This window comes from Pseudoalteromonas porphyrae (assembly GCF_001298125.1).
GTDB lineage: Bacteria > Pseudomonadota > Gammaproteobacteria > Enterobacterales > Alteromonadaceae > Pseudoalteromonas > Pseudoalteromonas neustonica.
In genome coordinates this window covers 57,672-115,342 of the sequence record NZ_LHPH01000014.1, presented here as the reverse complement: position 1 = coordinate 115,342, position 57,671 = coordinate 57,672, and the positions used below count along the sequence as shown (strand labels likewise).

Sequence of the window (57,671 nt, the reverse complement as noted above, 5' to 3'; positions counted from 1 at the left end):
CGCGCCTAATGACAGCATTTAGAGTTGTTAATTATTTTTATTGGAAGTCTTTAAAAGTGGTGGCCCCTCCCAGACTCGAACTGGGGACCTAACGATTATGAGTCGTGTGCTCTAACCAACTGAGCTAAGGGGCCATTTTGTATTAGCATATGTTAGTTAACTAACGCTAAATTTTGAAGCGTTTAACCACAAGAGCGGTTAAAGCGGGTTGCAGTATAAAAAGTTTTTACCGCCTTGTCACTAGCAAAAACCTTTATTTTAACAATGAATAAGCCAACTGCTTAAATAGTAATCGCAAAACACTTAATTGCACATTAAAACCGCAACTAGTAATGCTTAATCTATCTTTTGACCTTGGTTAAGCTAAATAATAATTAAGCATCGGGGTAAATTACATAGCTTTAAACTACCGTTACTTTGATTTAGAAGAGATATCACTCCATTTTAAACCAAATTTACTCAAATACTTTTGTAACCTACTTGAATCGTTTATTTGAGACTTAAGCGTGCGGCTTACGTTAAATAACTCCCTCCCCGCAGAGGCCATACTATTGTGCTGCTGGCAAATAGTAAGCACATAGCCAAGCTGATTAATATCAAAATCATCTAATATATCGACCTGAGTTTTTTCGAGATAGTGTAAAAGTACATTCGAGGATGATTGCTGATTGTAAGGATACCACGCTTGCTTTAAGCGCTTTATTTCATCGTTAACATCTTCCACCGTGATCCGAGAAGAATCCGCCAAAGTACACAACCTTGTAATTGCAGAGCTCAAATCGCGAAAGTTGCCAGTCCATAGAGCCTCGTTTGATGTGGCAAAATTAATGAAGGTACTTTTAGCTTCTTTGTTAAATTGTACACGGCGCCCCATTTTTTTAGCATAGAGATCGACTTCGTAATCGATATTTGCAGGAATATCTTCTTTTCGATCTTTAAGTGCCGGTAACTCGTATGTCCACAAATTAATACGGGCAAATAAATCAGCTCTAAAATGGCCTTTGGCTATCTCTTGCTTCAAATTACGATTTGTACCTGCAATTAATTGAAAATTACTTTGTATGGGTGTATCACTGCCAACAGGATGAAAAGTTTTATTTTCAATTGCATGGAGTAACATTGCCTGTTCTTCTAAACCGAGCTCACCTATTTCGTCTAAAAATAACACGCCGTCATGGGCTGTCAGTAAAAAGCCATCTCTTGCTTGTTGCGCGCCAGTGAATGCCCCTTTTGTGTGGCCAAAGAGCGCAGCCATCGCATTTTCACCTTTTAACGTGGCGCAATTTACTGATACCAACGTGCCTTTTAACATAGAACGTTTTTTCTTTAGTTGAAATATACGGGTTGCCAGCTGGCTTTTACCCGCCCCAGTCGGCCCGGTTAAAAGCATTGGGTCGTGCGAGCGAATTGCTACTTTTTCTATTTGCGTGATCAGCTGATTAAAAAAGACGTTTTTAGTTTCTATCCCGCCTTTTAAAAACTCTTTACCTTGCTGATGCTCTACATCAAACCGAGTTGCTAATTGATCATACTTGGATAAATCCAGATCGATGACCTGTATACGTCCTATCGATTTATTATTGTTATTGTGATCCGGTGATGTTTGAATCAAACGCCCTGGGAAATGGCGGCTTTCTGTAAGCAAGTAGCTGCATATTTGCACAACATGCGTACCTGTTGTGATATGAAATAAGTAATCATTTTTATCTGTATCAAAAGTATAGTGCTGGCACCAATCAAACAGCTTTGCATACACTTCTTCAAAATCCCAAGGATCACTAAAATTAAGTTGATGCAACTTAACATTCGTCTCAGGCGAGATAGACTCAATATCCACTGCAACATTATTAGCAAGGCGGTGACTGTGATTATCATGCAGCATATGCAGCTGGTTAACGATTAGATCATCTTGACTGCACAAACTTACGTTGGGCCGCCACTTGGCCCATCTATCAGATCTTTTACCTACATAATCTAACTGTGTACCAATTAAACTAACGACAACGGTGTCTTTCACTTTATATCCATATAGATAACCTTAATATCTAAAAACAATACATAACAACAAAAAACCAATCAAGCTTAATAATCAAAAACGGTGATGAAAATAATTTAAATTCATTAAAACAACAACTTAAAAATAAAAACAAACATTAAAATGCACTTGGCACGTGACTTGTAATTACATAGGAGTCTGATTAATTGGATGTGATTCAAAAAGTCACTCTGGTGCGCTCAACACTGTTGCCGCGTATTCCTAATCAAACAACTATTAAAGTAGCTCAGAGGTAGAGCAACGGCTCAGTGCCGTGTGCGAAGGTTCGAATCCTTCCTTAATAATACCCTTTAAAGGTAGCTCAACTGGTAGAGCAGCGGTTATGCCGCTTGTTGTGGGTTCAAGTCCCACCCTAAACATAAATATAAATATAAATACGTTAGTAAGTAGTTAGTACCACTGCTTGATAAACGCCTAACACGAATAAGCCTTGGCAAGCCGGATGCTCCCCATCGCAATCTCGTTTTGAGCTTTTATCAAAAAAGTATTTAACCCTTGCTAACCCCTTAACTTAAGGGGAGTAAAAACAATAAGGAATTTAAAATGTTAAGCAAAAAATTATTTAAAAAAATAGTAGAAATCACTGAAAACCAAAGAGTGCTAGTGTACAAAAATCAACAGCTCATCAATGTGCTCACAGCTGGCAAACATACGTTTTGGGATTTTAAGAATGAATTATCATTTGATTATTTTGATATAAACGCCCTTTATTTTTCAGAGCAAAATGCCGAAAGGCTATACCGAAATAGTCCGCAATTAAGCGAGCATATTTTCCACTGCAAGTTAAATAACACCGAAGTGGGCTTGCTGTACATTAACGATTTACTTGAAGGCATAGTGGCACCCAGCGAGCAATTATACCTATGGCAAGATGCCGGTGATATTCGCCTAGAGAAAATATCAATCGATGAAGAGATAACCTTAGACGATAAAGTGCTTTTTTTAATTAACCGAGCTGGTGCAAACATAGCGTCACGTTTAATTAAAAGTGAGCGTACCGTTGCGATTAAACCAATTGCTGATTTACACGTAGCAAAAGAACACGTTGGTTTACTGTATGTAGATGGCCAACTATTAAAACAACTCACACCTGGTCATTATGGTTTTTGGCAATTTAACCACGAGATTGAATTAAAAACGTTTGATTGCAGAACGCAGTTACTCGAGATCTCAGGGCAAGAGATCCTAAGTAAAGACCGCGTAAGCTTGCGCATTAATTTAAGTGCCAACATTAAAGTACATGACGCTCAGCTTGCAGCGCGAAGCGTTGATAACGTGAATGACTTTGTCTACAAAGCTTTGCAGTTAGCATTACGTGAAGCCGTTGGCACAAAATCGCTCGATGATATCCTGTTGGATAAATTGTACATAAATGAAACAGTAAAAGAGCTAGTTGCACAGTCTTTAACAGACATTGGCATCACCCTTGCGAACGTTGGTGTAAAAGACATTATTTTGCCAGGCGAGATGAAAACAATACTAAACCAAGTGGTTGAAGCGCAAAAAGCAGCTGAGGCCAATGTCATAAAAAGACGCGAAGAAACATCAGCCACCAGAAGCTTGCACAACACGGCCAAGGTGATTGAAAACAACCCAACACTAATGCGCTTAAAAGAACTGGAAGCGTTAGAAAAAGTAGCTGAGCGAATAAACAACCTAACCGTGTATGGCGGTTTAGAAGGGTTAATGAATGGTGTAGTAAAAATAGCCTAACCAGCTAGCGCTATTCTCAATAAAAACAACAATAAAAAGAATCAAGGAAAAACAAATGTGTAAAAATTATAACGTTATCGAAAACCAAGGCAGCGTACCAATTAAAGCGTGGACCAAAGGTGTGCCATTTGAAGAGCAAGCCCAACAGCAACTCAACAATATTGCACGTATGCCCTTAGTACACTCGCATATTGCCGTAATGCCAGACGTACATTTAGGTAAAGGCGCAACCATTGGCAGTGTTATCCCCTCTGTTAATGCGGTTATTCCAGCAGCAGTTGGTGTTGATATTGGCTGTGGTATGGTGGCCACTAAAACCACCTTAACCGCAAGCCAACTACCTGATAATTTACTGGCGATTAGGCATGCTTTTGAGTCTGCAGTTCCCCATGGTAGAACCAGCAATAGAAGCAAAGCTGACAGAGGTGCATGGCATAACATTCCCGATATAGTTGCGGGTGAATGGCAAAAGCTACAAGCACGGTTTGAACATATTTGTGAAAAACACCCTGCAATTAAAAAGAGCAACAACGTTAACCATTTAGGCACTATGGGTACGGGTAATCACTTTTTAGAGCTGTGTTTAGATGAACATGATGCCGTATGGATCATGCTCCACTCTGGCAGCCGTGGCGTAGGTAACCGCATTGGTACGTATTTTATTGAGTTAGCTAAAAAAGAAATGCAACGTCATCAAATTAACTTACCCGATATGGACTTAGCCTACCTTGAAGAAGGCAGTGACTTTTTTGATGACTACGTTGAAGCCGTTGAGTGGGCGCAAGATTTTGCTGCCAAAAACCGTGAAATTATGATGTTTAATGCCATAGCCGCATTACGTAAACAAATACCTGTTGTGTTCTCAACCCATGAGCTCGCGGTTAATTGCCACCATAATTATATTTCGCGTGAGCATCACTTTGGTAAAGACTGTTTTGTAACACGCAAAGGCGCCGTAAGAGCAGAAAAAGGCGAAATGGGCATTATTCCTGGCAATATGGGCGCACGCTCTTTTATTGTTAGAGGCTTAGGTAACCCTGAAAGCTTTAACAGCTGCAGCCATGGTGCTGGGCGTATTATGTCTAGAACAAAAGCCAAAAAGGTGTACAACGTTGAAGATCAAATAGCCGCCACACAAGGTGTAGAGTGCAGAAAAGATGCATCAGTCATTGATGAAATTCCTTATGCCTATAAAGATATTGAAAAAGTAATGGAAGCACAAAAAGACTTGGTTGAGGTGGTATATACCTTAAAACAAATTGTTTGTGTAAAAGGGTGAAGATAATTATATGACCACACAATTTATAAAAATAGATGGCTCACAAGGTGAAGGCGGCGGCCAAGTATTAAGAACTGCCCTCACGCTCTCGATTCTAACCCAGCAAAATATTGAGCTTTGCAATATTAGAGCCGGCAGAAACAAAACAGGCTTATTACGCCAACACCTTACATCTGTTTTGGCCGCACAAGAAATATGCGATGCCAGCGTAGAAGGCGTTGAACTTAGTTCAACGCATATTCGCTTTTCGCCGGGCAAAATAAAAGCAGGTAACTTTCATTTTGCTATTGGGAGTGCAGGCAGCACGGTACTAGTATGCCAGACTATTTTACCCGTGTTGGCACTGGCGCAAAGCAGCTCAACCGTGACGTTTGAAGGGGGCACACATAACGGCATGTCACCTTCTTTGAGTTTTTTAGAGCAGTCATTTTTACCCATACTCAAACGTATGGGCATTAACTGCCACGTTAAAACAACAGCACTTGGATTTTACCCTGCGGGCGGCGGAAAATGGCAAATTAGCATTCAACCAGCAACTAATTTTACGCCCATTCAATTAACTGATGCCGGTTCTGACCTTGCTAAAAACATCAGTAACTGCTCACTAACGGCACTAGTAAGTTCACTCCCCTCAAGCATAGGGCAGCGCGAAATAAACACGGCTAAAAAAGTACTCAATTGGCAAGATGCACCAAGCCATGTGCAAAACGTGATCACCCCAGGACCGGGTAACAGCTTTCAATTAGGTATTGATAGTGAAACGCATCGTACTGTGTTTGAAGTGACGGGTGAAAAAGGATTATCAGCCCAAAATGTAGCAAAACGCGCAGCAGGAAGAGTAAATACATTTATTCAATCCCAGGCCGCCGTTGAAGAACATTTAGCCGATCAACTGTTACTTCCTATTGCATTGGCGGGCAGCGGCAGTTTTACAACAACGAAACCAAGCCTACATACACTAACCAATATAAATGTTATTAAACATATATTAGGAAAGGAGATAAAGTTAAAGCAACTAACAGAGTCCCTGTGGCATGTTTCGCTATTACAAAAGACTTAAACGACCTAAATTCGGATAATAAATACAACGGTAAGGTAATGAATAATAAATTAAACAAAGTTTACTTAGTGGGCGGCGCAGTGCGAGACTCATTACTTGGCCGGCAATCAAAAGACAAAGACTATGTTGTAGTAGGCGAAACACCTGCCACTTTAATCGCATTAGGTTATCAGCCTGTTGGCAGTGATTTTCCCGTTTTTTTGCACCCAAAAACTAAAGACGAATACGCCCTAGCCCGCACCGAGCGAAAAAGCGGCAAAGGTTATTGCGGCTTTACAGTGGATGCCAGCACATCCGTAACGTTAGAAGAAGATTTAGCCCGCCGCGATTTAACCATCAATTCAATGGCAATGGATGCTAAAGGCAGCATTATCGACCCTTTTAATGGCCAAACTGATTTAAAAAATAAAATACTCAGGCACACCACCGACGCCTTTGCAGAGGACCCCGTGCGCGTATTGCGCATTGCGCGTTTTCTTGCCCGTTTTGGTGAGCAATGGTCAATCCACCCAGACACTCAAGCACTTATAAAGCAACTTAAAGCAAGCGGCGAACTTGCGCATTTAGTGCCCGAACGTGTATGGAATGAAACCGAAAAGGCATTGAGCGAGAAACACCCCCAGTTATTTTTTCAAGCGCTTAATGGCTTAGCGCTATTTCCTGAAATCGAATCTATGCAAGGCATCCCTCAACCTGAAAAGTACCACCCTGAAGGTGATGTTTACATTCATACTATGCTGGTACTAAAGCGAGCTGCTGACTTAGGGTTTGATGTTGAAACACGCTTTGCTGCCCTCACCCACGACTTTGGTAAAGCCTATTGCTATCAGCAGTATGGGAATTTACGCGGCCATGAGCAAATAGGCATTAAAATAATTAATGAATTTTGCGAACGCTTAAAAGTACCTAATAAATTCAAAACGCTGGCAGTTTTAACAAGTGATAACCACACCCGCTGTCACACGTTATTTGAGCTAACACCTAAAAAAGTACACAAACTCATTGTTGAAAAAATGAATGCAATAGTCCATCCACACCGTTTTTTACAGTTTCTTCAAGCTTGTTTGTGTGATGCACAAGGCAGAGGTGAGACTTTTGTAAATAAAGACTATCCGCAATTACAATTTGCACAGTCGCTATTAAACGCACTAAATCAATTCGATAAAAAAGCCATAGTACAACGTGCTATTTCACAAGGTAAAAGCGGCCCACATATTGGCACCGCGATGCGCGAAGCGGAAATAAACTGTTTACGTGACTACCTAACTGAATTTAAGAATAATGAAAATAAAGAACCAAACCATGAGAATAACTAAAAAAGAGAATACGGTACATAAACACATCGACAAAGATATTCATGCCGAAATAATGCGCAGAATAAAAGCCGCAGAACTAGAGCATGATGTTAAGGTACTTTACGCGATAGAATCAGGCAGCCGAGCGTGGGGATTCGCATCCCCTAACAGCGATTACGACGTGCGATTTATTTACGCTCACCCAACAGACTGGTATTTAGCAGTAAACCTTGAAGATAAACGCGATGTGATTGAATACCCAATCGTCGATGAAATCGATATAAACGGCTGGGATATTCGTAAAGCCTTAAAGTTATTTTATAAATCTAACCCCGCGTTTATTGAGTGGCTACAATCACCCATTGTTTATGTAGATGACGACCATTTTGCAACAAAAGCGCGCGAATTGATGCCGCTTATCGCATCATCAACACGAGGGATTTATCACTATTTACACATGGCTAAAGGCAATTTCCGCGAATACCTTAAAAAAGAGCAAGTACCTCTGAAAAAATACTTTTATGTTTTAAGGCCTTTGCTTGCAATTATCTGGCTTGAAAAATATAACGAGCCAGCACCCATCGAATTCGATACTTTACGTAAATTAATAGCCGACGATACAACGCTTAATAATGCAATATCAGCGCTTTTAGCATCAAAACGCGTCAGTTTAGAAAAGGAGTATATTAAAAGCGTGCCTGTAATTAATGAGTTCATTGAATCAGAACTAGCCAGACACGAAAACTACACATCAAAATTTGAAAAAAGATCTGTTGATTTTGAAGAATTAAACCAACTTTTTGTTGATATTTTAAGCAGAAGTGTGGATAAGTAAGCCATTGCTTTTACTTAGGAAATAAGGATATAAAAGTGAACAAAAAAAATGAGTTAGAGGAAGAGCTTTCCCTCGCAATAATAAAGTTAGTCAAATTATTTAATTCACCTCAAAAGAGGCCCCCTCTATGCCCAGTTTCTCTTGTAACATCACAATGGCAATTGGGTAATCTAGATTACTGGGAAAGATTTATTCGTGATGAATATGAAAAAGCTCTTTCTTCGCAGCCAAAAAACATATGGAATTTTTGGTCTAATACTCCATCGAAAACAACATGGATTGATTTGTGCAGTTGGGATGGCCATAAAAGAGAACAAGCACTTCGCAGTATAGAGGGCGGTGCACAAAATAGATTTGTTTTAGCATTAGTATGTCGAAGGCTTAACGACTGGGTACCTCAAGTAAGACAAGCAGCTAGCGAAGTACTTAGCAAAATCATTGAAAACACTGATAAAAACGATGTTGCAGATGTCATTTACTTTACCCTAAGTCACTGGTCATCATGGAAAAGAATTGATGATAAAAGCAAAAGCATATTATTAGAAGTAATCACAACCCCCTCTATTTTAGATAAGCTTAAATTAAATTTAATAGCATCACCAACAGGCCCGTTAGCTTTAATATTTTCACAAATTGCCCGTAAGAGTGCGATAGATCATTTCCTTGTAGACATCGCCCACAATGCTATTCAACCGTCACTTCGTGCCAAGGTTTACAAGTGCTTATTTAACAAAGAAGTATCTTGGTTTAATGGTAGAGAATGGCAATGGACAGATATTCGATATTGCAAAGGTCGTGAAATGCCAGTTATTGCACAGCGGTATTTGACAATTCAAGTACCACTTGTTCCGCTGCTTAAATCCGCAGCCAGCGATCGCTCTTCAATCGTGAGGCGCGTAGCTGCTGAAGTGTTAATTAGAGAATTAGATAGTTTAGGCGATGAATCAATACAACTTGCTGAACAACTATCATTGGATCACGCTGCTCCCGTTGCTGAACGCGGTAAATTTGCACTCCGGAAAATTGCAGGCTCCACATTATTCTAAAATAAAAAGCGCCCTTGTAATTTAGGGTCGCTTTCGTATATCTATCAATATTCTTTAAGTTAACCTTAAATAGCTGCCCACTGACTGCTTCATAATTTCGACTAATGCGTTATCCATGTATTGGTATTCGTCAGGAATATCTAATACATGAATATCTTTGTAATCTAACAGTCGAGTAAACTGTGCCTTTAAGCGGCTTTTATGTTTTTCTTGCATGACGAAAATCACATCAGCCCATTGAATAGTTTTAGCATTTACCGTTCTATTAGCATTAGGGCTTGTACCCGCAGACTTAACAGCTAACGCGGGATGATTTTTCCATACTTGCTCGCCCGTTGGGCTTCGCCATTGGTTACGGCTACAAATAAATAGCAATTTTATGACTTTATGTTCCTTCATTAAATAAGTCCCCCCTTATTAACTGAGCGCTCTTGGCTTAAAATAAACTTTTTACCGTTAAATATTTTTACTGGGTTACCGCGCTCTACCTCCCAGTGTTGTTGCCAACGTGCTTTTTCTTGTTGCGTCATTGTGTCCAATTTTGTTGCTTCGAGCTTTTGAAACAATAAGGCTCTTGCCAATCGCTTATTGGCATGTTGACTTCGTTCACTCTCAACGCGCACTGAAATTCCTGTTTCTGTATGCGTGGCTCGAACTGCTGAGTCGGTGGTATTAACATGCTGACCACCAGCACCCGACGCGCGGCAGGTTTGAAAAGTCACACTGTTATCAAGCTTACTTTCATCAATAACGTACACTTGGCCGCTAAAAAACCAGTTTTTACGTTTATGCTTAGGCCGATACTCACTTTGGCATACCCACAACATAGCGCCTTGCCATAACTGAGCCAATTGCTTAACTTGGCTTTCCTTTTCTGAATAAGATTTTTTTGAATAAGCTGTTGTTGAATCGAGTTGCCCTGAACCAACTTGTAATAGTACCGATTTAAAACAGTCCTGTTCTTTAGTCGCAACGGTTTCAACAATATCTAGCTTGATGCCCTTTTCTCGACATTGTTTTTCAATCGTTTTCAGCGCCAAACCAACAGCTTTGCAACACTCGACAGGGCCTTGCCCAGCAGATAGTTGTAGTAATATCATGATGAACAATCTCCATTTGTTTTAAAGGTTAGTATCGGGCTTAACTTAGCCACAACTTCAATTAACCCTGCATCGACCATATCGCTGATCACCGTTTCGCACTTTTTATATGCTTGGGGTGCTTCGTCGTATAACAGCTCTTTATTACCACACACTACGCGGCTACCTAACGCTGTTCGGTATAAGTCTTCACGCTTATATTTATGACCCAATCGGCCATGACATTCACCACGCTGCCACTTTCGCCCGGCACCATGCGCTAATGAAAATAAACTGGTGTTGATGTTTTCAAGCATGGCTGAGTTATCATCGTTTAGCTCTGCTAATATAGGTTTTACAAGGTAACTATAATCCCCCCGAGAGCCCGGAATAACCACATAGCCTTTATCACTTGGTGTTGCGCCTTTTCTATGTAACCAACCATCACAGCCATCAATGTTTTTAGGCGAGACTAAATTGTGGTTAATGTCCAAGCTACACTCACCATTGGCGCGTATTGCTTCTAAAAACCGCATTGCTATCAACTCACGATTCAGCTCTGCAAAGCGCACGGCTTCATCATGTTTATTCATGTAATCGTTGAAACCTAGATCGCTTTCACATAGCCCATCGTGATTATATTTTGCAATATGATCCACCAATATTGATTGCCCCAGCCCTCTAGAGCCCGAATGAACAAGAAGCTGAAGATGTTTTTTATTCAACCCTAACTCATCTAAAGCGGCTTGATTGTAAATTTCATCAATCGCCTGAAATTCAGCAAAGTGATTACCGCCACCAATGGTGCCTAAAGTACGATCATGACCATTAACAGTTATGTTTTTTGCCGCTTTTCGGCTTTGAATAATCGCAAGCCAACTGTCATCAAGTGGCAACTCAACATGTTCAAATTTTTTGGCGAGTTTATCTAAATTTACTTTCGATACTTTTGCTGACGTTTGCCACAGTGACATGCCACAGCCTATATCGTTACCAACCAGCGCAGGGTAAATTTTGTTTGTTGTAAAAAATGCAGCCCCGATAGGATAACCTCTCCCGGGGTGTAAATCAGGCATGCCCGCAACGCGTTGCATACCATTTAGCTCTGATGTTTTGATCAGTTGCTGTATTGCCAGCCCTTCAATCCACGTATTTTTAGACGCAATAAGGCTCACATGTTCAGAAATTTTTTGGACGGATTTGCCCATAATACCAATTCCTTTTTCTTTATTAGAAAAATAGGATTAAAACGAAATTCGAATTGGCAGGTCTGGATCTATTTTGAAATCAAACGAAAGGAACGCGTTTAAACGCAATGTTTACCTAAATGTACTTAATATATAAATACGTAGCTAAGTAACCGGTTTCTTATCGGATAAGACCTGCAAAGGATGTTGATGTAAATGTCATAGTATTTTCTCCTTCACAGTTAGTTGATGAACCCAACACTTAGGATTAGTGCTGAATAATTGAACGAGCGCATGGTAATCAGTTTTTAAGTGTAAAGCAAACATAAATTTATTTTATGTTTGCTTTATGTGCTGTATTACATAGTGTTAAACCTAACAATACTGCCCTGCTGCGAAGCCGCAGCTCCATGCGTATTGGAAGTTATAACCGCCTAGCCAACCTGTTACGTCGGTGACTTCGCCTATAAAATAAAGGCCTTGGGCTTTTTTAGCTTCGAAGGTTTTTGAGCTGAGTTCGTCGGTGTCTACGCCGCCTAGGGTCACTTCGGCGGTGCGGTAGCCTTCGGTGCCGTTGGGTTTAATTTGCCAGTTATGAATGTAATTAGCTAGCTCGTCAATTTGGCTGTGGGTGAGCTGGTTTACGTTACAATCTGGGATCGCTTTACTCTCATGTAATATTTCAATAAAGCGCTTTGGTAAAATAGTCGCGAGGCTGTTTTTTAATGATTTTTGTGCTTGGGTTTCTCGCCATGTTGCTAATTGCTCTTTTAAATCAAGCTCTGGTAATAAGTTAATTGTGACCGCCTGCCCTGCACGCCAAAACGAGCTAATTTGTAAAATAGCAGGGCCTGATAAACCACGGTGAGTAAACAGGATATTTTCTTTAAAGCGAGTGCCGTCTTCACTACTCACAACACAAGGAATACTGATACCTGAGAGCCCTTCAAAGCGATCTTTGTCATGTTGATGCAACGTAAATGGCACTAACGCTGCCATGGTTGGTAAAATATTTAAGCCAAACTGCTCAGCAATTTTATACCCTACTGGCGTTGCACCTAGCTTTGGCATGGTTAAGCCACCAGCGGCGACCACTAGCGATTCACACGTATATGATTGTTGCTCGGTGATCACGAGATAGCCGCTATCCGTTTTTTCTACGTTCAGCACTTCGTTACGCAACGCAACATTAACACCCGCCCACTCGCACTCGGTCAATAAAATATTAACAATGTCTTGGGCGCTGTTATCACAAAATAACTGGCCTAGGGTTTTATGGTGATACGCTAAACCGTGACGGTCTACCAGCTCAATAAAGTCATGCTGGGTATAACGACTTAAACACGATTTTACAAAATGCGGGTTACCACATAGGTAGTTTTCTGGGCTGGCGTTTTCGTTAGTAAAGTTACAACGCCCGCCACCACTAATGAGAATTTTACGACCGGGCTTTTTACCCATATCAAGTACTGTAACACTGCGGCCACGGTAACCTGCTTGTGCTGCACACATCAATCCTGCGGCACCGGCGCCTATTACAATTACATCTACTTGGGTCATTTGTTAATCTCATTAAAAAATTTGGCTAATTATAACAAGTTTCACACCTCAGCGGAGAACTTTGATTGTTTTTATAACAGCAACAAATGTAACTGATACAATATAATAAAAATAAAAAACCAGCACTTTATAATTAAATACTAGGCTAAAAATCAATTAGATAAGTAAATTTGGCCATTTAAACATCTCCATATAACCAAAGTAGAGACATACATAACAAAACGTTATTTTAACCTTTTTAACATATAATTTACCTTTGTACCACTTCGCGACATCTCATTGCGAAGAAACCAATAACAATCTAGGGATAATTATGACAACAAGTACAACATTTAAAAAATGCGCTGTAGCCCTCACTTTGGGTACACTTTTCGCTGCATCATCAAGCATGGCTAATCCAAGTCAAGTAATCATGCCATCAATGGCTGACACAACAGCTAAGCTTCAAGGGCAAAGTGCACTTGGTACTCGCTTTATCATTAAATATAAAAATAACAGTAATGATATGGCTACTTTCTCGGTTGCTGACGCAAGCCCACAAATGATGAACCAAAAAGCGCAAGGTTTTGTGAGTGCATTTACAAGCAAGAAAGCTAAAGTTAAGGCGCAATATGTTCGCCCAATGGCATTAAGTAATCATCACGTTATGCGTGTAGACAAAAACCTTAACGCTGATGAAACACAAGAATTCATGCAAGAGATGATTGCATCTGGCAATGTTGAATACATCGAAATTGACCAAATGTTACAGCCGTTTGCTACGCCTAACGATCCGCGTTACAACGATCAATGGCATTATTATGAGCAAGCGGGTGGTCTTAACTTACCAACAGCATGGGATACTGCAACAGGTAGCGGTGTAGTCGTTGCTGTACTTGATACTGGTTATCGTCCACATGTTGATTTAAATGCCAATCTTTTACCTGGCTATGACATGATCTCAGATACGTTTGTAGCTAACGATGGTGGCGCACGTGATAGCGATGCGCGCGATCCGGGTGATGCAACTAATACTGGTGAATGTGGCACAAATCAATTGGGCCAACCAGTTCCAGCATCTAACCAAAACTCTAGCTGGCATGGAACTCATGTTGCGGGTACTGTTGCCGCTGTAACTAATAATGGCGAAGGTGTTGCTGGTGTTGCGTATGATTCTAAAGTTGTGCCTGTACGTGTACTTGGTAAGTGTGGTGGTTTAACGTCTGATATCGCCGACGGTATTATTTGGGCATCAGGTGGTTCTGTATCCGGCGTACCGAGTAACGCAAACCCAGCTGATGTAATTAATATGAGTTTAGGCGGCGCGGGTTCTTGTAGTTCAACAACTCAGTCTGCAATCAATCAAGCTCGTGGCAATGGTACTGTAATTGTTATTGCAGCAGGTAATGATAACGATAACTCTGCAAACTATAACCCTGGTAACTGTAGTGGTGTTGTTAATGTGGCATCGGTTGGCCGTAATGGTGGCCGTGCTTACTATTCAAACTATGGTTCTAACATTGATGTTGCAGCACCAGGTGGCGCGCAAAGCTTTGCTAATGATTCTGAAGGTGTGCTTTCAACGCATAACTCAGGTTCATCTAGCCCAACGGGTGACAGCTATCATTACTCACAAGGTACATCAATGGCGGCACCTCACGTTGCCGGTGTTGCTGCACTTATCAAGCAAGCTAAACCAAATGCAACGCCTGATGAAATTGAAAGCATCTTAAAATCAACAACACGTTCATTTGCTGCAACATGTAATAACTGTGGTACAGGTATTGTTGATGCCGCTGCGGCCGTTACTGCTGCGTCAGGTGGTACTACACCACCAGGTGGTAATGAACTTGCTGATGGCCAAGCAAAAACGGGGTTAAGCGGCGCTGCAAATAGCGAAACTTTTTACACAATGACTGTACCAAGTGGTGCTACAAACGTGACCTTTACAATGAGCGGTGGTTCAGGTGATGCTGATATGTATGTGCGTGCAGGCAGCAAACCAACGTCATCAACTTACGATTGTCGCCCATACAAAGGGGGCAACAGTGAAGAGTGCTCTATCGATAACCCTACCGCTGGGACTTATCATGTAATGCTACGCGGTTACTCTGCTTACTCTGCTGTTAGTTTAGTGGGTAATCTAACCACTTCAGGCGGTGGCACGGGTGCACCACAAGCTGGCGGCGGCACTGTTGCTGACATTTCAGCAAGTGCAGGTCAATGGAAACATTATACGCTAGATGTACCAGCAGGTATGGCAAGCTTTACAGTGACTATGTCTGGTGGTACTGGTGATGCGGATTTATTTGTTAAAGCTGGTAGCCGACCAACAACGTCTAGCTATGATTGTCGTCCGTACAAAAATGGTAACGCTGAAACATGTACCTTTACTAATCCACAAGCTGGAACATGGCATTTAAGTGCTAATGCGTATAGTACATTTTCAGGTGTTACTATCGACGCTCAGTACAAGCCATAAAGTATAGCGTGAGTAAAAATCACGCTTACTAACTTAGCCAGTTCCCCTGGTAATTTTTAGCCGAACGAGAGTTCGGCTTTTTTAGTTTAGCTTTATTCTTCAAGTTTAAAGTTCAGCAAGTACCGCTTCAGCTCTACTTACTACAAACTCTTTACCTTGCTCAACAAATAGACCTGTCACTTTTTGGTCATCAACAATCATTGCGTAACGCGTTGATCTAACACCACCAAAACCGGCTGTATCTTTATCTAAACCAAGTGCTTTTGTAAAGCTGGCATCGCCATCAGCTAGCATTTCAATTTCTTGTGCGTTATGCGCTTCGCCCCATGCTTTCATTACAAATGCATCGTTCACTGATACGCAGTAAATAGCATCCACGCCGTTGGCTTTGATTTTATCAGCAAGCGTAATAAACTCTGGTAAATGTGCATTTGAACACGTGGGTGTAAACGCGCCAGGCACTGCAAATAACACTACTTTTTTACCCGCAAACAACGTTTCGTTGGTCAGCGTTTGCATGCCGTCTTCGGTTAATTGTGTAAGGCTAACCGCTGGTAATGTTTGGTTTTGAGAAATCATGGTATTTCCTTTTAAATTGACTCTGGATTCATTGCGACTAAAAGTATCACAAAAGCAAAATCAACCCTACCATCATAACCCCAAGCTACCACGGATTGTTTGCATCTGTTGTTGCAAGCGTTGGTGAATGTCGCTCACTAAGTTGCTTGATTCACTCACTTGCCCTTTCATGCTTTGCATTGATTGACTAAAATTATCTAATAGTGAGTTTTGCTGCTTTGCTAATTCCATTGCATCAAATGCCACTTTATTTGCATCTTGTGCGCTACTTGCCACTCCTTCTGAGTTGCGTTTAAGATCTTGAGCATTACTTGTTTGCAATTGGGCATCATCTGCCAGCGCCGAAATTTGAGTTGAGACCATGGTGGAATTTTCACTTAATAGGTTCAACTGATTATTTATATCACTCAATGAGCCTTGTGTTTGCCGTGCTAACTTACGCACTTCGTCAGCCACAACCGCAAATCCCCGGCCATGTTCCCCTGCTCGTGCTGATTCAATGGCAGCATTAAGTGCAAGTAAATTAGTTTGATCAGCAATGTTCCGAATAACCTCTATAATTTGGCCTACATCTTGTACGCCACTTAATAGCTCTTGTAGGCTATGTAAACCTTGCCCTACGCGTTCTTGTGTATGCGAGCTTGCACTTAGCATATTTTCTGCAAACCCTAAGCTTTTATCCATTGCTGAGAAAGTATGCTTGGCGTTATCTGCAACTTGACCATTAATTGCATTTACCTGCTCACCTATTTGTTGAATATCAGCCAGTAAACTTTGATTTTGCTCCACTTGATGATGACTAGCATCTGTTTGCTGACTAATCGTGTGCAAATGCACACTCATTTCTTGCATAAAATCGTTAACAACCTTGAGCATTTGTGCCCGCTCTTGCGCTTCAATACGTTGCTGTTCAATTAGTTGGTTAAAATAATTAGCGATTTCACCGACTTCGGTTTTTGGGTTTTTACTTTCAATATTTTTTAATTCATTGCTTTCAATCAAAAATGCAAACCCATCTCGTAATTGGCGTAACGGCGTTAATACTTGGTTACGCTGCACAACGTATACACCCACTGCAAGTATCACTAACATGCCTATCGCAACACAAAACACCACTAATACTTGTTGCTTTAAAATACCTTGCTCGGCTTTAAGTTGTTGCTCTGCATTTATGACTGTGCCAGACAATATACTGATTTGCTTACGTAAAGCATGTATACCAACTTGACGCTGCTGAGCCTGCTCTATGGTATTAGCTAAATCACGCGGATAACGATTAGGCCAACTACTTAACTCTGCTTTTATCTCATCAGCTAAATCTTCAGCTTCTTCATCTATAAATAAACTGTCTTCATCAACGTCACTCATCACACCTAAATTTTCAAGGCTTTCAATTTGCTGTGCTAAGTGGTTTAAGTTGTTTACGCTTTGCTGTAAGTTTTTTTGGGTGTCTTGATCAAAATTAAGGATCAATTGATAAGTAAAAAGCGACAAGGTTGTGACTTCGCTGTAATAATCACTGGCGAGTTGGTAATAAGTGTGTGTATTCGTATTTTGCTGTGCAGACTTGTTAGCATAACTAATTAGTGAAGATGCTGATCCAGCCATTTGCCTCAAGGCATTATCCAGCAATGCGGTTTCATTACCTGAAAGTTTACCAAGAGCGCGGTATTTGCCTTTTATATCTGTATCAAGTTGGCTCAGTTGTGAGTTTAACTGCTGCTTTAAAATCGTGGGTAAAATGGTGAGTTGAGTGTTTTTTAACTCTGTAATTAAATCAGATGCTTGCCCCAAATATTGGCTATCACCTTGGTCTAAATAATCTTCTAACGAGCTTTCAAGATCAATTAATATACTATTTTTTAGCTGGTTATATGATTGATCTTGGTGCTCTAATTTAACTAAGGTTTGACTTGCCCAATACAAAGTACCGCCTAAAAGTAAACTGGCGAGCGCCAACAAAATAGCTAATAAACGAGTAAATGATGACACGCGCATGAGTTGATTCCTCTGAATGACTGCGCGCTTACACTATTAACTATTTATGACAGTTTAATGAAAAACCACTAAAACACATAAATTAATGGGGACAAAAACATTTAATAAGAAAAAAGACTTATACCATTGCCGCTTTTACATAAACATCGAAGCGGTTCTTTTTCGTTTTAATTTGCATGCTGGGGGTTTTGTTGTTCAAAAATGGCGCGTAATCGGGACGCTTAACTACAACGCGCTTACTGGCAAGAGGATATGCAAATTCAAGTAAGTCATCAGCATCGTTGTCTGCTCCTACTAAGTCTTGAAATACCCGCATTTCTTTTTTTACTAATGCAGACTTTTCACGATGCGGAAACATAGGATCAAGGTAAACCACGTCGGGCATACTTTCACATTGGGCCAATAATGTATGACTTGAACCAAACACTAAGCTCATGTTTTCTTTCATCCATGGGCCTATTTCAATGTCGTTATAAGCACGCTCTAAGCCATCATAAAGTAATGCGGCAACAACTGGATGGCGTTCATGTAAAATCACTTTACAGCCTAAAGATGCTAAAACAAAACCATCGCGGCCAAGCCCTGCTGTTGCATCAAGTACAACTGGTGTGGCGCCTTTATTTAACCCTACCGCTTTAGCAATTGATTGACCTTTACCACCCCCAAACTTGCGCCTATGGGCAACCGCCCCGGTCACAAAGTCAACGCTTATCGCGCCAAGCTTTGGCTCATCTGTTTTACGAAGTGTTAAACCATCTTCACCATAATGAAGTGAAAAACCAGACGTTTCTGCAGCCCATTTTTCAAGCCCAAAGCGCTGCTCAATACCAGTAAGATAATGACGTAATTCTTTAAAAGGACACTGTATAACCAAAATAAACTCCGACCGTAAATAGCTCGCGAAGTATATCAACTGCAAAGCGCTATAGCACTAAAATAGCTCAATATCAGTTTGTGACGTAATATTATCTGTAAACTCTGGTGTGGCTATTTTACTTAAGCTATCAATTAATTCAGTACGTGAGTCAATAATATGGTTAAGCTGATATTTTACAAATCCTAAATCATCATTGAGTGATGCAAACAATAACTGTGTTTTTTCTAACTGTTCAACATTAAGGGCTAACGCTTGATTATTGGCTAGCTCCGGATATTGCTGCATGGTTTTACGAATTTCTGACAATTGCTCTGTCATTTGATCCACAGCCTGCTCTCGGGTATCACTGTTTGCAAACATTAACTCTGATAGCTCTGAAAAGGCATTGCCTACGTTATGCGCTTGCGAAAGTGCTTTTTCGTTTACTTCCATATCTTGAATTTTAGCGTTAGTAACCTCTAAAAGGTGCGGGAATAAATCCTTATAGCGGCCATAAAGTGCTACATCACTCAAAGGCATATTTTTAATTAAAATAGATACTTTAGGGAAATTAATAATTGTACAACTGCTAAAATCAACAAATCGGTTAGCATAACGATGTTTCTCTAGTAGCTCTTGCTCTAATGGGCAAACACAGCCATCTGTAGTACAAAAAACGCCTATTTCCTGATACCAAAAAGCAACAATAACCTCAAGATCTAAGGGTTTAAAAAATTCGAAAAAATACTCAGATAAAGTTTGTATATCATGGGCATGATAACTTTGCCCAACATAGCGCATTATTCGCCCCATATCGCCTGAATCTGTCATCGCTATTTCAGCAGTGATCTCCGCTTTTTTAATATCATCTTTTAGCTTATTTGAATGCTGACGATACTCATAAAGCACTTGTATTCGGGCCATTAATTCTTGTGCGTTAAAAGGCTTGACGATGTAATCTGCAGCGCCGGCGTTATACCCTTTAACACGCTCGGGCAATTCACTTTTTCCTGATAAAAACATTACGGGCGTGTCTTTGGTTTGGTCATTATTTTTTAATTCAGTACAGACTTGATAACCTGATTTACCAGGCATTTCAACATCGAGTAAAATAATATCTGGGTTATATTTTAATGCTAACCTTAATCCTTCCTCGCCATTTTTTGCATGAATTAATTTACAAAACCCTGCTAATGATTCTTCAATGACATGGTGAACGTATTTATCATCGTCAATCGCTAATACCAGTTTTGTCATGCTCCATTCCCTTTTAATGAATTACTTAAAAAAGCATAGTACGGAGGGATTATTTTGCGACAATTTATTACTCTAAATAGTAAAAAAGCGCCATAAGGCGCTTTTTTACTTAAAAACTGACTATGCAGTAATGCCGCTATGGCGCAATAATGCGTCTATATTTGGCTCACGGCCTCGGAAGTTTTTAAATAATTCCATTGGTTCTTCGCTGCCGCCTTTTTCTAAAATATGCTGCATAAAGGCTTTACCTGTTTCAGCGTTAAAAATTCCCTCTTCTTCAAACTTAGAAAAAGCATCAGCTGACAATACTTCGGCCCATTTATATGAGTAATAACCTGCGCTATAACCACCTGCAAATATGTGACTAAAGCCATGCTGAAAACGATTAAACGCGGGTGGTTTAACAACTGCAGTATGATCTCGCACTTTATCTAAAGATGCTTGAATTTGGCATTCACCTCCTGCTTGATAATCATTGTGGATTCTAAAATCAAACAGTGAAAGCTCTATCTGACGCAGCATTTGCATGCCTGAGTTATAGTTTTTAGCCGCAAGCAGCTTATCAAGTAACTCTTTTGGTAATGGCTCACCTGTCTCAAAATGGCCTGAAATAAAATTAAGTGCTTGTTCTTCAAAACACCAATTTTCTAAAAACTGACTTGGTAGCTCAACGGCATCCCATGCAACACCATTAATTCCTGCCACAGGCGCGGCATCAACTTGGGTGAGCATGTGGTGAATACCGTGACCAAATTCATGGAACAAGGTTGTTACTTCGTCATGCGTAAACAGTGCAGGCTTATCACCCACCGCTTTATTAAAGTTACACACTAAGTAGGCAACCGGTGTTTGTAGCTCGCCATTGGCACGGATTTTACGGCCCATGCAATCGTCCATCCATGCGCCACCACGTTTATGATCACGCGCGTATAAATCTAAGTAAAAACGGCCACGTAACGTATTGCTACTGTCGTAAACTTCAAAAAAGCGTACATCTTTGTGATAAGTATCAATGTCATTCAGCTCTTTTACAGTAATACCAAATAAACGGTTTACTGTTTCAAATAAGCCACCTAGCACTTTATCTGCTGGGAAATAAGGGCGCAGTACTTCGTCTGAAATTGCGTATTTTTCTTGTTTTAGTTTTTCACCATAATAAGCGTAATCCCATGCCGATAACTGCTCTATAGCGTGTTTTTCTTTTGCGAATGTTTGTAGCTCAGCCAACTCTTGTTTTGCTTGTGGCTTAGATTTAACCGCTAAGTCTTCTAAAAATGAGAATACTTGCTCTGGTGTTTCAGCCATTTTTGTTGCCAGTGATTTTTCAGCATAACTTGCAAAGCCTAACAACTGCGATATTTCATGACGTAGCGCTAGCTCTTCACTCATAATCGCTGAGTTATCAAACTCCTCAGCATTCGGACCTTGGTCAGATGCGCGCGTTACAAATGCCGTATAAGCTTCTTCACGAAGCTCACGATTATCGGCGTACATCATAATAGGTAGGTAAGATGGGAAATCTAAAGTAAACACCCAACCGTCTAATTCTTTATTTTTTGCAGTTTCTGCTGCCAACGCTAATGCTGACTCTGGTAAACCAGCTAATTCGCTTTCATCTGTTATGTGCTTTTGCCAAGCAAGTGTGGCGTCCATAACGTTATTGCCAAATTTTGCTGCTAATTCAGATAAACGCGCACTGATTTCGCCGTAACGCTTTTGCTGCTCTGGCGCTAATGCAATACCTGATAACTCAAAGTCGCGCAGTGCATTAGTGATCGATTTTTGTTGAGCTGTCGTTAAGCTTTTAAATTCATCGCTATTGTGCAATGCATTATATGCCTCATAGAGGCCTTGATGCTGGCCCACAAAGGTAGAATACTCTGAAATAATCGGTAAACATTGCTCATACGCTTCGCGAAGTGCATCGCTGTTTAATACTGAATTTAGGTGTGATACCGGTGAAAAAACACGTGACAGCTTGTCATCAACTTCTTCTAGTGGCAGTACCAAGTCATTCCATGTAAATGATTTATTAGCTAACACGTCGTCTATTTTTGTACGGCATTGTTCTATTGCGTGTTTTAGCGCTGGGACAACATGCTCAGGTTTAATTTTTGAAAATGGCGGTAAGCCTTCAAGGCCTACGAGTGGGTTATTTGTTAAATCGGTCATGTTAGCTCTCAAATCATTGCGAATATCATTTTGAAGTTGGGGCGAACTGATGAAATACAAGGGGCTTTTAACAGGTCTTCCTTGTGCTATCATCACGTTAATATGATCATTTCATCTTTGAGGACTAACTATGGCTCAGCATTTTGACTACATTGCAATTGGCGGCGGAAGCGGCGGGATCGGTTCAGCTAACCGTGCGGCAATGCGCGGCGCAAACGTTGCATTAATTGAAGCAAAACATATGGGTGGCACCTGCGTAAACGTAGGCTGTGTACCAAAAAAAGTAATGTGGCATGGCGCTCAAATTGCTGAAGCAATTAATTTATATGCTCCTGATTACGGTTTTAATGTTGAAGTAAAAGGTTTTAACTGGAGTAAATTAGTTGAAAGTCGCGAAGCTTATATTGGTCGTATTCACAAAGGGTATGATAATGGCCTAGCGAAAAACGGGGTTACTGTAATAAAAGGTTTTGCTAAATTTATTGATAGTAAAACCGTTGAAGTAGATGGCGAACTATACACAGCTGATCATATTTTAATTGCCGTAGGCGGTCGCCCTAGCATTCCAAATATTCCAGGTGCTGAACACGGCATTGATTCAAATGGCTTTTTTGAGCTGAACGAGCAACCAAAACGCGTTGCTGTTGTGGGCGCTGGTTATATTGCCGTTGAGATCGCAGGCGTACTACATAGCCTAGGCACTGAAACTCATTTATTTGTTCGTAAAAGTAAACCACTGCGCACCTTTGACCCATATATAATCGACACACTGGTTGATATTATGGCTAAAGAAGGCCCTACGCTGCATACCGAATGTTCACCAAAAGAAGTGGTTAAAGAAAGCGATGGTAGCTTAACCATTCACTTTGAAAACGGTTATAGCCAAAACGTTGACCAAGTAATTTGGGCAATTGGCCGCCAGCCAACAACCGATAAAATTAACCTTGCAGCTGCTGGTGTTGAAGTAAACGAAAGCGGTTTTGTTAAAGTTGATGAATACCAAAATACCACAGCAAAAAATGTTTATGCTGTAGGCGATATCATCGAAGGCGGCATTGAGCTGACACCCGTTGCAGTAAAAGCAGGGCGTACACTGTCAGAGCGGTTGTTTAATAAAGACATGCCAGATGATCTGAAAATGGATTACAGCTTAGTGCCTACCGTGGTATTTAGTCACCCGCCGATTGGAACGATAGGTTTAACTGAGCAAGAGGCAGTCTCACAGTACGGTGAAGAAAACGTAAAAGTGTACAAATCAAGCTTTGCAGCTATGTACACTGCAGTTACCCAGCACCGCCAAGCATGTAACATGATGCTAGTGTGTGCAGGCCCTGACGAGAAAGTGGTTGGCTTACACGGCTTAGGCTTTGCGGTTGATGAAATGATCCAAGGTTTTGCGGTTGCTATGAAAATGGGCGCTACCAAAGCTGATTTTGACGCCGTTGTAGCACTACATCCAACGGGCTCAGAGGAATTTGTGACGATGAGATAAGCCCTGCGCTTATTAACATAAAAAACCCCTTAGGATTAATTTTCTAAGGGGTTTTTTGTTGTTATTAATGTTAAATTACAGCCATTGTAAAAAGTGCGATGCTTTCATTGTGTTTCATAAAGCGCCCACTATGATAATGCTAAATTTATTCAGCCTATTAGGAAGTTATGATCAAAGATATACTACTACATCCATTTCTTATTTCATTGATAATGCTAACAATTGCATTCATCCTAAAAATGCTTGTTGATAAGTTAGCGCGAAATCGTGCTGAGAAAAAAGAAAAAGACATTCGCTACATTGCACACAACATTAAGCATTTTATTAATTTTGTGATGGTGTTATCACTGCTGTTTGTTTGGTCAACTGAAATACAAAACTTTGCGCTGTCTATTGCTGCATTTGCTGTTGCGATTGTACTTGCTACGCGAGAGTTTATTCAATGTGTGATTGGCTTTTTCTACTTGGTAACAACACGGCCATTTAGAATAGGCGATTGGATCCAAGTTGGTGAGTATTATGGTGAAGTGGCTGAAACTGATTGGATCAAAACTACTATGCATGAAATTGATATGCACACCTATCAATTTTCCAGAAAAACCATATATATACCAAATAATAAACTGATCACCAGCCCAATTAAAAATTTAAACTTTGTAAAACGCTTTGCAACACACCACTTTACTATTATCCGTAAAGAAAGCTTTAACCCTTATCCAATTTATGAAAATTTAATGGATGAAGCCAAACGCCATTGTGAAGAATTTGAAGAAGTAGCAAGCCGTTATAATTCAATTATTGAGAGAAAGCTGGATGCTAAAATTTCAGGCCCCGCGCCTGAAATTCATTTTGGCACCACTGAAATAGGTGAGTTTAAAGCAAGCTTTACGCTATTTTGCCCAACAGACAAGGCGCTTCAAATAGAGCATAAACTAACAGAGTGCTTTATGACGCTGTGGTATAACGAGGCAAAAAAACAAGAGACTCGAGGCTAGCCTCTGTAAATCTTTGCGAAGTAATATTTGCAGCGGCATGTTTATTTTTCAGCCAAAGTAGAGCTTAATATTCTCTTGAATTTAGGCCTTAAAATAATACACTTGGTACACATCGCTTTTAAACTTGGTGTGTACCAAGGTTTTTATAGTTCATAGTCAATATGAACTGACGGTAGCTTATTTAACAGTGGAATAAGCGCACGCTCTCTTCTTAAATCATTGCGCTCATCATCAAGATCTCTTTGCTCGTTAATTAATACTGCACGTTCGTTACTCGATATATTTGCAGCGCTTAATTCGCTTCTGATTACTTCAAGTCGTCTGTTTATTGTGTCTAGCCGATTTTTTATTTCGGTTTTTCTTACTTCGACTTGGTAACGATCATTGCCCTCTTCCCACGCCTTTCGAAATTGTTTGCTGTTGCATACACCATTAAATGACTCACCACGAATACCCACTGCAAAGCCGTTTTCAGGTTTACAATAATATCGCAAGCCATTGTTATAACCTTCTTTATACTGTGCAACGTCAGGTGAAATACCAAACTCCTGACAGGCTGTTACGGTATCAACACCTTGGCTGTAAGTTTTTCCTGATTGGCCATGATCATAGCCAAGCTGCTGCCAATTCGCGTATGCGCACTCTTCTTGCGATAGGCTCGTACAGCCGCTAAGAGTAATAAGGGCTAGGCTAAAAACACATTTTTTAATCATAAAAAATAACATCTGTTTTCATTTGAATATGCAAGCATACTATTCCTTCTTTAGGGCCATATCAATAGGCCCTAAAGCTGCGTATGTTTACTCTATCATTCAGTGCTATTTCATCAGTCGTTAAATTTTCTGGCTGGATTAGTCGGCACCTGTGTTTGTTGCATGATCCATTTTGCTATATTGTCTTTACGCATAAACTTAACACCTTGATGCTGTTTGACGTACAGAATAAAGTCATCAAGTGCTTTAACTCTCGCAGGCGTCCCAGCAACACGGTCATGCGCACTTATCGACATAATTCGCCGTCTTGTTTTACCTTCGCTATAAAGTACATCAAACTCATCTTTTAGTTCTTGTAAATAGGCTTTACTTGTCATCGCTGTGCTGCCCGAGTAACGCACAATATCGTTATTTCTAAAGGTATAAGGCACCACAACAAAAGGCTTACCATTTACAGGCGTATACGATGGTTCATCACGAGATAAGTCGTCAATGTGATAAATAAAGCCTAAATTTTGTAATATGGATAATGTGTTTTTTGAGTGTCGCATCCAAAAAGCATTAAAACCAACAGGGCGAGTGCCCGTTATTTTCTCAATTATATTGGCGCTTTTTATATATGAAGCACGCTCTTGCTCTGCTGTCATTGAATATTGCGGGGTCCACGCTTGACCATGACCAGATGCTTCATGCCCTCTTGTAACAACTTCTTTGGCTAACATAGGATTTAACTCAACAGCCCTGCCCACCATGTGCGACGTTACTTTGATATTATGCTTATCCCATAAGTCGAGCAACCGTGGAATCCCCTCGTTCATACCATATTGAAACCATGTTGGGGAAATAGTATCGTGATAGCCCACCTCTATTTGAGGAAATGGTCCAGCATCAGTCGCATCCTGTGCGGTGGCTTCAAATTGCATTGAAATAGAGATCACTAGCTGTGCATTATCTGGCCAAAACTCTGATTTTTCAGATAGCTGTTCAGCGCTAGTTGGTAAACTGCCAAGTAATACGGTTAAACACGTAAACAGAGATAATATTTTCATCTGTATATCCTAAGTTAATTAACGCGGACCTGCCGCCACCGTGATACTCGCTGTACCTAGGGCATGCTGGTGTATGAAAAACCCAATTAATGCACTCGTTGCCCCCTTTGGTACATCAAGCTTTTCAACATCCAATGCATATACTTTATAAGTGTAATTATGCTTTCTTCCTTCTGGTGGACAAGGGCCAAAGTAGCCAGCTTTGCCCATATCAGTATTGCCTTCAACAGCACCAAGTGGTAATGACTTGGATGCAATTGAGCTCGTATTTGCTGGAATATCGTACACTACCCAATGCCAAAACCCGCTGCCTGTCGGTGCATCATTGTCATAAACTGTCACTGCAAAACTTTTGGTTTTTTTAGGCGCATTTTGCCAATCAAGTTGCGGCCTAATATTGCTTCCTTGACAGCCAAAGTGGTTCCAATATTGTGCCTTCGCTATTGCCTGACCTTGCTGTAAATCAGGGCTTGATAAATTAAATTCAGCAGCAAAACTTACATTACTAAACAAACCGGTCAGTATTAATGCGGCAGCTGTTTTTGTTATATTAAACATAGGTATTCCTTGTCTTTATTTTTTAAAAGCCTGATTTATTGCTGATAAGGAAGGTAGTCGGTATAACCTACCGCTGTGCCACCAAAAAGTGTGGTATGGTCAGTAATATTGCTCAATGGCAGTTGGTGTTCAATGCGATACGGTAAATCAGGGTTCGCAATGAAACGTCGACCAAATGCAATAAAGTCAGCAAGGCCTTTATTAATAAGCTCAGCCCCTGCTTGTTCGGTGTAATTACCAGCAACCATAATAGCACCACTAAAACCGCGACGTAGTGCCTCTCTAAATTCGAGTGTCACTGTTGGCGCATCGTCCCAATCTGCTTCGGCTAGGTGAATATATGCAATGCCTATGTCATCAAATTTATTTGCCGCGAGTAAAATTGTTTCAATAGCTTCACTGTCATCCATCCCGCGCTGGGTTATAAAGGGTGCGAGCCTGATACCGACTTTGTCCGCGCCAATAGCTCCACTAATTGCAGCGATAATTTCACACGCAAAGCGTATTCTGTTTTCTTGACTGCCACCATATTCATCAAGGCGCTTGTTCGATGAGCGTCGTAAAAATTGGTCAATTAAGTAACCGTTACCACCATGTACTTCAACACCATCAAAGCCTGCTTTTATTGCATTAATAGCCGCTTGTTTATAGTCGGTCACAATTGCTTTAATTTCTAAAGTGTTAAGCGCACGTGGGGTTGGGCAATCAAGCATGCGCCCTTGTCCATCATCACCCACAACCCAAACTTGTGCATCTGGAGCCAGTGCTGATGGCGCAACAGGTAAGCCATCACTATGAAATGAAGGATGTGACATACGCCCTACATGCCACAGCTGTAAAAATATTTTTCCGCCTTCGTTGTGCACAGCTTTAGTTACGAGTTTCCAACCTTCAATTTGCTCCTGCGAGTAAATACCAGGCGTGAACGAATAGCCTTTGCCTTGCGGGCTAATTTGCGTTGCCTCTGAAATAATCAGCCCAGCACTTGCGCGTTGAGCATAGTAAGTTGCCATTAACTCAGTTGGAATATCGCCCGGTTGCGCTGTGCGTGAGCGGGTCATAGGCGCCATAACAATTCGATTATTAAGGGTTGTATCGCCAATTGTTTTAGCATCGAATAACGATTTTATAGACATAGATTTTATAGACATAATTTTCTCTCTTATTTAATAATTTACATTAGGGCGTGTTGACCTTTTGTGATTGATTTTACAGCAGTCTATTTGGTATTTAGGCAAGGCAGCGCCTATGGTGTGTGTTCCCCATAAATAGGCGATAACGCAGTATAAATACCAAACACGCGCTGCCCAAAGGGTTCTTCCTAGGGGCGATTGACTCTTTGTTGCCTACATGGATGTAGGTAAGGGGCGTGAGCAGGGCGCACAAGCTTTGCTCGATTTTTACTTATTCTCACATAGATGTGAGCCAGTAGAATAACGCAGGAGCAGTTATCGAGCCCACTCGATTCCAAACCTCGCGTCGCGATTAAATCGCCCCTAGATTGAACAAATTTCAATCCACAAAGGTCAACACGCCCTAGGGTTAAAACTAAATTTCATTACTATTAAATAGCATTTCGATTTTTAGCCCTTCAGGCCCATCAATAAAAACCTGATGCTCTAGCAGCTCAGGCACTGAGCGCTCAAAATAAATGACTCCTGTTTGATCTAAACGATTCTTAAATACTTGATAACCTAAGCTGCGAATTGCAATATGATCTACAACACCTCGGCCTTGCATTTTGGTATTAACCGCTGATAAATAACGCTGCTGTGCTTTATTTCCAGCAGCATTGACTAAGTGGACCAACGCAATATTATCGGTGCCATATAGCCAACTACCTTCAAACGAAAAAGGCGGGCGGTACCCTTGCGTCAATCCAATTGAGCTGATAAAAAAGTGACGCATAGCTTGATAGTCAGCACTTGAAATTAATACATGATCTAATCGCATTCGTTTTCTCTTGTCGTTTTTAATACAATCAGTTTAATTGTTTATAATAATTTGATAATTGAGTTAATATTAAAAAGACTATTCATAAAAGCTGAATATAAAGGTGAGGGTTAATGACTAAAATTGATGATATGCAGCTTTTTGTTCATGTAGTGAGATCCGCAGGACTTGCGGCAGCAGGACGAAAAATAGGTTTATCGCCAGCGAGCATGACGGCACGAATTAATCAGCTCGAAAACCACTATCAAACACGTTTATTGATCCGTAATACCCGTAGCATTAAGTTAACTGATGCAGGTGAGCGATTTTATCAGGGCTGTTTAAGAGTGATTGCTGAAGTTGATGCCACAGAGCAGAGCATCACAATCAGTGACAACGAGCTCTCAGGCAGCCTAAAAATCACTGCCCCTTCTGATTTTGGTAAGCAGTTTGTTGCCCCTGCACTATCAAAATTTGTTGCCCTTAATCCGCAAGTAAAACCACATCTTCATTTAACGGATGGCTTAATCAACTTAGTTGAAGAAGGTATTGATGTCGCTATCCGCTTTGGTAACTTACCAGACAGTAATTTAATCAGCCGTAAGATCAAACCCAATAAACGGGTGCTATGCGCCTCAGCTGATTACATAGAACAACATGGGCAACCTTTATCACCGAGTGATTTAGCTGATCATCGATGCCTAGTGATGGAACGATTTGGCCAGCCGATGAATGACTGGCATTTTAAAAACACAATAATACGTGTTCCTGTCGCCATGAGTAGCTGTGATGGTTCAGTTATCAGGCAATGGGCTATTGATGGAGCCGGCATTGCACTTAAATCATTGGTCGATATTAGTGTTGATTTAGCTAACGGAGGCTTAGTAACTATATTAGATGAGCATATTCTGGGGTTTAGTAATAAAGATAAAGAACAGATTGGTTTACAGTTTGTCTATCCGTCTCGTAAATTTCAGCCGAAGCAAGCTGTGGCCTTTATGGACTTTTTACAGCAACAGTTAATATAAAAAAACCTTGAGAGCCTGCGCTCTCAAGGTTTTAATTTTGAGGCTATACGATACTTACAAAAGTTAAGCTGTACCACCAACCGTTAGGTTATCAATTTTAAGGCTTGGCTGACCCACGCCAACAGGAACACTTTGACCGTCTTTACCACATACGCCTACGCCTTTATCAAGCGCTAAATCGTTACCTACCATCGAGATTTGTTGCATTACCTCTGGGCCGTTACCAATTAAAGTTGCGCCTTTAATTGGTTGTGTGATTTTGCCATTTTCGATCAAGTACGCTTCTGAGGCACTAAATACAAACTTACCTGAAGTAATATCTACTTGGCCGCCACCAAAGTTTGGTGCAAAGATACCCTTTTTAACAGTACTGATTATATCTGCTTGGCTGTGCTCGCCGCCTAACATGTAGGTGTTGGTCATACGTGGCATAGGTAAATGGGCGTATGATTCACGGCGCGCATTGCCTGTTGGGTTTACTCCCATCAAACGTGCATTTAGCTTGTCTTGCATATACCCTTTTAAAATACCGTTTTCAATCAGCACATTGTAAGCCGCTGGTGTGCCTTCATCATCTACGTTAAGTGAACCACGGCGATCGGCTATAGTGCCATCATCTACCACAGTACATAACTCAGATGCGACTTTCTCACCTACTTTACCGCTAAATGCTGATGCACCTTTACGGTTAAAATCACCTTCTAAACCATGGCCAACAGCTTCGTGTAGTAATACGCCAGGCCAGCCTGCACCAAGTACCACTTCCATACTACCAGCGGGTGCATCAATGGCTTCTAGGTTTACTTTTGCTTGGCGAACAGCTTCTTCTGCGTATTCCATCCAACGTGGTTTGCCATCGACTAACTCTTTAAAATAACCATAATCTAAACGTGCGCCGCCACCTGCGCCACCGCGTTCACGTCGACCCTCTTTTTCAAGTAGTACTGAGCAGTTTAAGCGGATCAATGGGCGAATATCAGTAGCAAATGTACCATCGCTTGCGGCAATCAATATCTCTTCATAGACGGCTGACATTGAGCTAATCACTTGCTCTGCATCTGGGGCTAGTTCGCGAATATAATTTTCAAGCTCACGTAACAAACTTACTTTGTCGTTATCGCTCATACTTTGAATTGGCTGTAATGGTGCAAACTGCTGCTTGGCTTTTACATCACTAAAGACTTGAATTGCTTTACTCTCACCCGCCTCGGCGATACTACGCGCAGCTGTAGCGGCTTTGTTAAGCGCCTCAAGATTGATTGCATCTGAGTACGAAAAGCCTGTTTTTTCACCACTTACAGCGCGCACACCGACACCGCGCTCAACGTTGTAAGAGCCTTCTTTAACTAAGCCATCTTCCAGTACCCATGATTCATGGTGACTAGATTGAAAATAAAGATCAGCGTAATCAACATTATGCTGATGAATAAAACCAAGCGTTTTTTCGAGTTCTTCTCGATTTAGCTGGCTGTCGTGTAATAAATGCTGTTCAACCGTATTCATAATAAATGCTCTCTAAATCGTTGGTGAGATTGCACGGGCATATCTCGACGAATGGCATGTAATTGGTTCAAATCTGGCTGGCAGCCAATAAACCCTATGCCATTTGCAAGCTCACTGAGGACGTCGCCCCAAGGAGAAATAATAATGCTGTGGCCGTATGTTGCGCGGCCATTTTCATGTTGCCCTGCTTGTGCAGCGGCAATTACATAACTTTGTGTTTCAATCGCTCTGGCCTTTAATAAAGGTTGCCAATGCGCTTCGCCAGTGACCGTAGTAAATGCACTAGGCACTAAAATAACTTCAGCCCCTTGACGTTGCAATGCACTAAATAAACCACTGAATCTAAGATCATAACATACTGTGAGGCCGATTTTACCAAATGGAGAATCAACCACGACCACGTTTTCACCTGCTTGTGTGAAGTTTGATTCTCGGTATGAACCCGTGCCATCCGCCACATCAACATCAAATAAATGAATTTTGTTGTACTGCGCTAACACCTCGCCACTGCTATTAAATAGTAGCGATGCTGCAAAATAGCGATCATTGTTAGCACTGATCGGTAATGTGCCTGCTGCTAACCAAATATCATGTAAACGACACAAAGCACTTAATTGCTGTTGATAATAATCACTTTGCTTTGCTACGGCTAATGCATCTTGGCCACTTTTGCCAAACACTAAAAAGCTCTCAGGTAAACACACCAGTAATGGCCGTGTTTTAGGGAGTTTTACAAGTAGTTGTTTAAGTTGATTGATATTCTCATCTGCACACACGCCTGAGCACATCTGCATAGCAACTATCATTGGTTGCATAATAAAACTCTCATTGAGTGGCTGTCACTGCGGCGTCTTTGAGTGTTAACTCATGAGACTTTTGCGCTGCTTGTGGCTGATTTTGTGCAGCTTGCGGAATAGTTACTTCGCGACTTTTACGATCAACTTCCTGTACAACAGGATCGCTCATACTGCCGCTAACTTTAAAATTTATTTCCGAGATAACCCGTGCAGAATGAAGTACTTTGTCAATCGCCAACGCAGCTAAACCGGTAACAGGGTTTACCATCCACGCAACTATCACGGGAATACTTGAGGTTACTTGCGGGGCAACCGCTAGGTCGTAATCAATTTCCATGGTATTAAGGTTAGTGTGGCCCTTAATGGTTAAATCTGCGGGTACACCATCCATTTTAGTGTCTTGTGTATAAGCAATGCCTTTGTCCAACTGCATAGTGCCTTGCATGCTGTTATAGAAAAATCCCTTTGAAAAAACATCTCTAAAGTCGAGCTTAAGCTTACGCACCAATGAATCTAGGCTCAGTAATGAAAACACCCGCGCTCCACCATCACTGACTTCAGCTAAATGACCTTCGCCTAATTGCCAATCTAAATCCCCTGATAAACTGGGTATATCAAATTGATAAGGCGCATCTTGCCACGCTAAATCAAATTTAATATCTGCGGTTGAGTCTTTAACTGTGGTGGTTATATCAAATTCATCAAATAATTCACCTATGTCAGTACTTTGCATATTGCCATTAAACTGTGTGAGCCCATTTTTCCATTCGCCTTTTGCGCGTAAAATATGCTTACTTTTATCAACAACTAATTCTGATACCGTTAGTTTTTGCCCATCACCATAAAACGATGCGCTCACTTTATCTAGTTGGTAGCTTGCCACTTTACAGTCTGCGCACTCAAATTCTATTGCGGGTAAATCGTTCAACCATGTATAGTTTTCAGGAATTGTTGATATATTGGAGTTGTCATTTGAAGGCGTAAAGTTAACTCTTAAATAATCAGTAGCAATATGGATAGGACGACTTAATTGCCCTAAAGGAATAAACACCTGCGAGCGTAATTCTTTGGCGTTCAGCTTTAAACTTAAGTCGTTATCAACAGGCGCTAAACGCATTTCGAAATCATTAAATGCAATATCCGCGATCGTTAATTGCTGCACCTTGCCAACCACTTCGCTGAGGGGAGGAAGTACTCCTTGAGCATCAGATGCTGTTTGGTTAATGCTCACTATTTGTTTAATTAAACCAAGCCATGGCAGCAGATCGGTTTGATCTAAATTGATCGCTACCGTTAAGTTTTCACGGTTCAAACCTAAATCTTGTGCCCCTAAAATTAAATGAGCATTGCTGAGTTGGCCAGTGTCGTTGGCTAAAATCCCATTAAAGTACACGTTTTTATTGATATTAGCAGTGATCAAGTTTGAAATATTATCGCCTTGAATAACGGCGCTAAGTGGCCAAACTTGCTCTGCATTTTTGGTATAAGGCGCAGGTAATTCACTTTTGAGCCCTTTCAGTTGAGAGCTCACGTTGGCATGATAATTAAAACCATCAGCTAAAAAATTAAGCCCTATATTTATAGCAACTTCACTTTCGCCACTTAAATAGTCTTTTAAAAGACCTTGCCCGTGCTTAATCAAGGTGTGTGCGTTTAATTGTGCTTTAATGTCCACATCACCACGGTAGCTATCTTTGATACTTTTACCATCAAAGTTAACCTTAAGCGGCATACCTAACCACGTTGCTTCGGCATTTTTTAAGCTTATATGGTCATCATTAAAATACAGTTTGCCTGTTACTTGCTCTAATTGTACGCCTGGTTGCGCTAAATAAACGGGGAGTTTGCTTAAGTTAACAACCCCTTTGGCATTTACATTCAGGTCATTTAAATCAACCAACAACTCTATATCCGCACTCGCTTCACCTTGGCCTTGGATCACTTCAAATACATTTGCCAGAGGATCTGCAATGGGGGTGGCTTTAAAAAAAGGTAATAGTTTTTTTACATCTGCTTGTTTGTTAATTTTAACATTAAGAATGTCTGCATCCATTAGATCTGCAATACTCACATGCACTGCATTACCCACGGCTAAATTAACAAGTTCACCTTGTTGAGAGTAAATATCCATACGTTCATTTTCAAAATGCAGCTTTGCGCTACCTTTTGTCACTGCAGGCCAATTAGGCGCAAATTGATAATGTGCTTGCTCAACTTGGGCTAACACTTCAAACTGCCCTGAATTATCAGCAAACGGGAAACCTGTTAATGGCCCTGAAAACAACACTTGCGCTTGTGGTATTTCTCCCCCTTTAATCGCACCAGTTAAATAATCAACTAAACTATTGGTCATAACTGGGAGTGGGAAGTAATGACTTACAATACTCGCGTTAGGAACGAATGCTTCGGCGTATAAATCAAGCCTAGGTTGCCCCCCTAAGCTAAGCTTCATTTCAGCGGCAATTGTTGCCTCATCATTATCAAGCCAAATATTATCACTGCTTATCTGCCAGCCTTGCTCACTGCTGGCCAAATCAATTTGCATATTGAGCTGATTATATTTTATTGGATGACTAAACGTATCGCCGGTGAGTAATTGGTTATGCTCGCCAAATAAGTTAATACGCCCATAGTCTTGATTTAACAATCCATCAATACGTAAATCTTGCGCGCCTGGAATACCTTGCTTAGTAAGCCAGCCTAGCCGCTGCGCCTCAAACCATAATTGCCATTGCTCAGGAGACGAATATTGAAAGTAAGCGTAATCAACTTGCCCACTTGGTTGAAGGTTGATAAGTTGATCAAGGACTGCAAAGTTGCTTAATTGAGCCAGTTTTGAAACCAAGTCAAAATCAAGTTGCTGTATCCAAAACTGCTTTTGTTTTTTATCTAGTTGCGCTTCAAATTGAAAATCAGGCCAATATTGCTGATCATTTTTAATGCCTAAACCCGTACTTTTTAAACGCCAACCTTGCTGAAATGGATAAAGGTGAAACCCCCCTTCACTTAAGCTAAATTGGTGATTTTTTGTATCTTGCTGCCAATTAATATAGCTGGGTAGCCATTTAACGGTGACATCTTTAATTAAGCCTTTTTCAATACTCACCCAAGACTCTAAATTAATATCTGAATTGAGCTGCTCTTTACTAGCATTAATATATTGCGCAAGCCACTTAGAAACATCAACATTGCCAGCTTGTATATAAACATCACCAGCCATGCTTTCTAAAGTAGTGCCAACGAGCGCTAAACGCGCATCAAACGTGCCAACCGAAATCCCCGGCAAAGCCAAAGTACCACTTCCTAGATGCTGTTCAGGTTCGTTCTGCCAAACAATATTTTCAAGAATTAAACGGCGATCTTTACCATCTCCCAGCATAAAATTAAGACTGCTATTCTCTACAGCAAAATGCCCGGTTTCACCTAGGAATAAACCTTCAATTAGTTCTTTTTGCTCAAAAGATACATCCGTACTTTTTGAATCCAACATGCTCGGTATATTAACATTGGCATGAAAGCCGTTAATTACAAAGTAGCTGGATTTTAATTGCTGCGTTTTGATGGTTTCCCATACATTTAACTCAAAGCTTGCTTTGGCAATCGTCAATGCTATAGGTGATGTTTGATTATCTTCAAAGGAAATTTCTTCCAATACAATAGAGGGTCCTTTGCCATGCCAACTCGCTGAGATAGCGCCAATTGACAGATTAACGGCAAACTTTTCATAAAGGTAATTTTCTAAGTCACCTTTATAATCATTAGCGTACGGGAGTGTATATTTTAATACGGACACAATAACGGCCAGCAGCACCAATGTTATAGCACAGGCTTGCCATAACTTACGGATACAAAAAAAACAGGCCGTCTTTGCTTTCATTACATCATAACCACATCAAACTGCTCTTGACTATAGAGGCTTTCGGTTTGAATGCTTACTTGCTTGCCAATAAATAATTCAAGCTCTGCAAGGTTATGATATTCATCATTAATCAAGGCCTCACTCACAGCTGGTGCTGCATAAACCATAAATTTGTCTGCTGCATATGCTCTGTTCACACGTACAATTTCACGCAGTATTTCATAGCAAACGGTTTCTACTGTTTTTTGCGAACCTCGTCCTGAACACGCGGGACACACATCACATAAAATATGCTCTAAGCTTTCTCGCGTTCGTTTTCGTGTCATTTCAACTAAACCAAGCGCAGATAAGCCATTAATGTTTGATTTAGCACGATCTTTACCCAGTGCCGACTCCAGTGAATGTAATACGCGGCGTTTGTGATCTTCACTAATCATATCAATAAAATCGATGATGATTATGCCACCTAAATTTCGTAACCTAAGCTGACGAGCTATTGCCGAAGTAGCTTCAACATTAGTATTAAAAATGGTTTCTTCTAAATTCCTGTGACCAACAAAGGCACCTGTATTTACATCAACCGTGGTCATTGCTTCAGTTTGGTCGATAATTAAATACCCACCTGATTTAAGTTCCACTTTACGATGTAGTGCTTTTTGAATTTCGTTTTCAACATCAAATAAATCAAAAATCGGACGCTCACCTGGGTAGTATTCAAGCACCTCTGAGAGTATCGGTACAAATTCAGCAGTGAAGGCTTTTAGTTCTTCATATGTTAACTTTGAATCAACTCTAATGCGCTCCATGTCCTCACCTACATAATCACGTAAGGTTCTAAATGCGAGAGTTAAGTCTTCATGAAGGATGCTTTCTTTGCTGGTTTTTTTGCGTTTTGCGACTATTTTTTCCCACAATTTTTTTAAAAACTGTGCGTCGTGGCGCAGTTCAGCTTCGTTTGCACCCTCTGCTGCTGTGCGAACAATAAAGCTGCCGTTTTCATCGGAATAATCAGCAACAATATTTTTTAATCGCGCGCGTTCCTCTTCTGTTTCTATGCGCTGACTCACACCCACGTGAGTTGCATCCGGCATAAAAACTAAATAACGCGAAGGAATTGTAATGTCTGTGGTTAAACGCGCACCTTTAGTACCCAGTGGATCTTTTACCACTTGCACCATAATGTACTGTCCTTGACGAACTAGCTCACGGATGTCTTGCACTTTTTTTATTGGTTGATCGTCAACGCCTTCTACAATTGAAGCACTATTAACGATATCTGATGCATGTAGAAATGCAGCCTTGTCTAAACCAATATCAACAAATGCGGCTTGCATACCCGGCAATACGCGACTAATTTTACCTAAGTAAATATTACCAACAATCCCTAAGTTACCAATTCGCTCTAGTTGGATCTCTTGTAATACGCCATTTTCTATCAAAGCAACACGACTTTCACTCGGAGTGACGTTGATCAGTAATTCTATACTCATGTTACCTACTTAAGAATTCGCTTAATAATTTTTCGCATTCATATAAAGGTAAGCCTACAACTGCAAAATAGCTACCTGAAATATGCGTTACAAATCGACCACCTAACCCTTGAATACCATAACCACCGGCTTTATCTTGTGGTTCGCCACTTTGCCAGTAATCTTCTAACTCTTGATCTGATAATGTTTTAAAGCTGACCTGTGTTGTTACCACACAACTCATTACTCGCTCTGGCGTAGCAAATGCTATTGCGGTTAGCACCTGATGCTCTCGCCCTGACAAACGCTTTAACGTTGCCATAAAGTCCGCTTTATCCAGTGGTTTACCTAGCGATTGATTGTCGATAACCACGACAGTGTCGCTGCCCAATACAGGGCGATCGGTGTAACCCATAGTCACGCCCGTTTGAGCTTTTAAGCGCGCTAAACGTTCAACCAGCTCACGTGGAGATTCGTTGCTTAACTGGCTTTCGTCGGCATCCACACTAAATTGCGAAAATTCAATGCCTAGCTGAGTTAGCAATTCTTTGCGCCTTGGAGAAGCTGACGCTAAATAAATGGCGGTTTGCATTATCGGATCCTGAAATGACGACGGTATTTACGCAGCAGCAAGAAAATCCATGGCCAACTTAGCATGCCAGTAACCACTGGCCATAAGTATTGCGGATTAAAATACACATCCATTAAAAAGTGATTCAGCCAAAATTGCATTAAATGATAAAGCGTTAAAAATAGCCCAACCAATATTGCTTGCTGCCAAATCGAGAAGTTACGGATTTTTTGAAAATTACTCGCAGTAACAAAAATACAAATTGAGTAAGTGAGTGAGTTTACACCTAATGGCGAGCCTGATGCTAAATCAATTAAGAGTCCCACCACCCAAGCAGTACCAATGTTTAAACGATGCGGAACCGCCAATGACCAGTACATTAAAACGAGTAGAACCCAGTCTGGACGAAATGGTTCAAATGAAAACGGCAACGGCATCAGTGCCATGATCAATGCAAAAAAGATGCTAAAGCCGATAAGTAATGTGTGTCGGCTATTCATCGCTGATAATTTCCTGTTGACTACGCCATAAGATCACTAATAAGCGAATTCGGTCTAGCTGAGCAATTGGCTCCGCGTATACTTGCGCAAACGGACGCCCTTCATCGCGGTTTATCTCTGTCACAACTGCAACAGGATATCCTTCAGGAAACGTGCCACCAAGACCTGATGTTACCAATACATCACCATAACGTACATCTAGGCTATGCGGTACATGGGAGAGTTTTACTGAGTTTATTTTCCCTACACCTTCCACGACAGTGCGCACATCATTGCGTAAAATGCGCACCGGTGTTGCGTGGGTCGTATCTGTCATTAAAAGTACACGAGAGGTTGTTGATCCCACTTTTGTAAGTTGACCTACCACGCCCATTTCGTCAATCACAGCTTGCCCTTCACTAACACCATCAATCGCACCGCGATTGATCACCACTTGGTGACTATATGGGTTTGAATGAACTGACAGTACTTGTGCAATGATTTTACGGTTAGCTTGTTTAGCTGAAGAGCCAAGTAATGCCCGCAGTTTTTGATTTTCTTTGGCTAAAAATTGATATTGCTGAAGTTGTTCACTTTGCAGTAATTGCTTTTGTTTTAATGCTTCGTTTTCGGTTAGTAGTTGATCACGCGTATGCAAGCTTTTAGCACCAAGGCTAAAAACTTCATAGGGTAAATTAGCTAAATACAATAATGGGCTGACTAGCGTATTTAAACTGGTGCGAACCGTGGTGCCGCCTTGTGTATAACGATCGCCTACGATCAGCATGATACTCAACAGCACTGCGACAAAAAGTCGCAGTTGCAAAGAGATGGCACGCCCAAACATTAACTTCATTAGTCGTAGCTAAATACGTCACCACCATGCATATCTATCATCTCAAGTGCCTTACCGCCACCACGTGCTACACACGTTAATGGATCATCAGCAACCACTACCGGAATACCTGTTTCTTCCATTAATAAACGGTCTAAGTCTTTAAGCAGTGCACCACCGCCTGTTAGTACCATACCTTTAGCTGAGATATCTGACGCAAGCTCTGGTGGTGATTGCTCAAGTGCCACCATCACAGCGCTTACAATACCCATTAATGGCTCTTGCAGTGCTTCTAATATTTCGTGCGAGTTAAGCGTAAATGAGCGCGGTACACCTTCAGCAAGGTTACGACCACGCACTTCAATTTCAATCGGTTCATCAGTTTTAAAAGCTGACCCTATTTGATGCTTAATGTTTTCAGCTGTCGCTTCACCAATCAAGCTACCAAAATTACGACGTACATAATTAATGATTGCTTCATCAAACTTATCGCCACCAATACGCACTGATGATGAATACACTACGCCGTTAAGTGAGATAATTGCGACTTCAGTTGTACCGCCACCGATATCAACAACCATTGAACCCGTTGCTTCTGACACAGGTAAACCCGCACCAATTGCAGCCGCCATTGGCTCTTCAATTAAATATACCTCACGCGCACCCGCCCCCATTGCAGATTCACGTATTGCACGTTTTTCTACCTGAGTTGCACCACATGGCACACATATAAGTACACGTGGGCTAGGACGCATAAAATTGTTGTTATGAACTTGCTTAATAAAATGCTGTAACATTTTTTCAGTTACATAAAAGTCAGCAATTACGCCATCCTTCATCGGGCGGATCGCTTTAATATTACCTGGAGTACGACCAAGCATTTGCTTTGCTTCGGTGCCTACTGAGGCAACACTTTTAGGGCCACCAGCGCGTTCTTGACGGATCGCAACAACAGATGGTTCATTAAGGACAATGCCTTCGTCTTTAACATAAATAAGGGTATTGGCTGTACCCAAGTCGATCGATAGATCGTTTGAAAAAATACCACGGAGCTTTTTAAACATGAGGCTGGATGACCTTTGAAAACGTTCTTATGTTAGCTGACTCTACTTTAACATACTGAATTATTTCAGTAATACAAAGCGCAGCTACCTTTGTTAATTGGGTAAAAAGGAAGCATTGCTTCCTTTTTAAATTATTTTTATCGCTCGCGTACTAAGCGAAAACCGATATAATTTGCACGAAAGTCCGGCGCTAAAATCAAACGAGTTGAAGCGCGAGCTAAACTCGGTGCAAAATTCCATGCACCACCTCGAACTGTTACATCCGATTGCTGAGCTGACTTATGAGTCCATTCCCATACATTTCCTACGGTGTCGTAGAGACCAAATGCGTTTGGCGCAAAAGCACCTGTCGGTGATGCACTTTTGTTTGACCATTCACTACCACACCAGCCACAATTGGCTAAATTTTTACCGATTTCATTACCCCATGGGTATTCGGTTTTAGTACCCGCTCGAGCTGCATATTCCCACTCAACCTCATTCGGTAAGCGATATTGTTGGCCTGTTTGACCTGATAACCAATCAGCATATGCTTTAGCATCATTATAGGTTAAGCATACAGCTGGATAATCATTGCCTTGCTCAAAGCCAGGGTTACGCCAATTTAAATTAGCTTCCCAAACTGGCTCACCATTTAAATAATACGCACAGCCACGATTGCGTTCAGCTTCTGTTTTATAACCGCTATTGGTAACAAACTGCTTATACGCACCGACTGATACTTCTTTGCTTTGCATTGCAAATGAGTTGGCTATGGTTTTCTCAACAACAGGACGCTCATTAGCAAGTCCGTTGCCATTGATATCACCCATTTCAAACGTGCCTGCTGGAATAACAACCACAGCCGCACCGGCTGCATTGCCAACCGCTGTAGTCGTAGATGCTGTATTTCGTTGCTCTCGAGTGTATGTCGGTGCAGCAATCGACTCAGGCTTTTTTACCAACTTGGCATGAATGGTTTGCGGTTTACGCAAATCAACACGCACACGATATGATTGGTAACCTTGTTTTCGTACTTCAACATCATGTACGCCACTTGGCAAAGTAGTCGCTAAGCGTGTTGAGCCAAAACTCACACCATCAATAAACACTTCATCATCAAATACATTTGATCGCAGTGTTAGTTCAACCATTCTATTTTTGTTGTTATCAACAACCAATGGATCAACTTTTGGCATCAACATTGGCTTTACTGAGTAGTCTCGAACCGACTGCGTATTTAAACGTGACACTGAAACTACGTCATTATCCTTACTATCACTGAATGTTAACTGACTATCTGAGTAGCTAGTACCGTAACTTGCTTGATAAGGTGTGCTCAGTGGTGTGCCGTACTCAGAACAATAGCGATTATCAACACTTAATAAGTTACATAAACGGCTGCTATTAACATCTCCGCGCATGGTAACACTTAAATTTACGTTGTAATTACCTTGACCACTGAATGCACTATTTACTACATGGCTACTTAATATTTGTACTTGCGCACCAGCCATATTGCGTTTTGGTTCAACCAATCGCTCTTCAGTTAGGTTTGCAAATATTTGATCTACGAAGCGTTTTGTTGCTTTTTGTAAACCCATTTGCTGACCGCGTTGCTCACACGCTGCTAGCGTTTCTGTACGCTTACAGTTGATGGTGTGATTAACTTCTAACGTTCCCTCGCGGGTAAACTCGTTACGCAAGCGCTCTACTCGTGCTGTTGTTAATTGTTCTTTTAAGCTTTCAAGCGTGTTTAGCTGGGTATGTTTAGCTACGCGAATTTGTTCAATATCTTTGCGGTGGGATGCAATTGCCGCCAACTGCATCGCTATATCATCTTTATTTTGTTTATGATCAACCACGGCTTGTTGATAACGTGCTTGTGCGGTACTGATATCAAGCGTTGGATCATCAATTAAACGACGGTACATCTCGTTCATTGCATCAAGTGCTTGGTTCTTTTCTTTATCGAGTGCAGTTGAACGAGTACGCAATAAATCAAGTTGGCTTTGTAACTGACTTTCTTCTTTTAAATGTTTTTCAAGTATCTGTGTAGAGTTATCGTATTCAGCTTGTTTAATACTGATCTCAGATTCAATCCCAGTTACCGTCGCTGTATCTTGTGCAAACGCACTTGATGCAAGCAAACTTGCTGAAATTAACAGAGATAAAGGAGCAATTCGCATATATTCCATTCCCAAAAAGCGGCAATTATTTGGTCATTATTTATTTTTTATAATTAAACTCTTATGCTATGTACTTGCAAGGCAAAACACAAGCTTTGTTCAAAAATTATCTGAGTTTATACCTAATTAGCCTCAAGATGCGAGCTTCAGTTGGAATTAAAAGTGATTTAAACAAGGCATTGATTGCAAATAATGGCTATTCCCTTATTAAAATTAGTCTCTCATAACAGTAACGCAGTATAAATCTGCTTTTAAGCTTCTCTATAGGATGCTTCACAGGCGTTGCCATTTTTGTCAAATCACGCCTTGATAGCCATCCCCTGTAAAACACTGAATTCTGTATCTTGAGATTGACTGGACATACTACTATTATCGGACTTCACGCCAGTAAATAACTCTGTCATTTCCTCTAAAACTGCCAAATTGAAGTATTCCTCTAGGATTTAATTGGCTAGCATCAGCTTGCCAATCCCACTCAAGCCAATTTTCAGTATCGTATTCAATTATAAAAATACCAATACCCTGAGGTTGCGCATAAATTCCGTTAGTATTTGGGTAACTACCATTTTCAAAGACACCACTATTGCCTGTACTGTAAACATAATCAAGAACAGGTAATGCCGGTGAAATTTGACTTATTTCAGGGTGCGTAAATACACTGCAGTTATCATTGGCATTACGAACAAACTCAGTACCATTATAATATTGCATCTCCATTGGTACGAGTAAATCATCTAAGTCAGAACCTGCATTATTCCCCAAATCCAGACGCCCAAACCGAAAACTAATTGGTGCACTATTAAGTCTAACGCTATCGCAATTTGCCACACAGCTCCCCGCAATTATTGGGTTATCGTTAGCACCCATTAAAGCAGCCCCCTCAAGCCCTGTTAGTGTTGCCATAAGGTTTACACTTTCGAAAGGCCCATCTGGGTCATTAAATTCTTGGCGTGCCAAAATGGTGTCGAGGTCGTTTAATTGCCATTGTCCAGCGTCTGCAGGTGTACTCCCCCATGCTGGTGAGTCTATGTTCTGCAGCCTTGGTGTTAAATCAAGTGCGGATACATAATTACCGGCCTCACTGTTTTCAGCATTAACTACGATATTTGAGTTAATAAACCCACCCACATAATTTTTCATTGTTTGATTTTTATGATTTTGAGCGAGTACTGTAAACCCAAGTGAAAATGGCTCACTTAAGTAGGTTTGATTACTGCCATAACGTGTACATTGAGCAGCGGCTTGAATACCTTGTAATACATATTGAGATGGAGCAAAACGGCCAACATTGGTGATCTCACCTCGCACATCTCCAGCACCTAAGTAATCGCCATCTTGCAAGCCCACAGCTAAATCAATAATCCCGACTTGATCATAATTATATTGTGATAGGGATTCACTTAAGCTACCCGAATCAGTAAACGCGGATAGTGTATCTACGTCTAGATTACCTAATACTCCGCCCGAAGGTAATAAGGTGGAAGGTGTCACATTGGGTGACTCACCAATAAAGTGTTTAGCGATTGCATTGCTGTTTATTACTGAATAATCATCTGGGTAACCATCATTGTTGTTATCTTGTCCAACAAGCCATTGTACCGCATTCATTTTCAATGAAAATGGCTCACCAGTGAGCTTTAATAAACTGCCGTTTGCATCACTTGCAAATGCATTATTGCCGTCATTAGGAAAGTTTATAGCAAGGCCAAATGGCTTAACAACAAATTCATTTGAACTCCCCGCTAAGCTTACTGATAGATTGGTTGCAGGATCCAGTATCAAGTTTAACCTAGTATTTAAGCTTACCTGTCCTGCATCAGGGTAATTAATGGTAATCTCAGCTTTGGATTCACTACTAAACTTTAGTGGTACCGCTTGATAGCTTTGCCCAATTGCATGCGTATTACCGTTATTCACAAGCGCCAACTCATCACTACAAACAGACCCCGAACTACAGCTATAAGCCAAATCAATTGCAACTTCTCCATCGGTAGGAAAAGCAGCTTCGCAGACTCCTGTTGTTGTGTTGGTTTTAACAGCCTGTATCGCTAACTGTTTAGCATTAAAGCCTGTATCAGAAGGTTTTCCTGATAACTGAGTAGGTATTAAGGTGTTATTGTCACTGTCATTTCTAAAAATAAACCCTGCATCAGAGAACGTGACTTTACATCCACCAAGGCCAACATTAATCCCCCCAATATAACAACGTAACGGCGCTGATGGATCAGCTAAGTTATAACCAAATTGCACTTGACCAGCCGTACGCTTAGCAAAGCGTATATCTGTCATGCTTGTAAATGTTATGTTCTCCCCTGTAACCCAGCTTTGTGACCCGCTGGTACTTGGCGAAAGATCGAGTGTAGACTCTTCAGCATAAAGTACATCACATGCATCATTCGCACATGCTGTAAGCGTCATTTCTTTAGCCTGACACGTTAAACCCTTGTTATCACTCATGGATATGCGGTAATGATCTAATAATACTGGTGGTGTAATTCCACAAAAACCGGGGATATTATTCGGTACTGGTGTTCCCGTAAATGAAGAGCTTTGCTCTGCTATAATCTCAGTGCCAGAGGTAATCATACCCGTATACTGTACTTCTTGCGCAATACGCACCTCTCCCGTTGCGACTAAAAATGCGTTAAAGTCGACACTCGCTCCAATCGATACAGCACCATCAATGTAGATAGCCAAATACGCACCATCTTCAATAACTATATTCGTATTAGCGACCGTTAAAAAAGCGGTTGATAATATTGAGTCTGAATTTTGCACAAATATTCGGGTGGGCTTTGTTACTCTGTATTCAGGTTCGACCATCGTTATTTGCAATTCATCAAAAAAGTAATCACCCGCTAAACTCGTTGGTATGGCACTTCCAGATGAGCCATCATTTGCTATTGTAGGCACCCGTGAAGCTTGCCCTGCGGTCAGCGAATTTTCTCCCTTTGCAGCACAAGGCTGACCATTGCATAAAGGAATATTAGTAATCGCAGTTGAAATGTAATTCATTGTTGTTAAAACATTCGCATTGTTGTCTGTAACCGTAACGCCTTGAACAAGTTGAATCTGTCCATTATTGTATGTAGCAATAGCCCCTGGAAAGAGCGTATCACAACTCAAAATGTCCCCGTTGGATACAAACGTACTCGTCATGGCTAAAATAGATGCCTCTTCATTTGGGTGATTACGCTCCCTATCGCCATCTCTATCTTCATCAACCACTATACCCAGCCGAGTTCGTGTTAAATTACAACTACGTAACCACCCCCCATCTTCACCAACCCGACTATTCTTACTTGCGACAACTAAAGGGGCTACGTCAAAGTCATTATTAAAGTAAAAGTAATTACAACCATCACTCCAACCATCCACTTTATACCCAGTGAAAAAACTCTCCCATAACACTTCGACTTGATTATCATCCACAAAAGTACGGTTACTTCCTGGCTCCACAACAAGATAGGCAATTGTCTCGCTTTTGATTAAGCCACTACTTGTCTCTGATGCTTCAAGCGCTATATTTACTCCCACTGATGTTAATGAATTAGTTTCAACAGCCACGGTTAAAAATGGTCTTAACGCATCTCTCGGAGGAGTTGTTTCCAAGCTATTGATTGTTTGTAGTGAATGAAAAAAATTTGGCCGTGTAGTAAATGGCATCGAGAAGGTAACGCCTTTATAGCTCTTCGGCAAAACATAATTAGATTGAGGCCCATATTGAATTTCAAGCAATATATCTGTACTACCAACTTCCATGATTGTGCCATCAGGGAATTCATGTACGCCATATTCAACCGCTAAATAATGCGCCCCCATGGTAATATGCTCACCATCTTCTCCTGTAGGTTCAAGTGGTAGAGCTTCAAAGCCAGTTGTAGTCACATTGCGTATGCGTACTATTGCAGGGTTACCGCCTTGATTGGTCGAAAGCATAAACACCGCAGGCGGAACATCATATTCTTGTTGAAAATTTATTTTGGTCCAAATAGGTGAAACATACGTGTCTTGCAGTTCAATAAAGCGGCCTTCTATTTTTGGCGTTGCGGCTACACACACATAACTACAGCATAGCAATCCTAATAGTATTAATGTACGGTAAATCATCATGGTAAGGTCTTCGCTTCAACGCTCAATGTACGTTGTGTTTGCCAATAATCTTTTCGACAAGCCTCACCAATGGCGCATGCAATAGGGGCGCAAATAGCCGTACTTTGCAGATAAAAAATACTAACAGTACCAGCACTATTACTACTATCTGGCACAGCCAAGTATTGCTTGCAACTGAGTGTAACCACACAGTTTTCAAGATAAGTTACTTGCAAAGCTAGCGTCGTTGATACTGCCGCGCAATTCTGTGCAGGGTTATTTAACGGGAAAAGCTCTGTTAAAGCATTTTCTAACCCACTTTGGGCAGCCATATAAGCACGAGCGCCATAATACTCAATAATATTTTGTTGTGCTGATGCAGAAAGTATTTTCACTAGCGCTAAGCCCAACATCAAAAATACAACAATAATCACCAGTGTAACAACGAGTAAATTACCTTTTTGACGAGCGGCATTTTGACTTGCTTGATTCCTATTATTTTTAAGGTACATTGGGTATATGCACCTCATGATTAAACATCATTGCTTCACTATCATTAAACGTCATAATTGCATGAATATTTAATACAGAATTACGTGTTAACGCTGCATCATCTAAATTGAAAAACTCATTGCTAACTAAGTTGTTGCTTATATGAAGCGCAAGTAAATCTCGTTTTACCCCACTGCTTGCCTGTAGCTGTACTGCATTTAATTGGTTTACATTAAAACCATAATCTTGGTATCGATATAAGGCATTACCTTCAACACAAAAGCTCACAGGCTCAGCCAGTAAATAGATACGCTTTGATGACGACTCTTGCATAAATGCTTGGCTAAATTGCCATTGATCCAGCTCGCTCGTTGTTGAGCTTACAAACCCTGTTACTTGTAATCGTTTATTGTTTGCTACATCGTATAAATCACTGTGGTGTAATGGGTATACAGTGGCCCAATTTCCAATTGTTGGCTGTGCTAAATTATTTAATTCGAAGTCTACCGCTGTAACATTAAAAGGGGCTGACGTTGGTAGGTAGCCGGTATAATGAGTCGCTGATTGGAAAGGAATAAACTCAAGACACTGATCAAATGTGCACCCTCCTTCACACTGTAACCGAAGAGAGTTTGGTGTGGCGTGCCGTAGCTCTTTAGCTAAGCGTGTTAGCATAAATCGTGCTTGTGCAACGGCTTCTTGACGCTCAACACCTTGGCTGTAGATATTTACCCCAGCATTAATATAAGCAACCGAAGTAACCCCTAATATCCCCACAATCACCATGACTATTAATAACTCTATAAGGGTAAACCCGCATTGTTTTATAAAGCTAAACATCAGTAATTACCTTTATAAGCACTAAACCCATATTGCTCTCCATTTGGAGCACTAACAATAAGTGTGATGAGCTTTAATGTTGTTCCATCATTTACGGTTGTACTATTACGGTCACTGTCATAAACCACAGTAACGGCAACACTAAAATCTTGATACTGCGTTAACTGCTCACCTAAGCTATTTGTTATAGGCTGAGCATTGAGTGCTAAATAATCATCCACATCATCATACGTAGTCCGGGTTTCTCCGCTATCGGCACCTAAATCGGCTACAACGGTGCAATTTGGTGCAGCCAAACCACTCTCTGAGCATCGTCTAAACGGCGGCGCACGTTCACTATGCTCATCAAATGCCTTACTTTGGATCTCATTCATTAATGATTGACCCAATTCATTAGCACGTAACTGTAAAATAGGATCCGCACTTTGACGCGCCTGCGGCGCAATTAAACCGGTAATAATTGTCAGGGCTATCGCAAAAATAACAATGCTAATGATTAGCTCAATAAGGGTAAAACCCGTATTAAGGGCACGCATAAATCAGCCCCTCACCACTAATACATACACCAGCTAACCCTACATCTATTCGACATGTATTGTTGCAATTTCGATCACTTCGCCCCAATGGGTCAAAATTAATTTCAGTAAATAGCGATCCTTGACCATCTAACGCAGTAAATACTATTTCGCTACGTTGCGTGTCTATCTTCACTACCAAATCGTCTTGGTTGTTAGGATCCGCTCCTCCATTGCATGTATCTGTTGTTGGCCCAGCAATTAACACTGCGCTTATGTATAACTTATGGCAACTCGCTATTGCACTGTTTTGCATCGCTCGTAATTGAGTTGTGCGTAGTGCGGCCAATACGCGATCACGATATGAATAGGCGTCTTCGGTTGAACTACCTAAGAATTTGGGCCCTGCCGTTACCGACAGGATACCCAAAATAACCAAAGTAATTATCAGTTCAACTAAAGTAAAGCCACGCAATCGTTGCTTAGTCGAGCTTCCCATCTATATGATTAACATCCTGTAAGTATAATTGTTAATACTGGCGCCACAACTTTGACTGGCGGGGTACCATCGTTAGAGTCTTTAGCTTGTGTATATTCAATACGACAATCATCTGTGCTTACATAGCTGTTAGGAAAAATAATTGCAGTTCCAGTAGCGGCTTTAGTCGTGTCGTCTAAGTTAAAGTCACCCGCATCACCAGTTGCAAAGTCAACATCTAAGAAAGCTTCAAATGCAGCAGTACTCGCAGCAGGATAACCATAAATAGTATCAACTGCAGCGCCTGTATCAACCGTTACTGTTGCGGTTGGTTTTTTATGATCACTTGAGATTATTGATTTACCATTAACGATGTTCATACCGCTGCGAATAGAGCCCTGCAAACCTTCAAGTGTTGATGCATTTGCATCGCCTTGTAAGTTCAAAAAGCGCGGAGCAGCCGTTACCGCAAGTATGCCAAGGATCACGATCACAATGATCAATTCTACTAGGGTAAAACCTGCTTGGTTGTTCATTTCATTGCTATTCATTGATTGCGTTTTCATAAGTAAGCCTCTTTTGTTATTACTTAAGATTTAAAAATTTGCACTTTGCCTATTTTAGGAAAGTACGAAAACCCTTTGGTATCAATTAATTGCTTACCATTCTTAGGGATATTTTCAGCATCTAAAGAATGACTAAGATAGTAGATACACTGCAACGCATCTGCGTCGTACCTTACTAAAAAACGTACATCTTTAACCTCTGACACTGTACTACTTAGGGTACTGCTTGGCGCATCTTGTAAAATCACATTCAGCACCTGTTGGCATCTTGCACTACTCATTGCTAATGCCCGTGTGTCTTTTTGCTCTGTTTCATCACTAGTAGGAGTACCTGTTTCACCATCAACTCCTACAACCACACCTCCATAATTAATATAAGTAACAAACCGTGAAGCAGCGCTACCTTTAGGTCGTGCTTCTAATTCCCATTGCCCTCTGACAAACCCGACTGCGCTGGCAAAACCACCCGCTACAGCATCAATGCTTGCACTATGAGCCTGCTCTTTAACATTCATAAATTGTGGTACAGCTACACTCATAACTACGGCCAACAAAATCACAACTAAAACCACTTCAAACAGTGAAAAACCATTATTGTGTTGCGCCATATTGAGCATTATCACCCCCCCTTTATTGCTGACATCATATTCCACATCGGCATAAATATACCCAACGCTAAAATAAGGACCATAATGGCAACAAATACAGTTAAAATAGGTTCTATCTTCGCAGTTAAACTACGTAAATCGTAATCAACTTCTCGCTCATAATAATCAGCAGCCTCTTGTAGCATTTCATCAACACGGCCTGTTTCTTCACCCACTGCAACCATTTGTAATACCAGCTGCGAAAACAGCTCACTACTACGCGAAGCTCGCAATAAGCTATCGCCCTTTTCTATTTCCTGACGAATAGATAAAATAGCTTTTTCCATGTAACTATTATCAACGGCTTGTGCTGTAAGCGATAAGCCTGTAGTCATCGGTACACCTGAGCGCAGTACCATAGCCAAGCTTTGGCTATAACGAGCAAGAAGTGAGCGATGAATAATATGGCCTACAAAAGGGATTTTTAACTTGTAGTGATCCCAGTTATACAAACCTTGTTCAGTCGCCAAGTAGCGCTTCCAGAAAAAAATAGTCATTGCAATTATCAATAATAGTAACCACCAGTAGTTAACAAAAAAGTGGCTGGTTCCTATTAATATCTGCGTCATCAAAGGCAACTCAGCATTAAATCGAGCAAACATAGTGGCAAATGTGGGGATTACAAAAATGTTTAAAATCACCATGGCTATCACTAAAGCTGCGATAACAAAAATAGGGTAACGCATCGCTGTTTTAATACGTTTTCGTGTGTCTTGTTCTTTTTCAAAATAATTAGCAAGTTGTAAAAAAGCATCTTCTAAACGCCCTGAACCTTCGCCCACCAACACCATCGAAATAGTCAAACGACTAAACACTTTATTATGCATGCTCATTGCACTAGATAAATCTCGACCTTGCTCTAACTGCTTAATAACCTCAGTTAAAACCGCTTTAAACTCTTTATTTTGTGTAGTATCTGCTAACCCAACAATGGCACGAATTATAGGTATGCCTGCTTTGAGTAATGAATACATTTGCCGAGAAAACATAATCATGTCGTCAAGGCCTACTTTTTGTTTAAATAGTTGTAAACCTGGAAATTGAATATCATTTTCACGCTCGATCAGTGTGATCGTTATTGGTATAAATTGACGACGCATTAAGTTATCAGCTACGCCGGCTTGATTGACCGCTTCAAGCTTGCCTTTTACTAATGTTCCTTTATGATCTTTAGCTTGGTAGCTATAAAGTTGCATCGTCATCTCCTATTATCTCAGGGATATATTCAGCAACTTTAAACACTTCATCCAATGTGGTTAGGCCCTGTTTTGCATACTCTAGTGCCTTGCTTGATAAAGGTGTGAATTGAGCGCTATTTTTAGCCGCGTCAGAAAAACTTTGCGTATCATCTTGGCGTAATGCATCCATCATGGCATCATCCATTTCCAGTAGCTCAAACACCCCAACACGACCTTTATAGCCCGTATGGTTACACGCAGTACATCCTTTCCCACACCAAAACTGACTATTAGCAACATCAACTTTCAAATACTTTAACCAACTCGTTTCTTGATGATCAGGGTGGTATTGCGTTTTGCAGTTTTCACATACTCGCCTTACTAGCCGTTGAGCTATAATGGCACGTAATGAGCTGGCAACCAGATAGGCAGGCGCGCCCATATCAATTAAACGCATTGCACTGGTGATCGCATCATTGGTATGTAGCGTTGATAAGACTAAGTGCCCTGTTAATGCACCTCTTAAGCCAATTTCTACGGTTTCCTGATCTCGCATTTCACCAACCATCAAAATATCAGGATCTTGGCGTAATGCAGTGCGTAGAATACTGGCAAAACTGAGCCCTATTTTGTTTTTTATTTGCACCTGATTAATACGGCCAATTCGATACTCAACAGGATCTTCAACTGTAATAATTTTCTTTTCAGGCTGATTAAGCTCACTTAGCGCCCCATAAAGAGTGGTCGTTTTCCCGGACCCTGTCGGCCCTGTAACTAAAATCATCCCATGGGGGCGCTTTAAAATACTGCGCAAGCGTTTCAAAATATGCGTCGGCATACCTGTTTCATCTAAAGTTAGTAATCCAGCTGATTGATCAAGTAACCGCATAACTACCGATTCACCATACTGCACCGGCATCGTGGATAACCTCACATCAATACTATGAGTATGAACTTTAATATTAAATCGGCCATCTTGTGGTAGACGTTTTTCTGATATATCTAAGCCAGACATCAACTTAAGACGTAATACTAATGCAGAGGCAATTTTCACCTGATGTAATATGTGCTCTTGTAATACACCGTCAACACGCTGGCGAATACGCAACATACTTTCATCTGGCTCGATATGGATATCCGATGCCCTTACTTGTACTGCATCTTCAAAAATAGACTGTAGTAATTTAACAACAGTTGCATCTGAAGAATCATCACCGAGAGAGTTTAAGTCAAATTCTTCAACATCCTCGTACTCTTCATGTAACTGTTCCGCAAAGCTGGTTATCTCTTCCGTACGACGATAGACATTATCGAATGCAACCATAATTTGGCTTTCTTGCACTACCGCCAAATCAATTCTTTTTGGTGCAAATATTGGCCCTAGTTGATCTAACCCTCTTAAATCAGCCGGATCACTCATACCTATAAGTACTGAGTCGCCATTATCTTCAATTACAAGTGCACGGTAACGCCTAGCCATAACCTCTGATAGCAACTTAGACACTTCTGGGGATATTTTGCGTTGTGAAATATCTAAAAATGGCACTTTAAGTTGCTGGGCTAAAAATCGTAGTAACTGAGGTTCACTAATAAACTCAAGTGCGATTAACGTTGCACCGAGTTTACGCCCCGTTGCAGCTTGCGCATTAAGAGCCTCACTTAGTTGCGCTTCTGTGATCATCTGCTCATCAACTAAAAGATCCCCCAAACGCATTCTTAAACTAGGTCTCATGATACCTCCTTGAGCGCTAACAAGCGTTGCTCTGCATGGCTTTGTATTACCGGACTCAACCCTCCCATTTTAAGAGCTGTTTGATAATAACGCTTTGCGTTTTGGTAATCCCCAAGCGCATCTTTAGAGGTTGCCAGTGCTAACCACCACTTACTTTCTTGCGGCTGTAATCGAGTTAGTTTTTCAAAACATCGCAATGCAACATCATGTTCCTCTAGTTGCTGCGCAGCAGTGCCTTTTAAAGTCCAAAATTGATTATCTGCTTGCGGTTCAAACTCATCGCCGAGAAGCTGTAAAACCATACTGTACTGACGTCGAGTAATGTAAATTTTGCTGAGCAATACGCGCCAGTGCAACACGTTAGGATCATACCCTATGCCTTCTTCTAGAATACTCTGCGCAGCAAGAATGTCCTGCTGTAAAAAGTAACTTGCCGCCAATAAATTACGCGCTTCAATGTGCTCAGGGTCACGCTGTAAAATAAGTACCAGATCATCCGTAGCCTCTTGTTGTAAACCAAACTCTAGCGCATTTCTGGCTTGTGCCAACAAGGCTGAATTTTGCTGATCCATGGTCGTTATTACTGAAGCCTTTTTGATGCTAAAGGTATCTTCAGAGCTATTAATCATCGGCTTACTGATTGCAGCATTCACTATTTCAGGTGCACTGCTTTTCAATACTACGGCTGCAACAGGCCCCCCTGACTCACTATTACTTTCCATCATTGGCTGTTGGTTTATTGCTGGCTTTTGAAAACGTGTAACCTGATTAGCCCCACTATCATTAACTAATGCTTTTTCCTCTACATAAGATGCCGAATTCATAAGCTTATTTTTACCAGCGGTGACTAACGTGTTAGGTTTATCTAATACCTCACTCTTAATTAATGGATCGATAGCTACTTTGATTGCTGATCTCTCTACAATTGAATCTACACGCTTAATTTTTTTATCAGCCGTTGGTAGATAAATATAAGCCAATACAATTGCTGTGATTGCGATTAAAACGACCCCACACTTCAGTGCAATTGTTTGGTAATCATAAATGGGGGCAACGACAATACTTTTTTGCGCAAACGGCAGTGTTGCACCACTTTCACGCTGCTCTATGCTTTTAAGCATCGAATTAATTACACTCATAGCCATTGCCTCCAAAACCAAATACCAGCAATCACTAACACACTGCAGCTGGCAACTATGTAACTCCAATAATTTATTAAGTGCGTATTTTGGCAATCTTCAGTGTCTTTTACCGCACTGTAAATGTGCAGCATCTTTATTTCATTCACCCCTTCACCGTAGGCTTGCAACAGTACTTTATGGCAAAGCACATTAACCAAACGCGGGACCCCACGGCTAGCTTTTGCTATGCGTAACCCTAACTGCTGCGTAAATAGTTGCGGCCCATTAAAACCTGCAACTTGTAGCCTATGATTTATGTAATACACAACTTCAGCAGGTGTCATTGCACGTAATTGATAGGAAAAACTAATCCGTTGACGCAACTGACGAACACGGCTATTCGCTAGTTTTTCATCCAACTCAGGTTGCCCAAATAGTACAACCTGAATTAGCTTCTCACTCTCGGTTTCTAAATTAGTAAATAAACGCAATGCTTCTAGCGTATCCCAGCTCAAACACTGCGCTTCGTCGATCAATAACACCACTTTTTTCCCAACCTGCTGCAAGCTTAGTAAATGATGGTTAATCAATTGACTTAAAGCTTGCTGATCGAGCTCTTTATTTAGATCCATCCCTAACTCAACAGCTAATGCCCAGCGTAGTTCATCAGGGTTTAAGTAAGAGTTTGGTAAATAGGCTACCGTAAAATCTTGCTCTATTTGATTTAACAATTTACGACATAAAAGCGTTTTCCCAGTGCCTACCTCGCCCGTTACTTTAATAAACCCCTCCCCCATTTCTAGCGCCGTAAGCAACACTTGCATCGCTTCATTATGCGGTGCCAGAGCACAGAAGAACTCGGTATTTGGGGTTAAGGTGAAAGGCATTTCACTTAGATTGAAAAAGCTCAAATACATGATTAATTCTCATACCAAGTATTAAGTAATTGGCGACTGCGAGCTTGTTGCTTCTTCCACGTATCAGGCATTACAACAGTTGGCTTTAATAAAATAACTAGCTCTTTCTTCTCTTGACGCTTACGCACACTTCTAAAAAGATTACCAAATAATGGTATGTCGCCTAGTAGCGGTGTTTTTGATTCTTCATCCGTTGTGATCGTTTGCATTAAACCACCGATCACCACAATTTCACCACTTTGAGCACGGATCACCGTATCAGATTCACGAATATTACTTTGCGCCAGCGGTAGGATAAATTCGTCATTATTCAAAGTAATTACTTTTTGCTGTTCCTCTGTTTGTGTTACAGACGGATGAACATGTAAAATGACTGAGCCGTATTTATCAATCTGCGGTGTAACATCTAATGCAATCCCTGAGAAAAATGGTGTTAAATCAATTTCTGGTGTTGTTGTTGTTGCATTACCTGTAACCGTCGTACTTGAAACATTAGTAACAAAGTACTCATCCTGACCGACTTTAATTACTGCTTTTTGATTATTAGTTGCTGTTACCCTTGGGTTTGATAGCATTTGTACATCGCCTTGGGTTTCTAATAAGCTAATCACACCTGTAAAATCAGCGTTATTGATAACTAAATTTGAAACACCACCAAGCGTGGCTGAAATGCTGTTACTAATTTGCCCTGCGGCCGTTGTTGCAAATGACAAACTCGTACTACCTATAGAGCTTGCAATTTCATTCCAATTAACCCCCTGTTGATATTCATCTTTCAAAGTCACTTCGACAATCTTCGCTTCTAAAATAACTTGTCGTTGCAAGTTTTCTTGGCTTTGGCGTAAAAAATCTTTCAATTGCATAATTTCACTTGGCAAGGCATTTACAGTCACTAAACTTGCCTGAGGGCTGGCAATAACATAACGCCCCTCTCCAGTACCAACCAGTGTTTTTAAAGCGATCTCTAAGTCTTTCCAAAAATCATTTTGATTTGTGGTTTGTATACGAGAACCATTCAATTCAATATTCTGATTATTGCTGGATTGGCCATTTTGCTGGTCACTATCACTTGAGTTGTTACTTGATCTTGAGCTACTATTTCCCGCCATTTGACTCACACCACCAGCAACAACACTGACTGTAGATTGACCACTTCGCTTCATCATTAAATAATTAACAGGAATAGTTTCTGTACGCATTTTTGCGGGAAGTACCTGTACAATTCGCCCTTCGTTAATAATATCAAGCGGATACATTCGTTTAATAACGGTAATAACCTCATCAAATGTTACGCTTTTTAAGGTTAAGCTAATTGTTCCACTTACCTCTGGGTGTACTGCAACACTGTAAGGTGTATCGTCCGTAAGACCTGCAAAAAAGGCTCGTATATCAACATTATTAGCAGATACTTCAAAACGCTTCACCGAAAGCTCGTTATTTAAACTCTGCTGAGGGCCCACTGAAGATAATAGGCTTTGAGCTAGCTCCTCAGGTACATTTAACGGTGCAACTGTAGGCGTATTATTTGGAAGTGCTTTTAACTCTTGCTCGATATGAGGCTTGATCCCTTTACCTGGTGAAAAGCTGTGACAACCATTTAAAATAATAGGTAACAGCAATAAAACAGCCAACTTGTGGGGAAAATTAATTTTTAATGTCATAGTCATATAAATCTAATTTTATTTGCTTGTTATCATTCGCTAGTACGACTCTTTTAGAGTTTATTGCTAGCACTTTGTAGCCATCTATCTGATCGCCAATGGCATATAATTGCCCAGAAATAATTGCTTTATACCCTTGCTGTTTCTTTATTATTGACTGCAATATCAAATTTCCAGTCAACACATTCCCGCTTCCCTTTGTTGTAATGGTTTGCGGTCTAGTCGGATCTTTTAAAGTTTGTGCAACCGCAGCTACACTGGCGCATATTGATATCAGCCATAAACTACAGTGAAAGAAATTTTTCATTCGCGCTTACCGTTGCTAACTGTATGGTTAATTGAGCATTTGGATATACTGTCACTTGATAATTAAACTCTTGGATCAACAACTTTTCTTGGTTTTTTTTAAGTGATTCAAGATAGTTTTGCAGGCCAAAGTACTCGCCCTCTAACGTCAAAATCATTTGATGTTCAAAAAATAAAACTT

49 protein-coding genes and 2 tRNA genes (2 of these 51 cut by a window edge) are annotated in these 57,671 nt (G+C 40.8%); 12 read left to right on the top strand and 39 right to left on the bottom strand.

Annotated elements, in window-relative coordinates; genetic code table 11:
- Window positions 1–9: the 3' portion of a hypothetical protein gene (locus ADS77_RS13155; protein ID WP_152960623.1), read on the top strand. The gene continues 414 nt to the left of window position 1, outside the view; the window shows 9 of its 423 coding nt (coding positions 415–423); its start codon lies beyond the left edge, outside the window; its stop codon occupies window positions 7–9.
- Between the two features lie 48 nt (window positions 10–57).
- Here ADS77_RS13155 and ADS77_RS13150 read toward each other — a convergent pair.
- Together ADS77_RS13150 and rtcR are read right to left on the bottom strand one after the other, a co-directional pair.
- Window positions 58–134: transfer RNA gene (locus ADS77_RS13150), tRNA-Ile, on the bottom strand.
- A gap of 278 nt (window positions 135–412) precedes the next feature.
- Entirely contained in the window at window positions 413–2,017 is a 1,605-nt protein-coding gene (gene rtcR / locus ADS77_RS13145) for an RNA repair transcriptional activator RtcR (protein ID WP_054454835.1), read from the bottom strand.
- Between the two features lie 253 nt (window positions 2,018–2,270).
- Between rtcR and ADS77_RS13140 the strand changes: the two genes are divergently transcribed.
- The 7 genes from ADS77_RS13140 (at window position 2,271) to ADS77_RS13105 (ending at window position 9,284) form a co-directional block, all read left to right on the top strand.
- Window positions 2,271–2,340 (top strand) — tRNA-Leu (locus tag ADS77_RS13140).
- 259 nt (window positions 2,341–2,599) lie between these two features.
- On the top strand, window positions 2,600–3,769 hold the full coding sequence (locus ADS77_RS13130; RefSeq protein ID WP_054454833.1) for a slipin family protein: 1,170 nt from the start codon (window positions 2,600–2,602) through the stop codon (window positions 3,767–3,769).
- A 55-nt stretch (window positions 3,770–3,824) separates the two neighbouring features.
- Window positions 3,825–5,048, top strand: a complete 1,224-nt coding sequence (locus ADS77_RS13125) for an RtcB family protein (protein ID WP_054454831.1) — start codon at window positions 3,825–3,827, stop codon at window positions 5,046–5,048.
- 10 nt (window positions 5,049–5,058) lie between these two features.
- Window positions 5,059–6,108 (top strand): RNA 3'-terminal phosphate cyclase, encoded by a 1,050-nt coding sequence (gene rtcA / locus ADS77_RS13120; RefSeq protein ID WP_054454829.1) that lies wholly within the window; start codon window positions 5,059–5,061, stop codon window positions 6,106–6,108.
- Between the two features lie 38 nt (window positions 6,109–6,146).
- Complete coding sequence (locus tag ADS77_RS13115; RefSeq protein ID WP_054454850.1) at window positions 6,147–7,424, top strand: multifunctional CCA addition/repair protein; 1,278 nt, start codon at window positions 6,147–6,149, stop codon at window positions 7,422–7,424.
- Complete coding sequence (locus tag ADS77_RS13110; RefSeq protein ID WP_054454826.1) at window positions 7,411–8,238, top strand: nucleotidyltransferase domain-containing protein; 828 nt, start codon at window positions 7,411–7,413, stop codon at window positions 8,236–8,238. The genes ADS77_RS13115 and ADS77_RS13110 overlap by 14 nt, the downstream gene beginning before the upstream one ends.
- 35 nt (window positions 8,239–8,273) lie before the next feature.
- Window positions 8,274–9,284, top strand: a complete 1,011-nt coding sequence (locus ADS77_RS13105) for a hypothetical protein (protein WP_054454825.1) — start codon at window positions 8,274–8,276, stop codon at window positions 9,282–9,284.
- Between the two features lie 54 nt (window positions 9,285–9,338).
- On the opposite strand, the gene ADS77_RS13100 is transcribed toward ADS77_RS13105, so the two are convergent.
- The 4 genes from ADS77_RS13100 to ADS77_RS13085 form a co-directional block, all read right to left on the bottom strand.
- A complete protein-coding gene (locus tag ADS77_RS13100) occupies window positions 9,339–9,683 on the bottom strand; it encodes a low molecular weight protein tyrosine phosphatase family protein (RefSeq protein ID WP_200909648.1) in 345 nt (114 codons plus the stop codon).
- A complete protein-coding gene (gene prfH / locus ADS77_RS22885; RefSeq protein ID WP_054454823.1) occupies window positions 9,683–10,384 on the bottom strand; it encodes a peptide chain release factor H in 702 nt (233 codons plus the stop codon). The genes ADS77_RS13100 and prfH overlap by 1 nt, the downstream gene beginning before the upstream one ends.
- A complete protein-coding gene (locus ADS77_RS13090; RefSeq protein ID WP_054454821.1) occupies window positions 10,381–11,571 on the bottom strand; it encodes an RNA ligase RtcB family protein in 1,191 nt (396 codons plus the stop codon). Before ADS77_RS13090 ends, prfH begins: the two co-directional genes overlap by 4 nt.
- Before the next feature lie 354 nt (window positions 11,572–11,925).
- Window positions 11,926–13,110, bottom strand: coding sequence for an NAD(P)/FAD-dependent oxidoreductase (locus ADS77_RS13085; RefSeq protein ID WP_054454820.1), 1,185 nt, complete (start codon window positions 13,108–13,110; stop codon window positions 11,926–11,928).
- A gap of 313 nt (window positions 13,111–13,423) precedes the next feature.
- On the opposite strand from ADS77_RS13085, the gene ADS77_RS13080 reads away from it, so the two are divergent.
- Window positions 13,424–15,571, top strand: coding sequence for a S8 family peptidase (locus ADS77_RS13080; protein WP_054454819.1), 2,148 nt, complete (start codon window positions 13,424–13,426; stop codon window positions 15,569–15,571).
- Window positions 15,572–15,676: 105 nt separating this feature from the next.
- Here ADS77_RS13080 and ADS77_RS13075 read toward each other — a convergent pair whose 3' ends face one another.
- The 5 genes from ADS77_RS13075 to prlC all read right to left on the bottom strand — a co-directional run bounded on the left by ADS77_RS13075 (window position 15,677) and on the right by prlC (window position 22,433).
- Window positions 15,677–16,150: a peroxiredoxin gene (locus ADS77_RS13075; RefSeq protein WP_054204822.1), complete on the bottom strand. Its 474-nt coding sequence runs from the start codon at window positions 16,148–16,150 to the stop codon at window positions 15,677–15,679.
- Window positions 16,151–16,222: 72 nt separating this feature from the next.
- Window positions 16,223–18,148 (bottom strand): methyl-accepting chemotaxis protein, encoded by a 1,926-nt coding sequence (locus ADS77_RS13070; RefSeq protein WP_054454818.1) that lies wholly within the window; start codon window positions 18,146–18,148, stop codon window positions 16,223–16,225.
- Between the two features lie 118 nt (window positions 18,149–18,266).
- Complete coding sequence (locus ADS77_RS13065) at window positions 18,267–19,022, bottom strand: class I SAM-dependent methyltransferase (RefSeq protein WP_054204824.1); 756 nt, start codon at window positions 19,020–19,022, stop codon at window positions 18,267–18,269.
- Between the two features lie 57 nt (window positions 19,023–19,079).
- Window positions 19,080–20,261, bottom strand: coding sequence for a PleD family two-component system response regulator (locus ADS77_RS13060; protein WP_054454817.1), 1,182 nt, complete (start codon window positions 20,259–20,261; stop codon window positions 19,080–19,082).
- Between the two features lie 120 nt (window positions 20,262–20,381).
- Window positions 20,382–22,433 carry an oligopeptidase A gene (prlC, locus tag ADS77_RS13055; RefSeq protein ID WP_054454815.1) on the bottom strand — a complete coding sequence of 684 codons (2,052 nt, stop codon included), beginning with the start codon at window positions 22,431–22,433 and terminating at the stop codon, window positions 20,382–20,384.
- 130 nt (window positions 22,434–22,563) lie between these two features.
- Here prlC and gorA point away from each other — a divergent pair, with 130 nt between their 5' ends.
- Together gorA and ADS77_RS13045 are read left to right on the top strand one after the other, a co-directional pair.
- A complete protein-coding gene (gene gorA, locus ADS77_RS13050) occupies window positions 22,564–23,925 on the top strand; it encodes a glutathione-disulfide reductase (protein ID WP_054454812.1) in 1,362 nt (453 codons plus the stop codon).
- A 167-nt stretch (window positions 23,926–24,092) separates the two neighbouring features.
- Window positions 24,093–24,920 (top strand): mechanosensitive ion channel family protein, encoded by an 828-nt coding sequence (locus ADS77_RS13045; protein WP_054204828.1) that lies wholly within the window; start codon window positions 24,093–24,095, stop codon window positions 24,918–24,920.
- A 143-nt stretch (window positions 24,921–25,063) separates the two neighbouring features.
- Here the strand turns inward: ADS77_RS13045 and ADS77_RS13040 are convergent, their stop codons facing one another.
- The 5 genes from ADS77_RS13040 to ADS77_RS13020 all read right to left on the bottom strand — a co-directional run bounded on the left by ADS77_RS13040 (window position 25,064) and on the right by ADS77_RS13020 (window position 29,193).
- The gene (locus ADS77_RS13040; protein ID WP_235575779.1) at window positions 25,064–25,645 is read right to left on the bottom strand and encodes a DUF2799 domain-containing protein; all 582 of its coding nucleotides are present in this window, start codon (window positions 25,643–25,645) and stop codon (window positions 25,064–25,066) included.
- Between the two features lie 101 nt (window positions 25,646–25,746).
- Window positions 25,747–26,682 (bottom strand): polysaccharide deacetylase family protein, encoded by a 936-nt coding sequence (locus ADS77_RS13035; protein WP_200909647.1) that lies wholly within the window; start codon window positions 26,680–26,682, stop codon window positions 25,747–25,749.
- Window positions 26,683–26,700: 18 nt separating this feature from the next.
- Window positions 26,701–27,240, bottom strand: a complete 540-nt coding sequence (locus tag ADS77_RS13030; RefSeq protein ID WP_054204830.1) for a YbhB/YbcL family Raf kinase inhibitor-like protein — start codon at window positions 27,238–27,240, stop codon at window positions 26,701–26,703.
- A 35-nt stretch (window positions 27,241–27,275) separates the two neighbouring features.
- A complete protein-coding gene (locus ADS77_RS13025; RefSeq protein ID WP_054204944.1) occupies window positions 27,276–28,376 on the bottom strand; it encodes an alkene reductase in 1,101 nt (366 codons plus the stop codon).
- A 412-nt stretch (window positions 28,377–28,788) separates the two neighbouring features.
- Window positions 28,789–29,193, bottom strand: a complete 405-nt coding sequence (locus ADS77_RS13020) for a hypothetical protein (RefSeq protein WP_054204831.1) — start codon at window positions 29,191–29,193, stop codon at window positions 28,789–28,791.
- Between the two features lie 113 nt (window positions 29,194–29,306).
- On the opposite strand from ADS77_RS13020, the gene ADS77_RS13015 reads away from it, so the two are divergent.
- Window positions 29,307–30,200 (top strand): LysR family transcriptional regulator, encoded by an 894-nt coding sequence (locus ADS77_RS13015; protein ID WP_054204832.1) that lies wholly within the window; start codon window positions 29,307–29,309, stop codon window positions 30,198–30,200.
- Window positions 30,201–30,263: 63 nt separating this feature from the next.
- Here the strand turns inward: ADS77_RS13015 and tldD are convergent, their stop codons facing one another.
- The 23 genes from tldD to ADS77_RS12900 all read right to left on the bottom strand — a co-directional run.
- Window positions 30,264–31,703, bottom strand: a complete 1,440-nt coding sequence (gene tldD, locus ADS77_RS13010) for a metalloprotease TldD (RefSeq protein ID WP_054204833.1) — start codon at window positions 31,701–31,703, stop codon at window positions 30,264–30,266.
- Window positions 31,700–32,518: a carbon-nitrogen hydrolase family protein gene (locus ADS77_RS13005; protein ID WP_054454810.1), complete on the bottom strand. Its 819-nt coding sequence runs from the start codon at window positions 32,516–32,518 to the stop codon at window positions 31,700–31,702. Before ADS77_RS13005 ends, tldD begins: the two co-directional genes overlap by 4 nt.
- Before the next feature lie 10 nt (window positions 32,519–32,528).
- Entirely contained in the window at window positions 32,529–36,377 is a 3,849-nt protein-coding gene (locus ADS77_RS13000; protein ID WP_054454807.1) for a YhdP family protein, read from the bottom strand.
- Window positions 36,377–37,849 carry a ribonuclease G gene (rng, locus tag ADS77_RS12995; RefSeq protein WP_054204835.1) on the bottom strand — a complete coding sequence of 491 codons (1,473 nt, stop codon included), beginning with the start codon at window positions 37,847–37,849 and terminating at the stop codon, window positions 36,377–36,379. Before rng ends, ADS77_RS13000 begins: the two co-directional genes overlap by 1 nt.
- Before the next feature lies 1 nt (window position 37,850).
- Window positions 37,851–38,420 (bottom strand): Maf family protein, encoded by a 570-nt coding sequence (locus ADS77_RS12990; RefSeq protein ID WP_054204836.1) that lies wholly within the window; start codon window positions 38,418–38,420, stop codon window positions 37,851–37,853.
- Window positions 38,420–38,899: a rod shape-determining protein MreD gene (gene mreD, locus ADS77_RS12985; protein WP_054204837.1), complete on the bottom strand. Its 480-nt coding sequence runs from the start codon at window positions 38,897–38,899 to the stop codon at window positions 38,420–38,422. The genes ADS77_RS12990 and mreD overlap by 1 nt, the downstream gene beginning before the upstream one ends.
- On the bottom strand, window positions 38,892–39,734 hold the full coding sequence (gene mreC, locus ADS77_RS12980; protein ID WP_170173838.1) for a rod shape-determining protein MreC: 843 nt from the start codon (window positions 39,732–39,734) through the stop codon (window positions 38,892–38,894). The genes mreD and mreC overlap by 8 nt, the downstream gene beginning before the upstream one ends.
- The gene (locus tag ADS77_RS12975; RefSeq protein ID WP_016709506.1) at window positions 39,734–40,777 is read right to left on the bottom strand and encodes a rod shape-determining protein; all 1,044 of its coding nucleotides are present in this window, start codon (window positions 40,775–40,777) and stop codon (window positions 39,734–39,736) included. Before ADS77_RS12975 ends, mreC begins: the two co-directional genes overlap by 1 nt.
- A gap of 137 nt (window positions 40,778–40,914) precedes the next feature.
- Entirely contained in the window at window positions 40,915–42,945 is a 2,031-nt protein-coding gene (locus ADS77_RS12970; RefSeq protein WP_054204838.1) for an SUMF1/EgtB/PvdO family nonheme iron enzyme, read from the bottom strand.
- Between the two features lie 369 nt (window positions 42,946–43,314).
- Entirely contained in the window at window positions 43,315–47,058 is a 3,744-nt protein-coding gene (locus tag ADS77_RS12965) for an H-type lectin domain-containing protein (RefSeq protein ID WP_235575778.1), read from the bottom strand.
- Window positions 47,055–47,549 (bottom strand): hypothetical protein, encoded by a 495-nt coding sequence (locus ADS77_RS12960; protein WP_054204839.1) that lies wholly within the window; start codon window positions 47,547–47,549, stop codon window positions 47,055–47,057. The genes ADS77_RS12965 and ADS77_RS12960 overlap by 4 nt, the downstream gene beginning before the upstream one ends.
- Window positions 47,539–48,369, bottom strand: coding sequence for a type II secretion system protein J (locus ADS77_RS12955; RefSeq protein WP_054454805.1), 831 nt, complete (start codon window positions 48,367–48,369; stop codon window positions 47,539–47,541). Before ADS77_RS12955 ends, ADS77_RS12960 begins: the two co-directional genes overlap by 11 nt.
- Window positions 48,369–48,905, bottom strand: coding sequence for a prepilin-type N-terminal cleavage/methylation domain-containing protein (locus ADS77_RS12950; RefSeq protein ID WP_054204841.1), 537 nt, complete (start codon window positions 48,903–48,905; stop codon window positions 48,369–48,371). The genes ADS77_RS12955 and ADS77_RS12950 overlap by 1 nt, the downstream gene beginning before the upstream one ends.
- A complete protein-coding gene (locus ADS77_RS12945) occupies window positions 48,892–49,383 on the bottom strand; it encodes a type II secretion system protein (RefSeq protein ID WP_054204842.1) in 492 nt (163 codons plus the stop codon). The genes ADS77_RS12950 and ADS77_RS12945 overlap by 14 nt, the downstream gene beginning before the upstream one ends.
- A gap of 8 nt (window positions 49,384–49,391) precedes the next feature.
- A complete protein-coding gene (locus ADS77_RS12940) occupies window positions 49,392–49,928 on the bottom strand; it encodes a prepilin-type N-terminal cleavage/methylation domain-containing protein (RefSeq protein WP_054204843.1) in 537 nt (178 codons plus the stop codon).
- A 23-nt stretch (window positions 49,929–49,951) separates the two neighbouring features.
- Window positions 49,952–50,545 (bottom strand): prepilin-type N-terminal cleavage/methylation domain-containing protein, encoded by a 594-nt coding sequence (locus tag ADS77_RS12935; protein ID WP_054454803.1) that lies wholly within the window; start codon window positions 50,543–50,545, stop codon window positions 49,952–49,954.
- A gap of 2 nt (window positions 50,546–50,547) precedes the next feature.
- On the bottom strand, window positions 50,548–51,771 hold the full coding sequence (locus ADS77_RS12930) for a type II secretion system F family protein (protein ID WP_054204845.1): 1,224 nt from the start codon (window positions 51,769–51,771) through the stop codon (window positions 50,548–50,550).
- Entirely contained in the window at window positions 51,758–53,485 is a 1,728-nt protein-coding gene (locus ADS77_RS12925; RefSeq protein WP_054454801.1) for a GspE/PulE family protein, read from the bottom strand. Before ADS77_RS12925 ends, ADS77_RS12930 begins: the two co-directional genes overlap by 14 nt.
- A complete protein-coding gene (locus ADS77_RS12920) occupies window positions 53,482–54,624 on the bottom strand; it encodes a tetratricopeptide repeat protein (protein ID WP_054454800.1) in 1,143 nt (380 codons plus the stop codon). The genes ADS77_RS12925 and ADS77_RS12920 overlap by 4 nt, the downstream gene beginning before the upstream one ends.
- A complete protein-coding gene (locus ADS77_RS12915) occupies window positions 54,621–55,523 on the bottom strand; it encodes an ExeA family protein (protein WP_054454798.1) in 903 nt (300 codons plus the stop codon). The genes ADS77_RS12920 and ADS77_RS12915 overlap by 4 nt, the downstream gene beginning before the upstream one ends.
- A gap of 2 nt (window positions 55,524–55,525) precedes the next feature.
- Complete coding sequence (mshL, locus tag ADS77_RS12910) at window positions 55,526–57,184, bottom strand: pilus (MSHA type) biogenesis protein MshL (RefSeq protein WP_054454796.1); 1,659 nt, start codon at window positions 57,182–57,184, stop codon at window positions 55,526–55,528.
- Window positions 57,168–57,491, bottom strand: a complete 324-nt coding sequence (locus tag ADS77_RS22515) for a hypothetical protein (RefSeq protein WP_064435812.1) — start codon at window positions 57,489–57,491, stop codon at window positions 57,168–57,170. Before ADS77_RS22515 ends, mshL begins: the two co-directional genes overlap by 17 nt.
- On the bottom strand, window positions 57,469–57,671 hold the final stretch of the coding sequence (locus tag ADS77_RS12900) for a type II secretion system protein M (RefSeq protein ID WP_054454794.1). The gene runs 484 nt beyond the window's last position; 203 of the gene's 687 nt are visible here — the last part of the coding sequence; its start codon lies beyond the right edge, outside the window — the gene reads right to left on this strand; it ends in the stop codon at window positions 57,469–57,471. Before ADS77_RS12900 ends, ADS77_RS22515 begins: the two co-directional genes overlap by 23 nt.

Excerpts from the sequence above, each read along its gene's own strand:
- ADS77_RS13035 (WP_200909647.1), bottom strand. The coding sequence starts at position 26,682 with ATGAAAATATTATCTCTGTTTACGTGTTTAACCGTATTACTTGGCAGT.
- ADS77_RS12990 (WP_054204836.1), bottom strand. The coding sequence starts at position 38,420 with ATGCAAACCGCCATTTATTTAGCGTCAGCTTCTCCAAGGCGCAAAGAA.
- ADS77_RS12975 (WP_016709506.1), bottom strand. The coding sequence starts at position 40,777 with ATGTTTAAAAAGCTCCGTGGTATTTTTTCAAACGATCTATCGATCGAC.
- ADS77_RS12935 (WP_054454803.1), bottom strand. The coding sequence starts at position 50,545 with ATGCTCAATATGGCGCAACACAATAATGGTTTTTCACTGTTTGAAGTG.
- ADS77_RS12945 (WP_054204842.1), bottom strand. The coding sequence starts at position 49,383 with ATGGGAAGCTCGACTAAGCAACGATTGCGTGGCTTTACTTTAGTTGAA.
- prlC (WP_054454815.1), bottom strand. The coding sequence starts at position 22,433 with ATGACCGATTTAACAAATAACCCACTCGTAGGCCTTGAAGGCTTACCG.
- ADS77_RS12930 (WP_054204845.1), bottom strand. The coding sequence starts at position 51,771 with ATGCAACTTTATAGCTACCAAGCTAAAGATCATAAAGGAACATTAGTA.
- ADS77_RS12950 (WP_054204841.1), bottom strand. The coding sequence starts at position 48,905 with ATGCGTGCCCTTAATACGGGTTTTACCCTTATTGAGCTAATCATTAGC.
- ADS77_RS13080 (WP_054454819.1), top strand. The coding sequence starts at position 13,424 with ATGACAACAAGTACAACATTTAAAAAATGCGCTGTAGCCCTCACTTTG.
- mreC (WP_170173838.1), bottom strand. The coding sequence starts at position 39,734 with ATGAAGTTAATGTTTGGGCGTGCCATCTCTTTGCAACTGCGACTTTTT.
- ADS77_RS13020 (WP_054204831.1), bottom strand. The coding sequence starts at position 29,193 with ATGCGATTAGATCATGTATTAATTTCAAGTGCTGACTATCAAGCTATG.
- ADS77_RS12960 (WP_054204839.1), bottom strand. The coding sequence starts at position 47,549 with ATGTACCTTAAAAATAATAGGAATCAAGCAAGTCAAAATGCCGCTCGT.
- ADS77_RS12970 (WP_054204838.1), bottom strand. The coding sequence starts at position 42,945 with ATGCGAATTGCTCCTTTATCTCTGTTAATTTCAGCAAGTTTGCTTGCA.
- ADS77_RS13025 (WP_054204944.1), bottom strand. The coding sequence starts at position 28,376 with ATGTCTATAAAATCGTTATTCGATGCTAAAACAATTGGCGATACAACC.
- gorA (WP_054454812.1), top strand. The coding sequence starts at position 22,564 with ATGGCTCAGCATTTTGACTACATTGCAATTGGCGGCGGAAGCGGCGGG.
- ADS77_RS13045 (WP_054204828.1), top strand. The coding sequence starts at position 24,093 with ATGATCAAAGATATACTACTACATCCATTTCTTATTTCATTGATAATG.
- mreD (WP_054204837.1), bottom strand. The coding sequence starts at position 38,899 with ATGAATAGCCGACACACATTACTTATCGGCTTTAGCATCTTTTTTGCA.
- ADS77_RS13130 (WP_054454833.1), top strand. The coding sequence starts at position 2,600 with ATGTTAAGCAAAAAATTATTTAAAAAAATAGTAGAAATCACTGAAAAC.
- ADS77_RS12920 (WP_054454800.1), bottom strand. The coding sequence starts at position 54,624 with ATGAGTGTAATTAATTCGATGCTTAAAAGCATAGAGCAGCGTGAAAGT.
- ADS77_RS13110 (WP_054454826.1), top strand. The coding sequence starts at position 7,411 with ATGAGAATAACTAAAAAAGAGAATACGGTACATAAACACATCGACAAA.
- ADS77_RS22515 (WP_064435812.1), bottom strand. The coding sequence starts at position 57,491 with ATGAAAAATTTCTTTCACTGTAGTTTATGGCTGATATCAATATGCGCC.
- ADS77_RS13040 (WP_235575779.1), bottom strand. The coding sequence starts at position 25,645 with ATGTTATTTTTTATGATTAAAAAATGTGTTTTTAGCCTAGCCCTTATT.
- ADS77_RS12955 (WP_054454805.1), bottom strand. The coding sequence starts at position 48,369 with ATGTTTAGCTTTATAAAACAATGCGGGTTTACCCTTATAGAGTTATTA.
- ADS77_RS13100 (WP_200909648.1), bottom strand. The coding sequence starts at position 9,683 with ATGAAGGAACATAAAGTCATAAAATTGCTATTTATTTGTAGCCGTAAC.
- ADS77_RS13115 (WP_054454850.1), top strand. The coding sequence starts at position 6,147 with ATGAATAATAAATTAAACAAAGTTTACTTAGTGGGCGGCGCAGTGCGA.
- ADS77_RS13000 (WP_054454807.1), bottom strand. The coding sequence starts at position 36,377 with ATGAAAGCAAAGACGGCCTGTTTTTTTTGTATCCGTAAGTTATGGCAA.
- rng (WP_054204835.1), bottom strand. The coding sequence starts at position 37,849 with ATGAGTATAGAATTACTGATCAACGTCACTCCGAGTGAAAGTCGTGTT.
- ADS77_RS13030 (WP_054204830.1), bottom strand. The coding sequence starts at position 27,240 with ATGTTTAATATAACAAAAACAGCTGCCGCATTAATACTGACCGGTTTG.
- ADS77_RS12915 (WP_054454798.1), bottom strand. The coding sequence starts at position 55,523 with ATGTATTTGAGCTTTTTCAATCTAAGTGAAATGCCTTTCACCTTAACC.
- ADS77_RS13015 (WP_054204832.1), top strand. The coding sequence starts at position 29,307 with ATGACTAAAATTGATGATATGCAGCTTTTTGTTCATGTAGTGAGATCC.
- ADS77_RS13085 (WP_054454820.1), bottom strand. The coding sequence starts at position 13,110 with ATGACCCAAGTAGATGTAATTGTAATAGGCGCCGGTGCCGCAGGATTG.
- ADS77_RS13070 (WP_054454818.1), bottom strand. The coding sequence starts at position 18,148 with ATGCGCGTGTCATCATTTACTCGTTTATTAGCTATTTTGTTGGCGCTC.
- ADS77_RS13125 (WP_054454831.1), top strand. The coding sequence starts at position 3,825 with ATGTGTAAAAATTATAACGTTATCGAAAACCAAGGCAGCGTACCAATT.
- ADS77_RS13090 (WP_054454821.1), bottom strand. The coding sequence starts at position 11,571 with ATGGGCAAATCCGTCCAAAAAATTTCTGAACATGTGAGCCTTATTGCG.
- rtcA (WP_054454829.1), top strand. The coding sequence starts at position 5,059 with ATGACCACACAATTTATAAAAATAGATGGCTCACAAGGTGAAGGCGGC.
- tldD (WP_054204833.1), bottom strand. The coding sequence starts at position 31,703 with ATGAATACGGTTGAACAGCATTTATTACACGACAGCCAGCTAAATCGA.
- ADS77_RS12940 (WP_054204843.1), bottom strand. The coding sequence starts at position 49,928 with ATGAAAACGCAATCAATGAATAGCAATGAAATGAACAACCAAGCAGGT.
- ADS77_RS12925 (WP_054454801.1), bottom strand. The coding sequence starts at position 53,485 with ATGAGACCTAGTTTAAGAATGCGTTTGGGGGATCTTTTAGTTGATGAG.
- ADS77_RS13060 (WP_054454817.1), bottom strand. The coding sequence starts at position 20,261 with ATGACAAAACTGGTATTAGCGATTGACGATGATAAATACGTTCACCAT.
- ADS77_RS13005 (WP_054454810.1), bottom strand. The coding sequence starts at position 32,518 with ATGCAACCAATGATAGTTGCTATGCAGATGTGCTCAGGCGTGTGTGCA.
- mshL (WP_054454796.1), bottom strand. The coding sequence starts at position 57,184 with ATGACATTAAAAATTAATTTTCCCCACAAGTTGGCTGTTTTATTGCTG.
- prfH (WP_054454823.1), bottom strand. The coding sequence starts at position 10,384 with ATGATATTACTACAACTATCTGCTGGGCAAGGCCCTGTCGAGTGTTGC.
- ADS77_RS12965 (WP_235575778.1), bottom strand. The coding sequence starts at position 47,058 with ATGATGATTTACCGTACATTAATACTATTAGGATTGCTATGCTGTAGT.
- ADS77_RS13075 (WP_054204822.1), bottom strand. The coding sequence starts at position 16,150 with ATGATTTCTCAAAACCAAACATTACCAGCGGTTAGCCTTACACAATTA.